We start from the raw sequence: 54,107 nt of genomic DNA, 5'->3' as shown, positions 1-54,107 counted from the left end.
TCCTGAGCCAGATATCCGTCTTGAGCGGGTCGCATTTTCTTGACGAAATACAGTTCTGTGAGAACCTCTTAGAGCCAAACAGGACAGTCAGGAGGCTCGATGGGCAAGACGCTCGGCTACGCACGGATCAGCACATCGCAGGGGCAGGACGCCGCCAGCCAGAAGACGATGCTAGAGTCATTGGGCGCGGTCGTCGTGTTCGTCGATGTCGGCAACGGCTCGAAGCTCACTGGCCGCGACCAACTCGAAGCTGCCCTGCGCCTGCTCGAACCGGGAGATCAACTTCTGGCCCTTCATCCAGACAGACTCGCCAGAGACACNGAAGCTCACTGGCCGCGACCAACTCGAAGCTGCCCTGCGCCTGCTCGAACCGGGAGATCAACTTCTGGCCCTTCATCCAGACAGACTCGCCAGAGACACYGGCGACCTGCTGACGATCGCCAAGCGCGTCATTGAGAARAAGGCGGTGCTGCGGATCAATGACCCGGCCATCACGCTCGACGGCACCGACATCATGGCCGAGGTCATGCTGACCGTGTTTGGGCTCGTGGGGATGATGGAGAAGCACTTTATCAAGGCGCGGCAGCGCCGGGGCATTGAGGCGGCAAAGCTCAGGGGCGATGTCTACAAGGGCCGTCCCTCGACGATCAGCCCCGACGCTGTGCGCGATCTTCGCCAGCAGGGCTTCGGTGCCACCCAGATCGCCAAGCGTCTCAAGATCGGCCGCGCGTCGGTCTACCGGCTGCTCGCCGCCTGATCACAGGGTGTCCAGCCACTCCATGGCTTCATCGAAGGACATCGCCTTTCCCGGCTGAGCCGCCGCCCGCTCGATCATCGCGAGGAAATCCGGGTCGAGTTCTTCGCCCCGGCAGATCGGACACGGCTCGTCCGTCCCATCATCACCGCACCGTTCGCTATGCTCAATCACGATCCCGGAGCCTCCGCACATGACCCAGACCGACCATACCACAGGCTCACCGGCGTCGCTCACTGAGCACGCCGCTGACGGTCAGGGGCGTGATGATGCGGGTGTTCTTCTGGGACTCGAACCGCAAGCCAGCCTCAACATTGAAAACACAGGACAAAATCCGAGCCATCTCGCCGACCTCGACAGCCAGCCCTGCTACGCTCCTCTTCTGGGCACCCGGTCCCCAGAGAGCATCTGCTACCCCAAACTGCTACGGGAAAATGGCCCATTATCAGGCCGAAAATCCCGGAAAATCGCGCCCGTTGAGGGCCGTGTCGCCAGTCGGGATAATTATTCGGCAGACTGGCACCGGCGATTGAGAACTGTGCGCATTGCGACAATTGCCTCACTCAGATTACATTGCCTTCTGGATCAAAGTCTTCCGCAGGCTCAAGCTCATCCACTCTCTCAAAATCCTCATCCCAAACCAAGTCTTTGAACAGCAAGAACGACGGTTCGCGGATACCGGCGCGCTGAACCTCTTCCCGATCAACCTGCTCTCTTCTAAGAGCAAAACTGTCATCTTTTGGAAGCATTTGCCAAAGTTTTATCTTTGGGTGATCGCTTAGCAAACGCACGAAACTAGTAATAATAGACGGATCGCATCTGAGCCCAAACAAGATTGCGGTGATCCGAAACGGCACGCCCCGCACACCGCTTTTATTAGATACATCTCGCCACTCTTTTTCATATTTCCACTCTGACGATTTCGAGTAGAAATAGGTATCAAATACACGCTGACGGGCTAAATTATCTCCCTTTGCCTTCCAAAGCCAGAGGTCGCTGGTTTTGACGGCTCTTGGAGCCCGGTAGTTCACTGGCGCGAGTCTAGGGTGGTCCTGATCACGAGTGTCATATTCTATGCATATGCCTTTGTGTTCATCGGCATAATGGCTCCACATCAAAGCGCTTGCCCATGTTGACGACAATGCGAGAACGCCCTCGTTTCCGAGTTCGTTATCCAACTCATCTTTTATCTTGTTAGCTACGATAGTTTTCAGATAGCCCTCGACCGTTTCGTCTTTTCTATAGTCGCCATATTCAGTCGAGTAATACCTCAATTGACTAATATCCCCCTCCGCCTCCTTCTCGGTTCTTGTCCTAAGAAGCATCCGGTATAGCAGGTTTTCCAAATGTGATCGTGAGACATCGATCTCTATCGTTGGATCACAATCGAGGGGATCATTGAAGGTTTTAGGTTTAGCGTAAAATACCTCTGCCTGAATCACTGACCGGAGAGAGTTGATATGAAACGGGCGGTATTTGTATAGCTTATCAGGCACGGAACTTTTCCCCGGAGCGGTGCTCGCTCACCTTATGAGCAAGGTTGACCGCAGTCTTCCCTATCCGCACCATGATTTAGCCCCTTGTGGCAATAGCATATCGCATCAGAGCAGGTGGCGGACATCCACCTGCGCGAACGACAGCTTTCCCACGGCGTCATTGAGCACATCAACCCGGTAACCACTGCCGTAATTCTCGTGGACAGCGGTTCGAGATGAACCGGTGGTCCAACCGCCAAGTAGTAGTGCGATGTCGTGGTCGATCCGTGCCGCGCGTAGCTCGTCCCTAAAGTTGTGTCGAAACGAGTGGAACGAAGTGCGGCTCCGCTGCGCGCCGCACGCGCGGAGGAACTGGGTGAACCATTTGCTGAAAGCCACCGGGCGCGAGCCCGTTGATCCCGTCTCGATATCGTCGAACAGCTTCTTCTCCCCCGCCTTTCGCTTCGCCTCGGCGAAGTGAAGCAACCCACAGTCGATGAGCGTCGGGTGGACAGGAATGAGCCGGTCGCTCGCGGTAGTCTTCAACTGCTTATCGGTCGTCCCGTTCAGTGAGCGCAGGCTCACCACGATACAATCGACGCCATCTACGGTGCGGATATCGGTGGCATCAAGCTGGCAGATTTCACCCAGTCGTGCGCCGGTGAACAGCGCGATGAGCGGCACCCAGAATCGCGCGTTGCGTGGGCGGTGATCCCCAACTTTGTTGTAGCCGCGCCCGCCATCGACGCAGCCGCGATAGAGCGGCGCATTGAAGATCGCATGAAGCTGGTCCCGGTTGAACGGTGAGCGCTTGTCCCGCTTGTTGATAGGGTCGGGCAGACGCAATCCCCTTGCCGGGTTCCGGGCGAGCAGTTCCTCATTGACCGCCCAGTTGAGGAAGCTGCTCATATTGGACATCAGGGAGTTGGCATTTGCCGCGCTTATTACCTTGATGTCGCCGCGCAGGCGGGCGCGATCTGCGGCCTCTCGCGGCGAGAGCTTCGGAAACAGTTTCCCCGCGTTTGCGGGGAGGAAGCGCAGCACATCCAGCATATCGCGGCAGTGCGCGCGCGAGATCGACGCGACGGGAACGGCCTCACCGATCACCGCGATGGCGAGCTTCCTACTCGTCTCATACGCCTCCCGCGTGTTGGCGGTCCAAGCGCGCGTCGGATCGTCGATGTAGCTGCGATATGCCTCGGCGAGCGTGAGCGGGCTATCGGGCTCAATGCTGGCGACGAGCGGAAGCGCGATTGGGGTTGGGATCGGGCGCTCGACAGGATCGTCCTTCGACGGTTCAATGAGCATCGCATCTACAGGCATGCCCGCCATCGCGCGGGCGTGCTCGATCTCCATTTCGATCCGGGCGACGACTCCCGGCAATCGACGCAGCGCGACCGAAAGGCTGTCCGTCCGAAGCGAGCGCCAGATTTCGAGCCGGTTCAGCAGTCGCTGAGTGTCCACGGGCACAGTGTGCCGATAGTAGAGTTTTTGCCCCCGTCGAAGCACACCACGGGGCAAATCCCGTAGCAGCTTACCGTAGCAAACACGGCCCTCAACGGTAGCAGTTTGGGGTAGCAGATGCTCTCTGGGGACCGTTTTTTGGACGATCCCCGAGAGATATCAAGCACTTGAGAAGTGCTGGTGCCCAGAAGAGGACTCGAACCTCCACGACCTTGCGATCGCCAGCACCTGAAGCTGGTGCGTCTACCAATTCCGCCATCTGGGCACGGGCGAAAGCGCTGAATGACGCCTTCGCTGGGTAGGAGGGCGCCTCTAAGGGGGGGGCAGCGGCATGTCAACGGGCTACCGGGCAATTTATTCGATGGTATGCGATATTCGCCGACATCGCGGCGCGGGGATCATCTGTCAGGCAACTGCCGGTTGCTCCTCACTTTGGGTTGTGGCAGGGCCTTGGCAATGTGCTTCGGCCCGGTAATCGTTCGGGCGGCGAGCGAAGGATCGATCGGACCATGAGCATCACCAATCCCCTTTCCGGCAAGATCGTCACCGTGCTCGGCGGCAGCGGCTTCGTCGGCCGGCATCTGGCGCAGGAACTGCTGAGCCGCGGCGCGCGCGTGCGGATCGCCAGCCGTCATCCGCGCAAGGCGTTTGCCGTCAAACCGCTGGGCAACCTGGGCCAGGTCCAGTTCGTGGGCGTGGACGTGACGCGGCAGCACACACTGGCGGCGGTGCTGGCCGGATCGGACATGGTGGTCAATCTCGTCGGCGCGTTTTCGGGCAACCTGGATGCGTTGCAAGGCCAGGGCGCGGGGGTGATCGCTGCGGCAGCCCGGACGGCGGGCGTAGCGGCTTTCGTCCACGTGTCCGTGATCGGCGCGGATGCCGAATCGCCAATCGCGTATGTACGCACCAAGGGCGAAGGCGAGACTTCGGTGCTGACCGCCTTCCCGCACGCGACGATCGTGCGCCCTTCGCTCGTGTTCGGGCCGGACGACAAGTTCGTCACGATGTTCGCCGAACTGATCTCGCGCTTTCCGATACTGCCAGTGTTCGGGCCGCAAGCCAAGCTCCAGCCGGTGTTCGTGGACGATGTGGCCGAAGCGATCGCCAGTGCCCTGGCCGATCCCGCTGCACATGGCGGCAAAGTATACGAGCTGGCTGGCCCCGAAGTCGTCACCATGCTGGATTTCAATCGCCGCATCGCTGCGGCGCAGGGTCGTTCACGCAGTTTTGCGGAGCTGCCTGATGCGGTGTCCAGCCTGATTGCCAGCGCCACCGGTTGGCTGCCCGGTGCGCCGATCACCAGCGATCAGTTCGCGTTGCTGAAAGCCGGCAGCGTCGCCACCGGCACCGTGCCCGGCATCACCGATCTGGGCGTGACGCCGCGTCCCCTGGGCCTGTTCCTGGACCGCTGGATGACACGCTTCCGCAAGAACGGGCGGTTTGGCAACAAGTACGCCGCCTGAGGCGCGGCCTCAGCCGTCGACCTCGGCGTAGTGCGTCGGTGGCTGAATCACCTCCATTCGCTCGCTCAAAAGAGGGCGAAAGGAAGGCCGGGACTTCATTACCAGATACCAGGCGCGGGCCTGTTCGTGGCTCGACCAGTCAAGCCCGCCCAGATAATCCGCGACGGATATCTGGGCGGCGGCGGCAAGGTCCGCCAGGGTCATCGTGGCGCCGGCCAGCCAGGGGCGATTGTCGATCAGGTAATCGATGTAATCCAGGTAATCGTGCGCCAGCTTCATCGATTCGCGCAGCGCCTTGGCGTCGGGGGACTGACGCAGGACCAGGCGCTTCTTCATGCGTTCAAGCAGCAGCGGGCCAGATACATCGTTGTGAAAATTCTCGTCGAACATCGCGATCAGGCGCCGGATCTCGGCGCGCTGCTGGGCGGTGCCGCTGATCTGCGGGTTGCGTTCGACGGTTTCCTCGAAATACTCGCAGATCGCCCGGCTATCGGCCAGCACGATGCCTTTTTCCGTTTCGCGCACGACCGGAGTGCGGCCCGCCGGGTTCATGGCGAACAAGCGGTCCTCATCCTCCCAGGGACGCGCGGTTTGCAGTTCGTAGGCGATGCCCTTTTCGGCCATCAGGAGCCGGACCTTGCGGCTGAACGGGCAGAGCGGGAACTGATAGATGTGCCACATTCCCGAGCGATGCCAAAGCCGCACGGCAGCGTCCAGACGGGGGCGGACGCGACGTCGGCAATCGCGTGGATAAGTCCGCATGCCGGCGCGGTGTGCCGGGAAAATCGTCTGGCCCTGCCCGCAGCGCCGCCGTAAGGCCCGGTTAGCGCGCGCATAAGGAAGGCCTAACGCACATGACGCTTCATACCTGGTGGCTGTTCGTGGGCGTGGTATTCATGGTGTGCGGCACGCCCGGCCCCAATATGCTGCATGTCCTGTCGCGCAGCGTGGAATACGGCGCGCGCGCCAGCGTGGTGGCGATGGCCGGGTGCCTTTCGGCGATCCTGCTGCTGATGAGCGCGTCCGCCGCCGGGCTGACCACCCTGCTGCTGGCCGTGCCCGGATCGTTCGAGGTGCTGCGCTGGGCAGGCGTTGCGTATCTGACGTACCTGGGCGTGAAGGCGTGGCGCAGCCCGGTAGCCGCCGCGCCAGACGCCGACCGGCGTGACCGGCCCCCCGCGCCGCGCCGGCCCTCAGCGTGGGTGCTGTATCGCGGCGGCTTTGCGATCGCCATCAGCAACCCCAAGGCGATCCTGTTCGCCGCCGCGTTCTTCCCCCAGTTCATCGACCCTGCCGCACCCAAGCCCGCACAGTTCGCGATCCTGCTGGGCACCTTCAGCGTGGTGGAGACCGGGTGGTACTGCGTCTATGCGCTGGGTGGCCGCTCGCTCGCGCGCCATCTGGCGCGGCCCGCCGTCAAGCGCGCGTTCAACCGGCTGACCGGCGCGGTCTTCGTGGGCTTCGGCCTTGCCCTCATCAACGCGCGCCCGGCCTGAGCCGCGCTTACCCACAAGGAACCTGCACCATGCCCGACAGTACGTCCGATACCGGCGACGACTATATCTACGACGAGGACAGCGGCGAATGGCTACCCGCATCCCGCCTCGCTGCCGACCGCACCGCCACCCGCGCCGCGCAGAACGCGGTGGAAGTGCGCGACGCGGTGGGCAACCTGCTGGCGGACGGCGACGCGGTGACCCTGATCAAGGACCTGACCGTCAAAGGCGCCGGCCAGACCCTGAAGCGCGGCACCCTAATCCCCGCCATCCGCCTGACCGGCGACGCGCAGGAGATCGATTGCAAGTATCCGGGGATCAAGGGGCTGGTGCTGCGGGCGGAGTTTGTAAGGAAGCGGTGAGGCCCGGCGCACCAAAGGCAGGAAAGAGCCGGACTAAAGCGGAAATCAAATCCTGCCGAATGGGCGAAAGACAGCGCATCGATCTGCGCCGGGCACCTTCAAAATGCCTCATGGGCGCGGAAGGCAAACACATTGGCCGGACCGCGATCGCGGTTGTAGCCCGGATTGGCAATGTGCTGGTAGTCAAGTGAGAACTCGACCCCTTTTAGCGCGACCACCTTGTAGTAGGCCTCGCCGATGTATTCCGATCCAGGATGCGGCAGCCTGCCGTCGCCCACCAGGACGCCGAGACCACCAGCGTCAAGATACCGCTGATGTTCGCGGCTGATGCCGTTGACGATGAACACCGCGCCGATGGTATCGCCGCCGCGGCCCCAGCCGGCACCTTTGAGCGCGAGGCCCAACTGCCCCGTGCGATCTATATCGGTGAAGTCATACGGCTCGACCTGACCATTGGCCACGCCGGCGCGTGCGAACAGCCCGAGCGTGTCCGTCACAGCTTGCTCTGCGTTGATGCTGACGCCGGCGCGAGTCCGCCGACGACGGACCAGTGCGGTGTCTGCATCGGCACCGGTTTGCGCAGCAAGCGCCAGAGCGTCATCGAAGCGACCGAATTGACCGCGATTGCGAAACACTGTCACCCTAACTGCTCCCGGACGCCCGGCAAGCATGTGTCGATGCTCAATCTCGGCATCGAGCTGATATTGCTGGAACCCCGTTTCCAGCGTTTCACCGTTCGGAACCTTGGAGAGGTTGAAAGCGCCGAGCCGGAACGTCCATGCGCTGCGATACCATTCGGCCGCGATACCGGTGGTGTAGCCCCAGGCGTCAGCGGCATAATCGAAGCTGCCCGCATCCACCGCCGACCAGTTGAGAAAATCACCGCGCGGATCATGCGCATAGCTATTGGTGTCGAACACGTCGCCAACACCGAACTTGCCGACAGTCAGCACAAGACGATCCTTTGCACGCGCCTCGCCAAGCTGGTTGGCCGCCCCCTCCACCGCCTCACGTTCGCCGCCAAGCCCGATCGTCTGGCGGAAAAACGCCCGCTGAAGCCGAAAATACGGATTGTTGCGGCCAACTTTGTAAGCTTCCGCGCTTGGGAAACCGGCAACCCCCAATGTGTTCGACAGGCCGAAGCCCTGGTCGATCTCAGGATTCACCCATAGTTCCGCCCCGGCCCAAGGCCGCACACCGGCATAGAGCGTGACGTCCACCGTCTCTTTTGCCTGTCGCGGCACGAGGCTGTTGGGGCCGGTATAGGGCGAGGCAAAACCGGGCGTGCCCTGGACCACAAACGTCGCCTGCCCGTGGATCGCTACGGTTTCATCGTCGGGCAGTGCGTCCGACGACGAGGCGGGCGCAGGTGTGGTCGCAGAGGGCAAGTGCTCCTGAACGGTTTGGGCCTGTGCGGGCGCGAAGTTAGTGAGACCCGCGAGCACGACAGCATGTGCCAGCGCAAAGATCCGGCTCTCGGATAGAAACCCAAGCAGCTTGACGCAGGTGGTATCGGCGCGCCGTTGTACGCGCAGCATGTAAACGGTCATGTGCGACCTCCTCAGTTTTTCCGGTTCATCCGGCTCGGGAGATCGCTACCTAGGCGTCAGACGCTTGGCGCAAACTCCGCAAACCGTTCACATCCCGGGTTGACGACAAAGCAGGCAAAGCGCCGTCTATCGTCCTCGCAGAATGTGGGGCTAGATTGGCTGTTCATCGTCATCCTTGGTTTCGGGTACGCAAGCGTACGCGATATTATCGAGTCGCAATCCTTTGCAACCGATGGACGCCGCATACCCACCTGGGGTATAGGATCAAGTGCAATTTGGAGCACGCATGAGCCACATCGAAAAAGAAAAGAAAAAGCTGCTCAATCGTCTCAAGCGTATGCGCGGCCAGATCGCGGCGATCGAGAGGGCTGTGGAGGAGGACCAGGAATGTGCCCGCGTTCTGCAACAGGCAACGGCCTGTCGCGGTGCGCTCGACGGGTTTATCGCAGAAGTGATCGAAGACCATATCCGCGAGCATCTGATCGATCCCGCGTCCCCACCCGATAGTCCGCAGCGTGCAGCCGCTGACGAACTGGTAGAAATCGTCCACGCCTACTTAACGTGAGGCGTTCTTTGAAAAAAACCTCTGTTTCCGGACTGCAGCATTCACCACGGCACGGGGTTAAAAATATGGGAGGGGCTGACGGCCTGGCCGTCATCCCCTCCCAACCTTCACCCCCCGCGCGATAGCAAAAACACCGCGTGTTCCGCGCGAAAATTTGCCGCCGCCGCGCTGCACCGGGTGTCGCCGGACAGGAACCACTGTCCTTCCACGGTGATCCCGCGTTCGCGCAGCAAGGCGCGCGGAAGTCGTTGATGGTGAGGTGGTGGATGTTGGGGGTTTCGTACCATGCCACCGGCGGCAGGCGCGTCACCGGTATGGGGCCGTTCCACAGCAGCGACGTGCGCACGCGCGGGTGAGCGAAGTGGGGAAACTGCCGAAAGCCTTGCGCCTGCGCGACAGCGATTGGCGGCGGCGTTTCCCACGCTAGCCGATCGGGTCACCCTGTCCGCCTATGCCCGTTGCCCCATACCGCGTCATGGGATCAGCCGTTCGGCGCGCAAACGCTTGAACAGCGCGAAAAATGCGTCGTCGGTGGGCTGGTATCCGGTGAAGCCCAGCCGCCGGCTCTTCGACATGTCGGTGACGACCTCGATCGGGCGGCCCAGATCGGCGTCGGTGTGCCAGGGTGAGGCAAGGCGGGCGAGATCGGGCTCTGCCAGTCCCTTGCGGGTCGCGATTTCCTTCCACACCTGCGCGTCGCCCGCCATCTGCTGCTCCAGCGGCCGGACGGTGCCATCGAACGGCGTTGCCTCGATGCCGAACCACGCGGCGATCCGCTCCCACATCCACTGCCAGCGAAAGACGTCGCCGTTGACGATGTTGAACGCCTCGTTGTGCGTCGCCGGGGTTTCCGTCGCCCACAGCAGATGACGGGCAAGCTGGCCGGCGTCCGTCATGTCGGTCAGGCCCGACCATTGTGCTGCGGAGCCGGGAAACACGAAAGGCCGCCCGGTCTCCCGGCAAACCGTGGCATAAACCGCCAGCGTCGTGCCCATGTTCATCGCATTGCCAACGGCCAGGCCGATCACCGTGTGTGGGCTGTGCACGCTCCAGCTAAAACCGTCGCGCGCGGCGGCTGCGAAAAGCGCGTCTTCCTGCGCGTAGTAAAAGTTTTCGATGTCGAGCCGGCCCTGCGTTTCGCGAAACGGGGTTTGCGGCAGCGTGCCTTTTCCATACGCCTCGAACGGGCCAAGGTAATGCTTCAGGCCAGTCACCAGCGCAACGTGGCGCGGCCCGCCGGACTTGGGCAATCCGTCCAGCAGATTTCGAACCATGGCGGAATTGACGCGGATATTCTCCGCCTCGCTGTCCTGCCGCAGCCAGGTTGAAATAAACACGGCATCGGGATCGATAGCGCGCAGTGCTTCGGCTGTCCCGGCCCGGTCCTGCAGATCGGCCACGACGGGTTGCACCCCAACCTGGCCGGTGGGTCGGCGCGCCAAACCGTGGACCGTCCAGCCGTGGTCGAGCAAAAGCGTCGCCGTTGCACTGCCAGCGATACCGCTCGCGCCTACCACCAATGCGGTTTTCGTCATGATCATCTCCTTGTATGATCCGAACTAGGCATTGGCTTACGCTCGGTCTAGACGGCACCGTTCACGACCCCAGGCACCTGAAGGTAACCATATGCAGCCACAAACGCCCGACGATGAATGGCGGGAAGACTGTGCACCGCGGCGCGTGCTTGAACTGTTTGCCACGAAATGGACCAGCATGGTCCTGCATACGCTGCATGCCCGCCACGGGGGTGCCGCCCGCACCGGCGTGCTATTGCGCAGTCTGCCGGGCATCTCCAAGAAAATGCTGACCCAGACGGTTCGTGACATGGAAGTCAGCGGACTGCTCAGCCGGCACGTGCACAGCGCGATACCGCCCATGGTCGAATATCGCCTGACAGAACTTGGCCTGCGATTTGTGGAACCGGTAGAGCTTTTGTATGGATGGGGCCGAGACAACGCCGACGCTCTGGATCAGTTGGTGCCTCGTCCAAGCTCGCGCCGCGCCTGAGCGCTGCCGCGCGCAGTATGGATAGAGCCGTCCTCAGTCCTCAGTCCTCAGTCCTCAGTCCTCAGTCCTCAGTCGCCTCACCCCCGTGCCAGCAAGAACACCGCATGTTCCGCCCGGAAATTCGCCGCCGCCGCGCTGCACCGGGTGTCGCCGGACAGGAACCACTGCCCCTCCACGGTGATCCCGCGTTCGCGCAGCAGGGCGCGGAAGTCGTTGATGGTGAGGTGGTGGATGTTGGGGGTTTCGTACCACGCCACCGGCAGCAGGCGCGTTACCGGCATGCGGCCGTTCCACAACAGCGACGTGCGCACGCGCCAGTGGGCGAAGTTGGGGAAGCTGACGAAGGCCTTGCGGCCGATGCGCAGCAATTCCTCCAGCACCACGTCGGGGCGCATCGTGGTCTGCAGGGTTTGCGAGAGGATCGCGTAGTCCACCGACTTGTCGGGATAGAAGGCGAGGTCGCGGTCGGCATCGCCCTGGATCACGGACAGGCCCTTGGCGACGCACGCGCCCACGTTCGGCCCGTCCAGCTCCATGCCGCGTGTGGCGCAGCCCTGCCCGTCGCGCAGGGCCTGCATCAAGGTGCCGTCGCCGCAGCCCACGTCCAGCACGCTGGCGCGCGGGGCCACGTTGTCTGCGATTACCGCAAGATCGGGGCGCAGGCCCTGTTTGTGCGCGGCGTTCATCCCAGGAACCCCTGCACCACCCGGTCGAGCGCGGGCACATCCAGCAGGAAGGAATCGTGGCCGAACGGGGCGGACAGTTCCACGAAGCTGACCGGGTGCCCGGCCGCGTTGAGCGCGTGGACCACGTTGCGCGATTCGGCGGTGGGATACAGCCAGTCGGTATCGAAGCTGACCAGGCAGTAGCGCGCTTTCGACCGGGCAAACGCGTTGGCGAGCAGGCCGCCGTGCTCCTCGGCCAGATCGAAGTAATCCATCGCGCGGGTGATGTAGAGGTACGAATTGGCGTCGAACCGGTCGGTAAACGACAGGCCTTGATAGCGCAGGTACGATTCGATCTGGAAATCGGCGTCGAACCCGAACGTCTTTTCCTCGCGGTTCTGCAGGCGGCGGCCGAACTTTTCGGTGAGCCCCGCCTCGGACAGATACGTGATGTGCGCGGCCATGCGCGCCACGGACAGGCCTTTTTCCGGGCCTTTGCCAAACGCGTAATAGTCCCCGTCCCGCCATTCCGGGTCGGCCATGATCGCCTGGCGGCCCACTTCGTGGAAGGCGATGTTCTGCGCGGAGTGGCGTGCGGTGGACGCCAGCACCAGCACCGCGCGGGTGCGCTCGGGGAAGTTGGCGGCGAGGCTCAACGCCTGCATCCCGCCCATCGATCCGCCGACCACGGCATGCAGCGCGTCGATCCCCAGCGCGTCCAGCACGGCGATGTGGCCTTTCACCATGTCGCGGATGGTGATGACCGGAAAGCGCATGCCCCACGGCTGCCCATCGGGCGAGAGGCTGGCCGGCCCGGTCGATCCCATGCACGAGCCGATGACGTTGGCGCAGATCACGAAGTAGCGGTCGGTGTCGATCGGCTTGCCCGGCCCCACCATGCGCACCCACCAGCCGGGCTTGCCGGTCTTGGGATGGTTGGACACCACGTAGTGATCGCCGGTCAGCGCGTGGCAGATGAAGATCGCGTTGTCCCTGGCCGCGTTGAGCGTGCCGCATGTTTCGTACGCGATGCGCGGGCACGCAAGGCTTTGCCCACCGTCGAGAAACAGCGGCATGTCGAGGTCCAGAACGCGGTTCTGCGTGGGGATGGGTTGCGCGGGGGCCATGATCGTTTCGCCAGTTAAGGGCCAGCCATTAGGGATTCAATCCGCCCCTGTCATTAGCGGCCTTGCTGGGGTATGGGCGCCCCGTCATGCCCGAAACGATCACCACCACCGCCGGCCCTGAACCCAAGCCCTGGATTTCGGCGATCCATGCCTATGTTCCGGGGCGCTCCACCGGGGCGGACGGCCAGCGCCTCATCAAGCTGTCGGCGAACGAAAATCCGCTCGGCACCAGCCCGGCTGCCCTTGCCGCACGCGCGCAGGCCCCAGCGCTTTACCCCGATCCGGACAGCACCGCCCTGCGCGAAGCCATCGGCGCGGCCCACGGCATCGACCCGGCGCGCGTGGTGATGGGCACCGGTTCGGACGAACTGCTCAACCTGATCGCCCAAGGCTATGCGGGGCCGGGCGACGAGGTAATCTACGTGCGCTACGGCTTTTCGGTGTACGACATCGCCGCACGGCGCTGCGGCGCGACGCCGGTGGTGGCGCCGCACGCCGATTACGGCACCGACGTTGACGCGCTGCTGGCACTGGTGAGCGAGCGCACCCGCGTGGTGTTCGTCGCCAACCCCAACAACCCCACCGGCTCTTACCTGCCGGGCGGCGAAATTGCGCGCCTGCATGCCGGGCTGCCGTCTGACGTGGTGCTGGTCATCGACCAGGCCTATGCCGAATATGTCGCGCCGCAAGACGCCGATGGCGCGCTGGCGCTGTCCGCCGCGCACGACAACGTGCTGGTGACGCGCACCTTCTCCAAGATCTTCGGCCTTGCCGGAGAACGGATCGGCTGGGCCACCGGCGCACCGGGCCTGATCGGCACGCTCAACCGCATTCGCGGGCCGTTCAACGTGTCCGCCACCGGCCAGGCGATGGCACTGGCGGCGCTGGGCGATACCGCATTCGTGGAAGCCAGCCGCGTCCACAACCGGGATGAGCGCGCCCGCTTCGTCACCCGGCTGGAAGCGCTGGGCAATCACGGCCTGCGCCCCCTGCCCAGCCAAGCCAACTTCGTGCTGGTGCTGTTCGAGGGCGCGCTGAGCGCTGAGGCAGCGTTCGAGGGGCTGGCGGATCGCGGCTACATCGTGCGCTGGCTGCCAAGCCAGGGCCTGCCCCACGCGCTGCGTATCACCATCGGTGCCGCGCACGATATGGACGCGATCGCAGATGCGCTGGCCGAGATGGCGGACGCCGCGAAATGACGTTTGCCAGCATCGCCATCATCGGCCTTGGCCTGCAGGGCGGCTCGATCGGGCTGGCGATCCGCGAATACCTGCCACACGCGCGCACCACCGGCTATGATTTGTCCGCCGAGCACCGCGCCCGAGCCGGGCAGCGCCAGCTGGTGGATACCGTGTGCGACACTGCAGCCGATGCGGTGCGCGATGCCGATCTGGTGATCTTCTGCGTGCCGCCCGGCGTGATGGGCTTCGCTGCCGAGCAGGTGCGCGATGCCTTGCCCGCCAACGCGCTCGTCAGCGATGTCGGCTCGTCGAAGCAGGCGATCGCCGAGGCGCTCACCGCAGCGCTGCCGGACCATACGGTTATCCCCGCGCATCCGGTTGCCGGCACTGAAAATTCCGGCCCGGACGCTGGCTTTGCGCACTTGTTCCGCAACCGCTGGTGCATCGTCACGCCGCCGGACAAAGTGGACATGGTAAAGCTATCGCAGCTGGTGGCCTTCTGGGAAGCGCTGGGCGCCAACGTCGAGATCATGACGCCCGAGCATCACGATCTGGTGCTGGCCGTCACCAGCCACCTGCCGCACCTGATCGCCTATACGATCGTGGGCACCGCCTCCGATCTGGAAGACGTGACGCAGGGCGAAGTCATCAAGTATTCGGCGGGGGGCTTTCGCGATTTCACGCGCATCGCTGCGTCCGATCCCACCATGTGGCGCGATGTGTTCCTGTCCAACAAGGCGGCGGTGCTGACCATGCTGCAACGCTTCACCGAAGACCTGACCGCGCTGCAACGCGCGATCCGGGTGGGGGATGGCGAGCAGCTTTTCGAACATTTCGCCCGCACCCGCGCCATCCGCCGTTCGATCATCGAGGAAGGGCAGGACGATGCCCGGCCCGATTTCGGTCGCGGTGATCATGATGGCGCCAAGGCGACACAGACTTCACCCTGATCAGCTTTTTCGGCCCGCGTGGGAGCCTGGGCCGATCCTGCGTATTCCACCCTCCGGTCCGTGCCCTTCGCCAATCAGGATACCCGCTTCCCCATGCAGCTTTCCATCGTGACGACCCTTGATTACGCCGTTCACGATGCCGTGGACGTGATGCTACAGATCGAAGCGGCGATGATCCCCGAACAACGCGTGATCCACGCACATATCGACCTGCCGCCAGTTGAGCATTTTGCCCGCATCGCCGCGCAGGCCAACATCGGCGAGCGTATCTGGCTGCGCATCGCCGCCCCGCTCAAGGTGCGCTACGAGGCGACCGTCGAAGTCGATCGCTATCTGGCTGACGTGGCGAGCCTGGACGCGGTGCCGCCGCACCAGCTGCCTGGCGAGACGGTCGATTACATGATGCCCTCGCGCTATTGCCAGTCGGACACCTTCCTGGACTTCGTGGAGGGCGAATTCGGTCACCTGAAGGGCGGCCAGCGGATAGCCGCGATGCGGGACTGGCTGGAGACGAACCTGACCTACGAGCCGGGCTCCAGCGATGCCTATACCACCGCGATCGACACGTTTCAGAGCGGGCGGGGCGTATGCCGCGATTACACGCATCTGATGATCTCGCTGGCGCGGGCCAGCGCGATCCCTGCCCGCTTCGCCAGCGTCTACGGCCTTGGCGTGGACCCACAGGATTTTCACGCGGTGGCCGAAGTGTTCCTGGACGGGATGTGGCACATGGTGGACGCCACCGGCATGTCCGCCCCCGACCGCATCGCCAAGATCGGCATCGGCCGCGACGCGGCGGACGTCTCGTTCCTGTCCAGCTTCGGCTACGTGGAGATGATTTCGCAGACGGTAGAGGTTACGGAAGTGCCGGGGTGAGGGGGCGCCAGAGCGACCCCCGAATTGCTATTGTTCCTCGCATCGTCCGGTAAATTCGGTAGTGGCCTGAATGTGCAACACGCGGGTGCGGCGATTGTAGTCGATCCGCGGCTTGTTCAGTCCGTTCATGCGATACTGGCCGGTGATGCGGTCGGGCGTTACCATCAGCCCGCTGATCGGCCACCAGCCATCCGATCCTCCCGAATGGATGGGCGACACCAACGGCCCGGCAAGACGAATGCGGCCAGATTCGCCTGAAATCTCGATTTCCGCGTCGGCTGAAAACGCTGCGCGGCCCAGCGTCGTCTCGCGTCCATACTCGAATTTGCGCGTCTTGGAATTGTAGCGATAATCGGACGTGCTCTGCGTTGCAGGTCCAGTGCCTGCGCCGATGCACACCAGGTCGATCCGGGCGCCGCCATTGGCTTGCGGCGCATAAGCCCGCGCGCCTGACGTGTCGGCAGCAGTGCGGCAATTGGCTGCAGGCACGGTGATTATGCTGGCGTATCGACCATCGCTGGTGGCCACCGAGATGCATTGGCGCTGCCGCTCGCTCCACCAGAAGGACCATTTCGTGTCACGTACCGTGTTGGTCGTGACGAACCGATAGCCCCGCGCTTCCAGCTGCGTTTCGCCCCCCGCACCCCGGGCTCCCACCAGATCGGATACATCGGGCGGCGTCTGTGCAAAGGCCTGGTGCGAAGCAACGCACCCTGCAAACGCAACGATAGTTATCGCCAGTGCACGCATGAACATCCCCTTGCACTATTTCGTGCAAATCTAACGCGATAGCAAAATACATACAATGACTAAAAGCGTGATGCTTTCAATAAGGAAGATCACTACATGTCCGAAAGATCGTAAATATCCGATGCCCAAATTTTTACGAAACCAGCGCATCTGGATGACAAAATAGTTAACGATGCTTGCAACAGCGATAACCGCCCCCGCCGTTATCGTGGCCGTTCCGGGAATGATCATAAGGCTGATCCCAATACCCATGAACAGCGCAAATATCGCCGTGGGATAGCATTGGGCGTAAAACGGGGTTTGCAGCGATTTCCGGTCGATCGGCAGCCCGCGCACTCTGACCAGCCGGGTCGCGGCGAACAGGGAAAACCCGGCGAACACGACGATCCGCAGCGCAAGTTCGCTTGCCTGATCGTTGACCAGGCCAGCCAGGCCCCGCGTATCGGCGATGATCGCATCGGACTGGCCCAGCGCCATTGAAAAGCTGTGCGAGAGCAGCAGCGACAGCGCGAGGAACAAAGGCGGGCTCAAGGCCGCGGAGTATTGATCTTCCTGCGGCAGCAACAACTGCTCGTCCGCATACTCCATCATCACAAGCGGACGCACCACCGCGCGATAGAGCGTAAGGGGAAAGAACAACAACCAGCTCGCCACCTCGTAAAGGATTTCGTCGAGCGAGCTGATCCATTTCATGAAGTCCATGCCGGCATCATCGCGGCGGCAGCGATCAAGCGCAATCCTTAAAGGCTGATGCGCGGATCTACGGCTTGATCGGGCGCCGGCCTAGATGTTCAGCGCGTTGATCGCGGCGTGCACGCGCGCTTCCACCTCTTCGCGCGGCAGGCCCGGTTCGATGCGGTTCCCCACGCGCAGGGTGATCAGGCCCGGCTTTTTCCAGCGGCGGTGATACAATCGCCCGCTGTTCACCGCCACCGGCACCACCGGCAGCGCGAGCAGTTTGTACAGGCCGGCAAACCCGGCCTGCAGCGGTGGGCGCTGGCCGGTGGGCACGCGAGTGCCTTCAGGGAAGATCGCCAGCGGCCGGCCCTGCGCGGCGAACCCGCGCGCGCTGGTCACCATCGCCCGCAGCGCCTTGGCCCCCTCACCGCGCTGGACGACGACCGCGCCATAGCGGCGCGCGGCCCAGCCCCAGCCGGGAATTTCCGCCAGTTCGGCCTTGGGAAACGGCGCGGGCTCATGCATCTGCGCGGGCAGGTCGATCGCCTCGAAGAAGCTTTCGTGCTTGATCGCCACCAGCACGCCTTCGTCCGGCAGATCGCCTTCGATCGTGATGCGGATGCCCAGGATATACCGCGCCATCCAGCGGTGCATGCGCGACCAGCCCCGCACCGTGCGCCGCAGCGCCTCATCCCCCAGCAGCGACGCCACGAAGCAGGCGATCACCATCACCACGGTGCCCAGATAAAACGCGGCGTAGAACACCAGCGAGCGCAGGACATCACCTGGCGTCGAGCGCGCGTGCTTAGGTGCGGCAGGGGTATCGTTCACATCATATCCCACAGGTTCAGCACGGCGCGGGCCAGCAGCTTGTGATATTCCAGAAACAGCGTGCCGAACGTTGGGTGCGATGGCACCGCATCCCATTCCAGCCGCACGGTATCGGGAAATGCGCGGCCCAGTTCGAGCGCGGCGCGGCGCATGTGCCAGTCCGCCGTGACGATGCGCACCGACTTCGCATTGCGCTCCGCCGCCCATTGCGCCGCCTCGATCGCGTTGGAGCGCGTATCATACGCGCGGTAGCCTAACGTTACGCAGCAGCGCATCAGCCGGGCCGGCACCTTGAACTGCACGGCAAATTCCTTGGGACGCACTTCCCGGTCCACGCCCGAAACGAGGAGGTCCGGCGCCTTGCCCGCTTCCAGCATGGCGACGGCGTGTTCGATGCGCCCCTGGCTGCCGGTCAGCACGATGATCGCATCCGTGCGCACGCTGCCGGGTAAAGGCCCAGGCAGCGCGACGGCGAACCACAGGAACCCGAAGGCCCAGATCAGCACGAGGGAAGCGACGATGCGGCGAAACATGATGCTACGCTATATAGGTGTTCGCGCGCGTTACAGCATCTTTCGCAGGGCATGCAGAACGGTGAGCCGCGCGGTGAGCATCGCCAGCAGCGTTGCCAGGATCGGCACCAGCGCCAGCAGCAGCCAATCACTCCACACCAGCGCGCCGCTGTCTATCAAGCCCGCGCCCAGACCCGCGAAGCGGCGGCCCAGCGCCAGGATCACCACCAGCGCCAGCGCCAGCCCCACAGTGCCGCCGCCGGTCGCATCGTAGCCGATGGAGCGCTGGAACACGCGCGCCACTTGCGCATCGGTGCCACCCAGCAGGTGCACAATCTCGATCGTATCGCGATTCGCGCCCAGCGCGGAGCGCGCCGCCAGCAGCACCGCCGCGGCCAGCGCGCCGGCGAGCAGCGCCACGATGGCGATGGCCAGCAGTTGCAGCGATACCATCGCATCGAACACCGGCTTCAGCCAATTGGACTGCGCATCGATCCGGGCCGAAGGCGCAACCGGGATCACCGCGCGGGTGAGCGCGGCCAATTGCGCAGCCGTGGCCGGCCCTTTCAGCCGCACGTCGATCAGCGCGGGGACGGGGATCGCTGAGCCTGCGGCATCGGTGATCCCGGTGCCCAGCCACGGCTCGATCAGCGCATCCAGTTGCGCCTGGGGCACCTGTTGCAACCCGGCAACGCCCGGCACGGTGCCGATCGCGGCCACCGCACGGGCTGCTTGCGCCGCGCGCACATCGGCGCGCGGCTCCAGGATCTGCACGGTCACGCCGCCTTCGATCTCCGCCCGGGCGTTGGATACCGCGTTGCCCAGCGTGAGCCCGGCGGCCAGCGCGATCGCGGTCATCGCCACCATGATCGCGATCACCCACGGCATCGGCCCGGCCATGCGCCCTTGCGGGATCAGTTCGACCCGCCCCCCCGCCGTCAACCTGCCACGCATCTTCACGCCGCCTGCCATCACGAGGGCCGGCGCGGGGGATAGCGCAGCGCGCCGGTGGGATCGGACAGCCGCCCCTTGTCCAGCCGCATGATCAGGCTGGCGGGCACGCGGCGCAGCAGGTCCACATCGTGCGTGGCGACCACCACGGTAGTGCCCTGCCGGTTGAGCATCTCGAACAGGCGGATGAGCTTGGCGGCCATTTCCGGGTCGACGTTGCCGGTCGGCTCGTCGGCCACCAGCATCGCCGGGCGGGCGATGACGGCGCGGGCGATGGCCACGCGCTGCTGCTCTCCTCCGGACAAGGTGGCGGGCCTCGCATCGATCCGCTCAGTCAAACCCACCCATTCCAGAATGTCGCGCACCGGGCCGGCCAGATCACGCTCGGCATGGCCGGCAACGCGCAGCGGCAGCGCCACGTTATCGAACGCGGACAAGTGGCCCACCAGCCGGAAATCCTGGAACACCACGCCGATGCGCCGCCGCATCATCGGCAGGCGGCTGCGCGGCAGGGTGATGGCATCGGTGCCGAACATGCGGATCGCCCCGCGCGACGGGCGCTGCGCCAGATACAGCAGGCGCAGCAGCGATGTCTTGCCCGCGCCGCTCGCCCCGGTCAGGAAATAGAACCGCCCGGCATGCAGGCTGAACGTCAGGTCGCTCAACACCTCGCGATCGGTGCCGTAGCGCAGGCCGACATTGTCGAAGTGGATGATCTCGCCGTCCGCGCTCATGCTCGCCAATATGCTGTTATGTCGGGCCGAACGGACGACATCGCCCCTATACGCATCCTTGCATGTGGAAAAAAGGCCATCGCGGCACGAGTCCACAGGCCAAGTGCTTGTAGCACAGGCGCAAGGCGTGCTTATGACTGGTAGCATGATCATCGCCTGCCCCGCCTGCTCGACGCGCTATGCCGTTCCGGATAGCGCCATCGGCGTGGAAGGCCGCACGGTACGCTGCGCCAAGTGCCGGCACAGCTGGTTCCAGGACGGGTACGAGCCTGCCCCGCGCGGCCATGCAGAAGCGACGCCGGCCATGGCGCCGTCGGCCGCGCGCCCTGCGGTTGCCGTGCCGGCCGCAGCCACCCCGGCGCCGGGCGCTGCGTTCACCACGCCACCGCGCGGCGCGGCGGGATATTACGATGATACCGCCAGCCGCCCTTACGCCGACGAAGGGCCGTCCAGCTTCGACTTTTCGCCCCCGTTTCGCCCGCGCCGCAACTGGACCAAGATCGGCACCTGGGCGGCGGTAGCCTTCGCCATCGCCATGCTGGGGCTGGCCGGGGCCATAGTCGCCGGTGGTCTGCCGGACTGGTTGCCCCTGCCCCGCGCCACGTTCCAGCGCGTGCAGCCCGATCTCAAGCTCGATTTTCCGCGCAGCCGGCAGGATCGCAAGCCCCTGCCCGACGGCACCGAATTCTTCAGCGTCAGCGGTACGATCACCAACATCGGCGCGCAGACCCGGTCCGTGCCCTCGCTGCTGGTGGTGCTGCGTGATCGGCGTGAAACGATCGTCTACGAAAAGGAAGTGGTGCCCGCCAAGCACCAGCTTGCACCTGGTGAAACGATCACGGTGAACGAGGCGCTGACTGACATTCCCAAGTCCGCGGCCGCAGCCGAGATCGGCTGGAAGCCGGACTGAGGCGGCTCGCCAAAGAGCCTGCCCCTTACGGCGTGGGCACCACCATGTCGGTTACCACTGCATCGTAAGCCAGCCCGTTCCACAGCCACGCCGTAACCTGCCGGCGATGGTCCGGGCCGGTTACCGAGGCGCGCCAGCGCAGCGTCCGGTCTGCCGATGCGCCGCCGCTCTGGGTGGCGGGATCGGTAGGAGCGGCATCGGGCAGGCTGGGCTTGCCGGCGCAACTGGCGACTTTGGCTGACAGCATGTCCGGCGCGGCGGGTGGGGTTGCCAGCGTTTCCCCGTGGTCAAGCACCCAGCGGTACGTGCCCTTCTTCTGCCGCTGCCAGATGGTGGTGAACCAGCCGTCCGACGCGCCTTGCGTCCACCCGCCCTTGGTCACGCCCATCGCGCCGTCACAGCTCATCCACACCTGATAGGCTTCCCACTGCACCGGGACGGGCGGGTTCTTCTGGCGTTTCAGCCACGCTTTGGCCTGGACCTGCTCAGGCTCAAACATCACGGCGGCATCGTCGGCGAAGGCGGCGAAGGCGGTCCACTGGCCTTTTTCGCGCGCCATGCGGGCAAAGGCGATTTCGGTGGCGATGAGGGCGCTGGGGTTCGCCGTACCGGTTCCCGGCGCCACCGGTCGTTTGCGTTCAGCGTGCGCCGGCCCCGCCAGCGCGGTTGCCGCCAGCATCAGGGCCGTGAGCCCCGCGCCGACAGCGCGCCGCTTCACAGCGCGCTCTCGTCGAAGGCCAGCCCGGCGTTGCGGTGCGCGGCCACGATGGTGTTGCGCAGCAGCACCGCGATGGTCATTGGCCCCACCCCGCCCGGCACCGGCGTGATCGCCCCGGCAACCGTGCTGGCGGACGCGAAATCAACGTCGCCCACCAGCCGGGTCTTGCCGGCTTCCGCGCCCGGCACGCGGTTGATCCCCACGTCGATCACGGTGGCGCCGGGCTTGAGCCAATCGGCCTTGACCATATCCGGACGGCCCACCGCCGCCACCACGATATCGGCGCGGCGCACCACCTCGGACAGGTCACGCGTGCGGCTGTGCGCGATGGTAACGGTGCAGCTTTGCGCCAGGAGCAGCTGCGCCATCGGCTTGCCGACGATGTTGGAGCGCCCGATGACCACCGCATTCAGCCCGGCGAGCGAGCCCAGTGTGTGCTGGAGCAGCATGATGCACCCCAGCGGCGTGCAGGGCACGAAGCCGGGAAGTCCGGTCGCCAGCCGCCCGACATTGACGACGTGGAAGCCATCCACGTCCTTGTCCGGGTTGATCGCGGCGATCACCTTCTGCTCGTCCATGTGCGCGGGCAGCGGCAGCTGAACCAGAATGCCGTCTACCGCCGGATCGCGGTTCAGCCGGTCCACGACCCCCAGCAACTGCGCTTCGTCCGCATCGGCGGGAAGCGTGTGCTCGAAGCTTGCCATCCCGCACGCCACGGTCTGCTTGCCCTTGCTGCGCACATAGACCTGGCTTGCCGGGTCTTCCCCCACCAGCACCACGGCAAGGCCGGCCTTGCGCCCCGCCTTGTGCGTGAACGCGGCGGCGCAATCGGCCACGCGCGCGCGCAGGCCTTCGGCAAAGCCCTTTCCGTCGATGATGGCCGCCTGGCCCATCAGGCGTAGGCCCGGGCCAGGTTGGCGAAGATGATCTGCAGGATTGTGAGGCCGATGATCAGCACCATCGGTGAAAAATCGATCGCGCCGGTGTTGGGCATGATCCGGCGAATCGGGCGGAGCAACGGTTCGAGAATGGCGTTAAGCGCGGTGTAAATCGCCGATACGAACTGGTTGTGCATGTTGACCACGTTGAACGCGATCAGCAGGCTGAGCACGAACTGCACGATCACCACGAAGACGATGATGTTGATGAGATACGATATGATCTCGTAAAGCGTGATGAACAGCAACGTGGCGGCTCCTAATGCTGCAAATAAGTCATGTTCGGGCACCGCCGGATGGCGGGCTGCGATGTTTCGGGTAATCTTCGAAGTGCTGATAGCCGACCACGACCAGCCGCCGCAAGAGCGCGTCCACCGGCGACGCCCAAAGACCGACCGGGGCTTACTGGCTTAAAGTGGACGTCCGCTCGATCCGCCAGGTCAACTGTTCCTCGCTGGCGCCGGGCACATCGTTCACGCGCCGCAGCACGATGGTGCCGCGCCGCGAGGGCTGCCCGTCAGCAAAGTCCACCACGACCGGCGCTTCGTAATAGCTGGAGCCTGCCGCCCCATCCATATCGCCCTTGCCGACCGCAAGTTTGGCCCCGGCCTTGCCGCCCAGCTGCGCCGCCAGTTTTTCAGGCGTCATCTGCGCATCCGAACTCCACACCTTGGCGGCGGCGGCCCAATTCCCCTCACGCACCGCGGTTACGTAGTAGCGTAGCACACGTTCGGGATCGCGCCGCTCGGTCAGCGCGCCGGTATCCAGGGCGACTGTAGGAGACGCCGCGGAGTCAGTCGGCGCGGCGGCGACATCGGCCACGCCATCACTGGGAGCGGCGGTGACCCGATCGCCATCGGCACCGGCGCTGGTGCTTGCCAGCGCAGCGGGCTGGCTGCCGGTCTTGTCGCAGGCGGAAAGCAGCAGCGCGGCGGAGCACAGCAGGGCGGTCCCATACAGCAAGCGGGGGGCGGCTTTGGTTCGCATGGGTTCAGGAATGCCTTTCAGTTCGCTCGCCTCTCGCCCGAAGGTCAGGCGGCGCGGATCAGAGTGCCCGCGCCTTCCTGCGTGAATATTTCAAGCAGCATGGCATGCGAAACCCGCCCGTCAAGTACAACGGCGGCCTCGCAGCCCGCCTCCACCGCGTGGATGCAGGTCTCCAGCTTCGGGATCATGCCGCCCGAGATCGTCCCGTCCGCCTTCAGCCCTGCGATGTCCGCAGGGGTCAGGTCGGTCAGCAGGTTGCCCTGCTTGTCGAGCACGCCGGTAACGTCGGTCAGCAGGAACAGCCGCGATGCGCCCAGCGCCGCCGCGATAGCACCGGCCATGGTGTCGGCGTTGACGTTGTAGGTGGACCCATCGACGCCCGAGGCGATCGGCGCGATCACCGGGATCATCCCGGCGGACGAGATCGTCTCGATCACCGAAATGTCGATCGTTTCGGGCTCACCCACGAAACCCAGGTCGACCACTTCCTCGATCAGGCTGCCCGGATCCTTGCGCGTGCGCTGCACCTTGCGCGCGGTGACCATGCCGCCGTCCTTGCCCGAAATGCCCATCGCGCGCCCGCCGGCCTTGGCCACCCAGCCCACGATCTCCTTGTTGATCGCCCCGCATAGCACCATCTCCGCCACGTCGGCGGTGGCCTTGTCGGTCACCCGCAGGCCATCCACGAAGCTGCTTTCCACGCCCATGGTCTTGAGCATCGCACCGATCTGCGGGCCGCCGCCGTGCACCACCACCGGGTTGATGCCCACCGCTTTGAGCAACACCACGTCCTCGGCAAAGTCGCGCGCCTTTTCGGGATCGCCCATCGCATGGCCGCCGTACTTCACCACGAACGTCGCGCCTGCATATCGCTGCATATACGGCAGCGCATCGACGAGGGTTGCGGCCTTGGCCAGGAGGGCGGCGTGATGCGGATTGGACATGTCACGCGCTTTACGCGGCTGCGCGGGATTTTGAACCCGATTCGCGTGATTTTTCTGACCGTGACTGCGCTTAGGCGTCCAGGCGGCGGCCCAACTTCACGAAGAACCAGATGAACGGCGGCACCATGATCGTGGACAGCACCAGCTTGGAGATGATCTGCCCTTCCATGATGTTGGCCAGCGGCACGCCCGTTCCCACGAACGAAATGGTGATGAACAGCACCGTGTCGATCACCTGCGACAGCATGCTGGCGATCCAGGCGCGCACCATCAGGAGCCGGCCCTTACCCTGCGACAGGCGGGAAAACAGATAGACGTTGAGCGTTTGCGACACGCCGTAGGAAATCAGCCCGGCAAACTGCATGCGCGCGCCCTGGCCCAGCAGCCGGGCATAGGCGTCCTGATCGTGCCAGAAGGCGGCGGGCGGCACTACGTGGATCACGAAAGTCAGCAGCAGCATCGAGACGATGAGCGGGATGAAGCCGAAGCGCACCAGCCGGTTGGCGGTGGCGGCGCCGTGCAGTTCGGCCACCGCGCTGGACAGCACGACCAGCAGCAGAAACGCGAAAATGCCGGATTCCACAGCCAGGTCGCCCAGCACCGGCCAGTGGCCCAGCGACGCCAGCTTGGTGCCCAGCACGCCCGCCAGCACGACGAGCCCACCATACAGCAGCGAAAACACGAAAAGTGAGCGGGTGATGACAAGCGCGGGACGATTCATCCGCCATGCTCTAACCGCGCGCGGGCAATTGCACTAGGGCTGATGGCATGGGCGATAACGCAGCGTTGCCAAACGCCGTCACCCGCCCGTTTCATTACATCTTCGTAATGTTGCTGTCTGGCCGTTTACCCGCAACAAAACTGTCACGGCGGCGCAGTAATCGCCTGCCCAGCCGATAGGGGCCGGGAATTTTCTGATATGACCGACGTAACGATCGCCCGCGCCCTGCGCGCGGGGACGAGCGCGCTTGCTCTCGTGCTTGGGATGACCGCCACCGCCGCCTTTGCAAGCGATGCGCCTGCCACTGCCGCCGCGTCAAGCGATGCGGACGGCACCGGCATCGCCGAAGGCTCCAACATCGAGGTGACTGCGACCCGCCCGAATACCCTCGCGCCGGTCACCGCCTCGCTACAGGCAACCCAGCCGCAATCGATCGTATCGCGCAGCTTCATCGAGGATTCGCTGCCCGCCACGGCGGACTTCAACCAGATCGCGCTGATCTCGCCCAGTGTCTCGATCTCGGGCAATGCCAACGGGTCGGGCCTGTCCGAATCGAAAGCGCAGATCCGCGGCTTCCAGGACGGCGAGTTCAACATCACCTATGACGGCGTGCCGTTTGGCGACACCAACGACCCGTCGCACCACTCCAACACGTTCTTCCCGTCCAACACGATAGAGACGCTGGTCGTCGATCGCGGGCCGGGCAACGCCAGCCAGCTGGGGCAGGCAACATTCGGCGGGAACATGAACCTGTTCAGCCGCGCGACACGCGATGACGCCGGGATCGAGGTGAAGGGCACCTACGGCAGCTGGAACACCTATCTGCTGCGCGCGCTGGCCCAGTCCGGCGCGATCGACAGGCTTGGCGGCACCGAAGTGGTGCTCAGCGCCCAGCATGTGGCATCGGACGGCGCGCGCACGTACAGCCCGTTTCATTCCAACAACGTGTTCGGCAAAGTGGCGATCCCGATCGGGCCGGACGCGAAGCTGACGCTGCTGGCGACCTATAACGAAAATTCGTTCAACCAGCCTGACAACGACGGCGTGACACTCAGCCAGGTGGCGCAGTACGGCAAGTATTTCAGCCTAAACGATGATCCCGGTTCGCAGAACTATTACAAGTACAACCACACCCACAAGACCACCGACTTCGAGCTGGTGAAGTTCGAAGCCAACATTGCGCCCGGCTCCACGTTCGAGAACCGCGCCTACACTTACAGCTACGACAACGAGACGCTGTCCGGCAACGATCCCACCCTATACGCCACCGCCACGCCCGCGCAGATCGCGGCGGCCAACGTGGTGACGCTGACGCCCGGCGGCAAAGCGGTGGCGGGCGTGCCCGGCTACACCAAGACTAACAAGTACCGCGTGTTCGGCGACATCGCCAAGGCGCGGCTGGACTTCGGGTTCGGCAGCCTGACCGCCGGCACCTGGATCGAATGGTCGAACACCTATCGCCAGCAGCGCGACGTGAACCTGCTGACCGGCGCGCCCAACTATGTTGAAAAGGCGGTGACCGATCCTGACACTGGCGCTGCCACGCCCCGCAACATCAAGTTCGACCAGCACAGCCATACCAACCAGGCCGAGGAATTCGTCGAGCTGGAATTGCGGCCCCTGCCCGGCCTCACGATCACGCCGGGCTACAAGCATGTCGATTTCACCCGCCAGATCGATGCCGATTACAACCAGACCACGCGCTACGCCCAGCAACTGAGCAGCACCTACTCCGCCGACCTGCCCTTCGCCACGGTGAACTATGCGGTAACCAAGCAGGTGGCGGTCTATGCCCAGTATGCGCGCGGCTTCCTCGCCCCGCCGCTAAGCGTGCTGTATGTGGCCAACCCGCAGCTTTCCACGGTCGCGCCCGAACGCTCGACCAATTATCAGGCGGGCGTGGTCTATCACGGCCGCAGCCTCAGCTTCGATGCCGACGTCTACAAGATCGACTTCAGCAACAAGTTCGCCTCGTTCACCTCCACCGTTCCGGGCGAAGGCACGGTGTTTATCAACCAGGGCGCGGTGCAGTACAAAGGCGTGGAGGGGCAGATCACCTACGCCTTCCCGATGGGCATCGCGGTGTTCGCCAACGGTTCGCGCAATTACGCCAAGACCGACAATCCCGGTGTGATCCGCCAGCAGGTCGCCAAGGCGCCCGAATGGACGGCGGCGGGCGGCGTATTGGTGAAATCCGGCCCGGTGCGCTTTTCGCTGATCGACAAATGGGTGGGCAAGCAGTTCTTCGTGTCCCCCACCGGATCGACCGTGGCGGGCAACGCCTATGACAGTCCGGTCTACCAAAGCCCCGGCTACAACACCGCGATCCTTTCCGCGCGATACGAAATTGGTCCCTTCCAGATCGGCGGCGAGATCGAAAACCTGTTCAATTCCAAGCGGGTGACGAGTATCACCACCGGCAAGACCGCGCCGTTCGACCAGTACTTCTACCAGACCGGGCGCGCCTTCACCGCCGATGTCACGATGAGGTTCTGATGCTGCCGATCGTCGTTTTCCTCGCCGCCGCGCTGGTGGATGCAAAGCCGGCACCGCTGGAAACCGGCCTCGATCCCGCGCTGGTGCTGCCCCCACCGCCACAGGCCGGCAGCACCCAGGCCAAAGTGGAGCTGCTGGAACTCCACGCAACGCAGGACGCCCGCTCCACCGCCGACGAGGCGGCAGCGCGGCTGGACGGCAAGACCCACGACGCGACGATCTTTGCCGCCGCGCTGGGGCCGCGCTTCGATCTCAATACGCTGCCGCAGACCGCGCGGTTGCTGGCAATGACGCGCGCCACCGAAAAGGCGCTGGTCGATCGCGGGAAGGCGGAGTTTCGACGGCGCCGGCCTTACGCTGTCGACCCCGCGCTGCGCAGCTGCGAGCGCAACGACGATCCCTTGTCCAGCTACCCCAGCGGCCACGCCTCGATGGCGTTTTCCATGGGCGAAGTGCTGGCGCGGCTGGTGCCGGCCAAGGCCGGGGCGATCCTGGCGCGCTCTGCCACGTATGCACAGACCCGGATCGTGTGCGGCCAGCATTTTCGCAGCGATGTGGTGGCCGGCGCGCTGCTTGGCGCGCTGGTGGCGGACCGGCTGATGGCAATCCCCACGTTCACCGCGCAATTCGCCAGGGCGCGCGCCGAGCTTAAGGCAGCCGGGATCAGCTGACGGACGCCACCAGTTCACCCACCTGCGCCCCATGCGCCAGCGTGGCGGCATCGCGGATCATGGCGGGCTCCGGGCGGATGCCGGTGTACAGCACGAACTGCTCCACCGCCTGCAGCACGATCACTTCGGCCCCGGAAATCGTGCGCTTGCCCGCTGCGCGCGCGGCGCGGATGAACGGGGTGGCGGCAGGCTGCGCGACGACATCGAACGCCACTTCGCACGCCGCGATGTGCGCGGCCTCGAAGCTGAGCGCGTCCGCATCTGGCCCGGCCATGCCCAGCGGGGTGACGTTTACCAGCAGCGGCGCGCCGGCGTGCGGCATCTGCGCCGCCCATGTGTAGCCATATTGCGCTGCCAGCGCCTGCCCCGCGTCGGCGTTACGCGCGACGATCACGCCGGTATCGAACCCGCAGTCGCGCAGCGCGGCCACTACCGCCTTGGCCATACCGCCGCTGCCACGCACGATGAACGGCGTGGCCGGATCGATCGCGCGCGCCAGCAGCAGATCGCGCACTGCGGTGAAGTCTGTGTTGTAGCCGGTCAGCCGCCCGCCATCGTTGACGATGGTGTTGACGCTGTCAATCGCGCTGGCGGACGGTTCCAGCGCGTCGATCAGCGGGATGACCGCTTCCTTGAACGGCATCGAAATCGCGCAGCCGCGGATCCCCAGCGCGCGAATGCCGCCCACCGCCGCGGGCAGATCGGCGGTGCTGAACGACTTGTAGACATAATCCAGCCCCAGCAGTTCGTAGAGGCGGTTATGCAATAGCGATCCAGCATTTCCGGGCCGTGCCGACAGCGACATGCACAGCTGCGTATCGCGGCCGATCGGGGGCTTCATGCGATTGTCTCCTGAATATAGGCGCTGGATCCGCGCGCCACGAGCCGGCCCGCCAGAACCATTCGGCGGGCGGCGGCGTCAGGCCGCTCCAGTCGCTCGAACAGCATCGTCATCGCAGCGCGGCCGATTTCCTCTACCGGCTGCTCCACCACGGTCAGCCCGCCGCCGACGAACTCCATCCAGTCCTCGTTGTCAAACCCTGCCAGCGCCACGTCGCCAGGCACGGACACGCCCAGTTCCTGCAGGGCACGCAGCACACCCATCAGCCGCACGCCGTTGCTGGCAACCAGCGCAGTGGGTCGCCCCGCACCGGCCATGATGGTGGCCACCGCCTTGTGCGTTTCGCCTGCGCCGTGCGGCACCGATAGCGCCTGCGCATCCATGCCCAGCCGCGCGGCGGTATGCTCAAACCCTGATCGACGCTGCACGCCGGTGGCGCTGCTGGCGCCGAACAGGCCGGTGATGCGCCGGTGCCCGGCGGCATGGAGATGTTCGACCAGCGCGCCCGCCATAGCCTCGTTATCCAGCACCACGCAATCGCGGGTGACGCCGGGCACCGCGCGGTCGATCAGCACCACCGGGAAATCGGCACTGAAACGCCCCACACTGTCGGCGCCGTCGCGCGAGGGGGCAAGAATAACCCCGGTCACACGCTCTTCCTGCATGAGCTGCAGGTACATCGCCTCGCGCTCCGGGTCCTCGTCGGTGTTGCACAGGATCACGCGCAGGCCGCGTGCATAGGCCACATCCTCGATCACGCGGGACACGGCGGTGAAGAATGGGTTGCGGATATCCGCCACGATCAGCCCGATGGTGTTGCTGTGGCGCGAACGCAGCCGCCGCGCGGCAAGGTTGGGACGATAGCCGGTGGACTGCACCGCAGCCATCACGCGCTCGTGCATGGCGGCGTCCACCACCCGGCCTGACAGCACGCGCGATACCGTAGCCGGGGAAACCCCCGCCACTTTCGCCACATCCTTGATCCCGACCGCCATCGTAGAAATCGTTCTCCACCCGTCGTCGCAGCTTATGCAGAACATTATGGTAGTGACGCAAGCCTCTTGACAAAATTGTGAGAAAACGTTTTCTAGAGGCAGAACAAGACTTGGAGAGGCTGTTCGATGGTTGCAGACGCCCGCAATCCCTTGGGATTGGAAGACCTTGTGCGCATCGATGCGCACGCTTCGGACAAGCAGGATGCGATTCGCCAGGCCGGCCAGCTGCTGGTCGCCGCCGGATGCGTTGCGCCGGGCTACGAAGAAAGCATGATCGGGCGGGAGAATGTCGCCAACACCTATCTGGGTAGCGGCGTCGCGATCCCGCACGGCCTGGGCGAGGACAAGGGGCTGGTCCGCAAGGACGGCATCGTTATCCTCCAGCTGCGCGAAGGGGTGGAATGGAACCCCGGCCAGCGCGCGCATCTGGTGGTGGGCATCGCCGCAAGTTCGGACAGCCACATCGCCATCCTGCGCCGTCTTACCCGCCTGATCCAGGACGAGCCGCGCCTGCAGACCCTGTTCACGACTAACGATGCCGCGCTGATCTCCGCCGCGTTGCAGGAAGACGCCGCCCGCGCCCCGGCCACAGCGCCAGCGCAGGATCTGGCCGAAACGGCGGACTGGACGCTCGATTACCCCACCGGCCTGCACGCCCGCCCCGCCACCGCGTGGAGCGAGGCCGCCAAGGCTGCCCGCGCGCAGCTACGGGTGCGGCACGGCGATGAAAGCGCTGATCCGCGCAGCCTCGTCGCGCTGCTCCAGCTTGGCCTGAAAGCCGGCGATACCCTGACGATTTCGGCTGCGGGCGATGGCGCACGCGCCGCGCTCGACCAGTTCGTGCAAGTCATTTCGCGCCTGTCCGCACGCGAACAGGCCGATGCCGCGCGCGCCGCGCAGAAGGCCGCCCAGAACGCCGCGCGCAACGCGTCCGGCTCCGGGCGCGGGTGGCAACCGGCGGGCGATACCGCGATGATCGCGGGCGTTCCCGCCAGCCCCGGCCTTGCCATCGGCAAAGTCCACGTGCTGGCCGCCGCTGAACTTACCGTGCCTGACCAGCCAGTGGATCTGGCCACCGGCGGCGCGCTGCTGGATGCAGCGCTGGTGCGCACGCGCGCGCAGATGAAGGCGCTGGTGGACGATACCACGCGCCGCCTGGGCGCATCCGAAGCGGCGATCTTCCAGGCGCAGGCCGCGTTGCTGGACGATACCGACCTCATCACCCTCACCTGCCAGATCATGGTGGAGGGGCACGGCGTCGCCTGGTCGTGGCATCAGGCGGTGGAGCGCATGGCCGGGCAGTTGTCCGCACTGGGCAATCCGGTGCTGGCCGCGCGCGCGGCGGACTTCCACGATGTGGGCCGCCGGGTACTGGCGCAGATCGACCCCGGCCTTGGCATCGGCACCCTGGCCGACCTGCCCGACGAGCCGAGCATCCTCGTCGCTGCAGACTTGTCCCCCTCGGACACCGCGACGCTGGATATCGACAAAGTGGCGGGCATCGCCACGGCGCTGGGCGGACCCACCTCCCACAGCGCGATCCTGGCGCGCACGCTGGGGTTGCCGTCTATGGTGGCGGGCGGCGCGGACCTGCTTTCGCTGTCGGCGGGCGCCACCGCGATCGTCGATGGCGATAACGGGCGCATCTGGCTCAACCCCTCGGCGGACGACCTCGCCTCGGCGCGCACCTGGATTGAGGAGATCGCGCGCAAGCGGGCGGAGGAAGCCTCCGAACGCTCCGCCCCGGCCCGCACGCAAGACGGGCACGACGTGGCCATCGGCGCGAACGTCAACCGCGCCGATCAGGTGGGCTTCGCGGTGGAACAGGGCGGCGAAGGCGTGGGCCTGATGCGCACCGAATTCCTGTTCCTCGAACGCGGGGACAGCCCGACCGAGGACGAGCAGTACGCGATCTATCGCGCCATGATCGACGCGCTGGCCGGTCGCCCGTTGATCGTGCGCGCGCTGGACATCGGCGGCGACAAGCAGGTGCCGCATCTGGACCTTCCGCGCGAAGACAACCCGTTCCTGGGCGTGCGCGGCGCGCGCCTGCTGTTGCGCCGACCCGACCTGCTGGAGCCGCAACTGCGCGCTCTGTACCGCGCCGCGCGCGATGGCGGCGATCTGTCGATCATGTTCCCGATGATCACCACCGTGTCCGAACTGATCACCTTGCGCGGCATCTGCGATGGCGTCCGTGCGGAACTGGACGCGCCGGCGGTGCCGGTGGGCATCATGATCGAAGTGCCCGCCGCCGCCGTGCAGGCGCATGTGCTGGCCCAGCATGCGGATTTCTTCTCGATCGGCACTAACGACCTTACACAATACGCGCTGGCGATAGACCGGCAGAACCCCGAACTCGCCAGTGAGGCGGACAGCCTGCATCCGGCTGTGCTGCGGCTGATCGCGATGACTGTGCAAGGCGCAGCGCAGCATGGCCGCTGGGTGGGCGTGTGCGGCGGCATCGCCGGCGACCCGTTCGGCGCGGCGCTGCTGACCGGGCTGGGTGTCAGCGAACTGTCGATGACCCCGCGTGACATACCGGCGGTAAAGGCCCGCATCCGCGCCTCCACCCTGCCCCACATGCAGGCGCTGGCCGCCAAGGCGCTGGAGGCCGGCACCGCTGACGAGGTGCGCGCGCTGGATGCAGGCGCAGCTGTATGAACCGCGTCATCACCCTGACCCTCAACCCCGCGATCGACCAGACGGTGAGTGTCGACCATCTGGTGCCCGGCGCGGTCCATCGCGCGGTATCCTCCGTCCAGAACGCGGGCGGCAAGGGTGTGAACGTCGCCAGTTGTCTGGCGGATTGGGGCGTGCCGGTATCCGCGCACGGGCTGCTGGGCGCGGACAATGCCGCCCCGTTCGAAGCGCTGTTCGCCGCCAAGGGCATCGCCGACCGCTTCGTGCGGCGCGTGGGGGCCACTCGCGTCAACCTCAAGCTGGTGGACACTGTCGGCACGACCGACATCAACATGGACGGCGCCCCGGCGGACACCCAGCAGGTCGAAGCGGTCATCGCCAGCGTGCTGGCCAAGGCCGGTCCCGATACGCTGGTGGTGCTCGCCGGCAGCCTGCCGCCCGGCTGCCCGGCGGACATCTACGCGCGTGTCATTGCTCAACTGGATGGCAGCGGCGCGGTCGTATTGCTCGATACCAGTGGTGAGCCCTTGCGCACCGCGCTGGATGCCCCCGTGCTGCCTGATATCGTCAAACCCAACGCGCACGAGTTGTCCGAATGGCTGGGCGCGTCCTTGGATAACCCGGACGCGGTGCGCGACGCTGCACTGCGCCTGCACCGGACCGGGGTGGGGCTGGTCGCCGTCTCGCTGGGGGAACACGGCGCGTATTTCCGCTCGGAGGCCGGCGCACTCACCGCGAAGCTGACCGCGGCAAACGTCGCCAGCACTGTGGGCGCGGGCGATGCAATGGTGGCCGGAATCGCGGCTGCCGTGGCGCAAGGCGGCGATCTTCTGCGCATCGCGCGGCTGTCCACCGCCTTCGCGGTCGGCAAGCTGGGGCTGGCAGGCCCGAACCTGCCGGATACGAACACGATCGCGGCGCTGGCCGAACAGGTCGCCATCGACACGGATGTTGCGGGAGACAACACATGAGCAGGATTTATGCCATCGTGCAGGCCGGCGAGTCCGGCGTTACCGGGGTGCTGGCCGGTGAAGCGCTGCGCAAGGCCGCGCTGGGCGCGGGCCGCGATATCGCGGTGGAAGTGCACACATCGATGGGCGTCATGAACCCCGGCGAAGGCCCGCTCCCCGGTGACGAGCTGCTGTTCATCGCCGCTGCCGCCGCCGATGACGGTGTGATGCAAGGGCGCCCTCACCGCCGTCTCGAACTTGGTGCGGTACTGGCCGATCCGGCCACCGCGCTGGGCAGTGGCGGCGGCGATGCCGGGACGGGGATCTCCTCCTCCCCTGTTCCCAGCATCGTCGCCGTCACATCGTGCCCCACCGGCATCGCCCATACCTTCATGGCCGCAGAAGGCCTGCAGGAAGGCGCGCGCCAGCTCGGCTACCCCATGCGCGTGGAAACGCAGGGTTCGGTAGGCGCGGGCAACGCGCTGACCGCAGAGGAAATCGCCGCCGCCGACATCGTGATCATCGCCGCCGACCGCGAGGTCGATCGCGGCCGCTTTGCCGGCAAGCGCGTGTTCGCCAGCAACACCAAGCCGGCGATCACCGGCGGCGCGAAGCTGATCGAGCGCGCGCTGGCCGAAGCGAAAGTCCAGGGCGGCAGCGCCACCGATAGCGCCGCAAAGCCCGAGCGCGAGGAGCGCGTGGGCCCGTACAAGCACCTGATGACCGGCGTGTCGTTCATGCTGCCGTTCGTAGTGGCGGGCGGTCTGCTGATCGCGCTGGCGTTTGCGCTGGGCGGCATCCACGCGAACGACGATGCCGCCAAGGGCACGCTTGCCCACGCGCTGTTCCAGATCGGCGCGAACGGCGGCTTTGCGCTGATCGTCCCGGCGCTGGCGGGTTACATCGCCTTTTCCATCGCCGACCGGCCCGGCATCGCGCCCGGCATGATCGGCGGCATGCTTGCCTCCAGCCTGGGTGCGGGGTTCCTGGGCGGCATCGTCGCCGGGTTCATCGCCGGTTACGGGACGGACTGGCTCAACCGCATAATCCGCCTGCCGCGCACGTTGCAGGGCCTTAAGCCCGTGCTGATCCTGCCGCTGCTCGGCTCCGCGCTGACGGGGCTGCTGATGATCTACGCAGTCGGCACGCCGGTGGCCGCCGCCCTTGCCGCGATGACCGAGGCGCTGCGTTCGATGCAAGGCTCCAGCGCCATCGTGCTGGGGCTGATCCTGGGCGCGATGTCCGCGTTCGATATGGGCGGGCCGGTGAACAAGGCCGGGTATGCGTTTTCCGTCGGCCTGATCGCCAGCCAGGTCTACACGCCGATGGCCGCAACGATGGCCGCCGGCATGGTGCCGCCGCTGGGGCTGGCGCTGGCCACCCGCCTGTTCCGCAACCGCTTCACCACCGAGGAACTGGAAGCCAGCGGCGCCGCAGCCGTGCTGGGCCTGGCGTTCGTGACCGAAGGCGCGATCCCCTTCGCCGCGCGCGATCCGCTGCGCGTGATCCCCGCGCTGATGACCGGCTCCGCCGTTGCCGGTGCCATCTCGATGGCAAGCGGCGTGGAACTGCGCGTGCCGCATGGCGGTGTGTTCGTGCTGCCGATCCCGGGCGCGGTCACGCACCTGGGCGCCTACGCCATCGCGATCGTGGCCGGAACCGTGGTGACCGCGCTTGCAGTGGGCCTGCTCAAGCGGCCTATCGCTGCCGCAGCCGCGCCTGCTGCCGCCTGACTTCGACCTCGCCGAAAGAACCTACCGTCATGAAGCACCTTCTCCTGAGCGCGGCGTGCCTTGCCGGCATCAGCACCTTCGCTCCCAGCGCCTTTGCACAAGATGCGGCCAAGAAGCCTTCCGCTGACAGCGGCGATGGCGCGCCTGCCGCCGATGCCTCGCAGTCCACCGCGCCGGCGGACAAGGCCACCGCCAAAGCCCCCAGCTGGCAACCGCTGGCACAGCAGGGCATCACCCTGTCACTCAGCTACACCGGAGAGGCCGCCACCAACGTCACCGGCGGCCTGCGCCGCGATGCGGCCTATGCGGGCCAAGTGTACGTGGGCGCGGACTTCGACATGGACACGATCGCCGGGATCAACGGCGGCGCGATCCATGCCGCCGTCACCAACCGGCACGGGCAGAACCTTGCGGCCATCGCCATCGGCAACAACACCTCGGTGCAGGAAATCTACGGCACCCAGAACACCCACCTGGCGATCCTGACGTACGAGCAGAAGCTGCTGAACGGCGCGCTGGATATCGAGGCGGGCCGCAGCCAGGCGAACATCTACTTCCTCAATTCCCCGCTCTATTGCAATTTCCAGAGCAATTCGGCGTGCGGCAACCCCACGTTCGTGTTCAAGAACAGCAACTTTACCTATTTCCCCGCCTCCAGCTGGATGGCGCACGCCAAGCTCAACCTGACGGACAAAGTATGGGTCCATGCCGGCGTGTTCGAGGTGAACCCGAACCGCAAGCGCCCCAACGACGATGGCTTCAATCTCAGCACGCGCGGCGCCACCGGGGTGATCGTGCCGTGGGAAGCGGGCTACGGCACGGACTTCACCAACGATCGCCTGCCGCGCCACTACATCGTGGGTGGCTGGTTCGACCGGGGCGATTATTCTGATCCCCTGCGTGACGATCAGGGCGGCATCGCGGTGCTGTCAGGCCGCCCGGCGGCCACGCGTCATGGCCGCTCGGGCATCTATTTCCGCTTCGACCAGATGCTGACCCGCCCCAATCCCACCTCCGAGCGCGGCCTGTCCCTATTCGGCGTTGCGATGACCAACCTGTCAGGCGACGTGGAGGAAAGCCGCTATCTCGAACTCGGCCTGCTGCAGACCGGCACCTTCGCCGGGCGTGACAAGGACACGCTGGGCTTCGTCATCAACGACCAGCGCTTCAGCGACCTGGCGATGGAACGCATGCGCACCGCGCGCGTGGCAGCCGGCGGGAACGACCGGATCGCCCGCCACCAGTACATGATGGAACTGGCCTACGGCGCGCAGATCACCCCGGCGATTCGCCTGTCGCCCAACGTGCAATACATCCTGCACCCGGACCAGACCTCGGTCCCGTTCCGCACCAAGGACATCCCCAACGCCCTGGTGCTGGGCTTCAAGTTCACCATCGACGCCAACGCCCTGCTGGCCGGGATTTGAGGTTGGCGTGAAGGGGTAAGGTGGAGTTTGCGTTTTCAGGGGTTTTGGGGCTAACCCGACTTTCTGATTACGCCCCCTTGCAGACATTGCCGCGCAAAGCCATGATCCGCGTATGAGGCGCAAACGCATTGAAAGATTTCAGAACCCAATCGTATGGGCGGGCATGCTTGCGATTATGCTTGGATTAGCAGCCAAGCAGGTTCTCGTAACGGAAGGAAAAGGATTCTATATCGATTCAGGTTATTTCCTGTCACACCTTAAAAATGCTCCCGCTATTGTTTGGGTTTACTGGTCTTTAACATCCATATTTGCCATTTGTTTTTGCGCTGGTGCATTCCTGGAATGGTTTAAGCGTAAGCCATGATGAACCTTGCTGCCCACACGTCGTCTTGCACAGTCTGGGATGCCTTTGGTGGCTTCAGAATAAGCTGACGGCAGCTTCCCACCAAAATATGACCTTCACGCGGGCTTCGAAGTTCGACATTTGCGCCGTTTGTCGGGGACGGAAAATGTCTACCTGACGCCTTCCATGAACTACGCCGCCAACGTCACCCCTTCCACTCGCGCCGTTCTTCGGCTGCGCGCAGAACCTCGTAGGCCAGCTGGTACGTCTGGAACGCCTTGGCCGCTTCGGCATCGCCAGGCTTTACGTCCGGGTGGACTTCCTTGGCTTTGAGGCGCCACGCCTTGCGCACCGCGTCGAAATCGGCGTCCGTGTCCAGGCCCAGCGCTTCGAGGGCGCGCATTTCGTCGGCGCTGCGGCTGCCGTCTCCCGAACCGGTCCATCCGTAATGCGCGGTTTCCTTGTAGCCGCCGTTGTCGGCGCGTTCCTGCGCTTCGCGCTGCGCCGCTTCTTCGGCATCCAGGCCGGCGAAGTAATCCCAGCCGGCGTTGTATTCCGCCGCGTGACGTTGGCAGAAATACCAGCGATCCGGGCTGTTCGGGCTTTTGGGGGCCGGGCAGTTGCCGATGTCCGAGCAGCCGTGGCGATCGCACAGGCGCACTTGCGCGGCTTCGCGCGAGCTGCCGTAGCCACGCCAGCGCGGGAAACCCCAGTCAGGTGATCGGCGGACGCGACTCATTCAAAGCGCGATACGCGCCGATGCCGAAGCGATGCAAGTCCCGGCGCGGATTCAGATGCAAAAACAACGCGCCGGGGATGTTCGCTCAGTCGATCGTGACGGTTACCGCACGGCGGTTCTGGGCCCAAGCCTGCTCGTCAGAGCCCAGCGCGATCGGCCGCTCCTTGCCATAGCTGACGGTGTTGAGGCGCGAAGGATCGATACCCAGGCTGGCGAGATAGTTCTTGGCCGCATTGGCACGGCGTTCGCCCAGCGCGATGTTGTATTCGCGCGTGCCGCGCTCATCGCAATGCCCCTCGATCGTGGCGCGCTTGGCGGGGTACTGCTGCAGCCATTGCGCTTGGCGCGCCAGGGCCTGCTGGTCTTGCGGGTCGATGTCCGACTTGTCCAACTGGAAGTGGATGGTGTCAGACCCCATCATCTTCGCCTGAAAATCGGCCTGGCTGCCCGGCTGCGCCACGCCGCCATTCGCGCCATTGCCGAAGCCGCCATCGGTGCTGCTGGTGGCCGGGCCCGGATCGGGCGGAAGCTGCGCCGGCGCTTTCTTGCTGCAGGCCGACATCGCCAGCGCGCCTGCGACCACGAGCGCCAGAGCCCCTGCGCGGCCGGCGTTGGAGTACGTAAGGACCAAAGGCATGGGATCATCTCCTGTGCTGCGCGGCCCGGTGGATGGGCCGGCGCATGTCTGAATTTTCCGTTCAATTGGTAACGCTGTCAACCTGAACGGGAGCCAACGCACCCGTTCGGGCATCGCGCGCAAGCCTGTCAGGGACGGACCGGCCCCCACGCGGGATCGGATGCGCCAACCGGGGTGGGCAAGCGCCGTTCGTTACGGCCCGTCAGGTCCACCTGCCAGATCGACGCGGTGCCCGTGCCCTTTTCGGTGCGGAAGAACTGCACGATGCGCCCGTTGGGCGACCAGGTGGGCGCCTCGTCCTGCCAGGAATTGGTGAGGTGACGCATGTTGCCGCCCGTTGGCGACATCACTGCGATCTGCAGATTGCCGGCGATGTGCGTGAAGGCGATCTGGTCACCGCGCGGGCTCCATTCCGGGGTGGCGGCGCGGCCACCGAAGAAGCTGATGCGCTGCTGGTTGGACCCATCCGCGTTCATCACGTAGATCTGCTGGCTGCCCGACCGATCGCTTTCGAACACGATCCGCGACCCATCCGGCGAATAGCTGCCGCCGATGTTGATGCCCGGCCCATTTGTCAGCCGCTGCGGGGTGCCGCCGCCGGCCGACGAGATGCGATAGATATCGGTCGTGCCGCCGCGCGCCATCGAATAGAGCACCCACTTGCCGTCCGGCGACCAGCGCGGCGCCAAAGTGGGCGCGCCGGTGCGGGCGATCAGGGTCTGCCGGTCCGTCGCCAGATCATAGGCGTAGATGCTCGGCTGACCGTTGAGGTAGGACAGGTAGAGGATCTTCTTGTAGTCCGGCGAATAGCGCGGCGTGAGCGCCATCGACTGGCCGCTAGTGAGATAACGGTGGTTGGCCCCGTCCGAATCCATGATCGCCAGCCGCTTCATGCGGTGCCCTTTAGGGCCGGTTTCGGCGATGTAGGCGATCTTGGAATCGAAGAACGGACTTTCGCCCGAGAGGCGCGAGTAGACCATGTCGGCGCACTTGTGCGCGGCCCGCCGCCAGTCTCCCGGCGCAACCTGCCAGCCGCCTTTTACCAGTTGCTGCTTGAGCTGCACGTCATACAGGTAGCAGCCCACGGTGATCTGACCGTCCGCGCCTGCGCGCACATAGCCTTGCACCAGCATCTGCGCGCTGCGCGAAGCCCAAATGCCATAGTCGGGCGCCTGCACTTGGGCATAGACGGGCTGCGGCAGGCCATCGGGGCCGGACGGCTTGAACAGCCCATTGTTCTTGAGATCGCCCGCCACCACCTGCGACAAGGCGCGGCCCAGCGAGGCGGTGGTGCCTGCATTCGTGCTGGTGGGCACATCGGCATCGGTGGCGAAGTTGGTGATGGCGATGCCAAGATCCTGCCAGGCGCTGTCATCCGAGACGGTGACTTCCAGGCCGCCATCGTCGCCCCCGGCCTGTGCAGGCGGAGTGGCAGGCGCAGGCACACCTTGCGCGAACGCGGCGCTGGACACCGAAAGCATCAGGCCCAGAGCGAAAATGCGGGTTATCTTCATTGCGATAGCCTTCTGTCGAAGTTGGTCGTGACGACCTTCCAGCCCTCATAAAGATCATCGGGCAGATTGAACGGTGCGGCAAGCTTCACGGCGCGGATTGCCTGTTCCTGATGCCGCTTGACCTGCGCCTTGTTGGCGTCGGTCTGGCCGGTGGTGCTGACGACCTCGGGTTCGCCGGACAAGCTGCCATCGCGGTTCAGCCGGAAGCGCACGCGGGTGACCAGCAGTTCCGCGTCCGCGCCTTGCGGGGCCTGCCAGTGCGGCTTGATCTGCCGCCCGATCGCCGCGTTGAGGGCAGAGCGGGCCGCCGCGCCGATCTGCGCCGCCGGGGTGCCGGTTTTTGCTGCGGACGCCTTGGCGCCGGGTGTGCCGGCCTTGAACGCATCGTCGAACGCGCTGCTACCGGCCTTTTTAGGGGCGGTGGAGGCCTTGCTTGACGAGGCCGTGCGACCCGGCGGGGCTTTCTTCTCGCTCTTGAGAATGGAATCGATCGCACTGCCCTGGCGCGGCGTGCCGGGCGCTTTTTTGCGGGCCGGCTCAGGCCGGGCGACCGGCTTGGCCTCGCGCCGGGGTTCGGGCTTTTGGGCCGGCGCGGGAGGCGCTTTTTGCACCGGGCGCGGCTTTGGTCTGGCTTCCGGCCTGGGCTCCGCCCTGACGACCGGCTTGGGCCGAGGCGCCGGGACCGGCTTTGGCTGCGGGCGCGGCCTTTCGATGTCGCGTGGACGGGGCACCGGCGCGGGTTCGGGTTGCGGCGCCGGTTCGGGGCGCGGCGCCGGGGCTGGCTCCACGGCAGGCGCAGGCGCGGCCTCGGGCGCGGGTTCGCCCTGCTCCGGCCCTTTGTCGGGGGATGCCTGGGCGGGTGACGGTGCGGTAGACGTGTTGGCAACCTCATCGCTGATGGTCACCTCGATGCGCGGGGGCGGCTTCACCACATCGTTCTTGCGCGGGCTGAACAGGATGGCCGCCAGCACGGCCGCATGCAGTGCGACCGCGACGGCAAGGCCGATCGCTTCATCCCGGCGAATGCCTTTGGCTGCCATCAGGCGGACCTAGCCTTTCGCGTGTTAACCGCCGCTGACATCGGTAACCAGCGAGATCGAGGTAAAGCCCGCGCGGTTCAGCTCACCCATCACGTCCATCACCCGGCCATAGTCCAGCGCCTTGTCGGCACGCAGCGTCACCAGCGGCGGTTTGCCATCAGCGCCCTTGGGCGTGGACGTCAGGCGATCGGCTAGTTCGCCCGGGGCCAGCTGGTCCTGTTCATAGAACACCGTGCCATCGCGGCGCACAGTGATGGTGATCTGGCCCTGCTCCTCGCTCATCGCCTTGGCGCGGGTTTCCGGCAGCTCGATCGGCACTGCCGCCTTCAGCAGCGGCGCGGTGACCATGAAGATGATCAGCAGCACCAGCATCACGTCCACCAGCGGGGTGACGTTGATCTCCGCCATCGGGGACCGGCCACCCCGGCCCCGCCGCCGTCGTCCGCCGCCCGAAACGCCCATCGCCATCAGCGCTGCTCCAGCTGGCGGGTCAGCGCGGCGTGGAGATGATCGGCAAAGCGCTGCAAACGCGCCTCGAATCCGTTCACTTTATGCGAAAAGCGGTTGTAGGCGATGACCGCCGGAATCGCCGCGAACAGGCCGATCGCGGTGGCGAACAGCGCTTCCGAGATACCCGGCGCTACCACCGCCAGCGAGGAATTCTGCTGCTGGCCGATGTCGAAGAAGCTTTTCATGATGCCCCATACGGTGCCGAACAGGCCCACGAACGGGGCGACCGAGCCCACTGTCGCCAGGAAATTGAGCCGGTCGGAAAGCCGGTCCGCTTCCTCGCCCACGGCAGAGCCCATGATCGCGGCGATGCGCTGGCGCGCGCCTTCGGCATCGACATTGGCGGCGGTGGCATTGGCCTTGAATTCGGCCAGCCCGGCGCCGGCCACCTTGCCCATCGGCACATCGCCGCGGCGGCGCTCCTTCTGGTAGGTGTCGAAGTTTGGGGCCTCCCAGAAACCCGCCTCATACTCGTCGCACCGGCGAGAGATCGAGCCCATACGCACGGTAAACGTGATGATGATCGTCCACACCCAGATGCTGGCAGCGACAAGTCCCGCCATGATCACCTGCACCACGATGTCAGCGTCGAGAAACAGCTTTACCGGGTTGAGGCCGTGGGAATCGCCGGCAAAGCTGATGGTCGAGGCAAGCAGGTCGAGCGTCATTCTGGTCCTTCCAGGGCGGAAATCGCGATGGGAACGAGCGAGTGAAAAGCATGTTGCCACGCCTGGGGCTGGCGGCGCGGTCGTCCGTCAAGGCCGATGAACCCGACCTTTACCACCCCTTCGCATAGCGGGGCCGAGCCACGCATGGCCACCTGGCGCAAGGTGCAGGCCACCCGGCCAACCGAGACGGCGACGGTCTCGATCACCACCGTATCGCCAAGGCGCGCCGGGGCAAGATAGCGCAGGTTCGCTTCGGCGACGGTGTACAGCCCGGTGCCGGCCTCCAGTGCGCCGCGCTGGTCGATCCCCAGCACGTCGAGCAGGTCGGAGCGTGCGCGTTCGAACCAGCGCAGGTAATTGGCGTGGTACACCACCCCGCCCGCGTCGGTGTCTTCATAGAACACGCGCAAGGGGTAGCGGTGCGTGGCTCCGGAAATCACGCCGGACACGGGCGCAAGCGAGGATGATGGTTCGTCCGTCATGCCGGGCGGTTGTGTAACGGGCAGCGGGGCGACTGCAAGCCCGAAGCTGCCGGAAACCGGCCTCGTGAGCCGAATTGCGGGGTTAACTTTCGATGACCGTCCGGCGCTTCGCGTGCGCGCCGATCCTGCTCCTGGTGCGTCAGTCCGCGATCATCTGGAAGAACGGGCGGCCCCCAAAGATGTGCACGTGCAGATGCGGCACTTCCTGATGGCCGTGCCCGCCCATGTTCACCATCAGGCGATAGCCCGGCCCGTCCAGTTCGAGTTGGCGGGTTACTGTGCCCACCGCGCGCATGAACCCGGCGATCTCGGCGTCGGACGCCTTGGCGGTGAAATCGTCCCAGGACACGTACGCGCCCTTGGGGATCACCAGCACATGCACCGGGGCCTGAGGGCGAATGTCATTGAAGGCCAGCGCATGGTCGTCTTCATAGACTTTGCTGCAGGGCAGTTCGCCGCGCAGGATGCGGGCAAAGATGTTGTCGGGGTCGTAAGCCAGCTTGGGATCGATGGGCATCGGTGTCTCCGGGGTCAGTCAGCGGTGCGGGCGGCCTTTTCGGCAATGCCGGAAACGCCCTCACGGCGATCGAGTTCGGCCATCACCTCAGCTAGCGGCACGCCCTTGGCAACCAGCAGCACGATCATGTGGAAGATCAGGTCCGCCGCTTCGCCCACCAGCGCCTCGCGGCTTTCGGTAAGCGCGGCGATCACCGTTTCGGTCGCCTCCTCGCCCAGCTTCTGCGCGATCTTGCCAAGGCCCTTGGCGTTGAGCTTGGCAACATAGCTGGAGGCCGGATCGGCATCGCGGCGCTGCGCGATGGTCTGCTCCAGGCGGGCAAGGGTGTCTTGGCTGCTCATGCCCATGGCCATGCGACGGCGCGCGGGCGCGGTCAAGCGTGCGAAGCGCTCAGTCCTCGCCCCGGCGGGAAGACAGCTTGCGACCGATCGCAACGCCGACAACGCCCATGCCGAACAGGAACAGGCTGCTGGGTTCCGGCAGGGGAATGCCGCCCGCCGCATAGGCCGGAACGGGTATCAGGCCCGCCGCGATCACCGCCGGGAGGTATCTCGGAACTGGCACTGGAAGGCTCCTGCGAATCTGAATGTCGCCCTGGCGACGTGCATTGGCAGATTGCCGCGCCGCAGCAACACGGGTTACGCCCTTGTCCCGATACGGATCAGTTAACAAGCCAACTATGCACAGCTGCGTAATCAGCCGCGCGCGGGCAATCCCGCCGCGCGCAACGCCGCATGGGCCTGTGCCACCGTATGTTTGCCGAAGTGGAAGATGGACGCTGCCAGCACCGCACTGGCGCCGCCCTGGATCACGCCGGCAACCAGATGGTCCAGATTGCCCACGCCGCCACTGGCGACCACCGGCACGGACACGGCATCGGCAATCGCGCGCGTCAGCTTTATGTCATAGCCGCTCTGGGTGCCATCGCCATCCATCGAGGTGACCAGGAGTTCCCCCGCGCCGTATCCGGCCAGCTTCACCGCATGCTCCAGCGCGTCGATACCAGTGGCCTTGCGCCCTCCGTGGGTAAAGATCTCCCAGCGCGCCGGGCCGGTGCCATCGTCCACCCGCCGCGCATCGACCGAGGCGACGATGCACTGCGAGCCGAACTTTTCGGCAATGTCCGCCACCACTTCAGGCCGCGATACGGCGGCGGAATTCACCGCCACCTTGTCCGCGCCGGCCAGCAGCAGCGCGCGCGCATCCTCCACGGTACGCACCCCGCCCCCGACGGTCAGCGGCATGAAGCAGACCTCGGCGGTGCGCTGCACCACGTCCAGCAGCGTGCCGCGCCCTTCATGGCTGGCGGAAATGTCCAGAAAGCACAGCTCGTCGGCCCCAGCTGCGTCATAGGCGCGCGCCTGTTCCACCGGGTCGCCGGCATCCTTGAGATCGACGAAATTCACGCCCTTGACCACGCGCCCGTCGCGAACGTCCAGGCAGGGGATGACACGGATGCGAACGGTCATGGCCTCACTCCGGCTTGAAAAACAGCAGCATGGCAAACACGCCCACCACCGCGCACACCGCAAGGTTGAAGGCGGTATAAGCCCAGAACCGGCGCGGGTCGGTATCGCGGTAGGTCTCTACCGTGGACCGGCGGCGGCTGAACAGCATCATGCGCACTTTGCCTGCACGAAAATCGCCCAGCGCCCAGATCAGGCCGGGCGTCAGCAGGACCAGCGCCAGCACCGCAATCATGCGGTTTTCGTTCACCCCTCACGCTCCGCCATGGCGATCGCAGCGGCAAGATCCAGCCGCCCGTCGTACAGGGCGCGCCCGGTGATGACGCCCTCGATCCCATCGTTCGCGTGCAGCGCCAGCAGACGGATATCGTCGAGCCCTTTCACGCCGCCGCTGGCGATCACCGGCAGGTCGGTGCGGCGGGCCAGATCGACGGTGGCGTCGATGTTGCAGCCTTTGAGCAGCCCGTCGCGCCCAATGTCGGTGAACAGCAGGCTGGCAACGCCCGCATCCTCGAACCGCCGCGCCATGTCGACGATGGACACGTCGGACACTTCGGCCCAGCCCTCCGTCGCCACCATGCCATCGCGCGCGTCCACCGCCACCACGATGCCGCCGGGATATTCAGCCGCCATGTCCTTCACGAACTGGGGATCCTTCAAAGCCGCGGTGCCCATCACCACCCGGCTGACGCCAAGGTCGAACCAGCCGGCCACCGCCTGCGCGGTGCGGATGCCGCCGCCCAGTTGCACATGGCCCGGAAACGCGGCGACGATGGCCTCCACCGCCTCGCGGTTTTCCGCCCGGCCTGCGAACGATCCGTCGAGGTCAACGACATGGAGATATTGCGAGCCGGCCTGCGCGAAAGCCATCGCCTGCGCGGCGGGATCGTCGCCATAAACGGTGGCGCGCGCCATGTCCCCTTCGGCCAGGCGCACGACTTGTCCCTGCTTGAGGTCGATGGCGGGAAATACGATCATGATCTCAAGGCTTCCATTCGAGGAACCGGGCCAGCAGCGCCAAACCGTAGGCCTGGCTCTTTTCGGGGTGGAACTGCACGCCCACCACGTTGTCCTGCGCCACCGCGGCAACCAGACCGCCGCCGTGATCGGTCATCGCCGCGATGTGCGCGCCGTCGTCCGGCTGAAAGTGATAGGAATGCAGGAAATACGCTTCGCCCGGCACGATCAGGCCCTGGGCCGGGTCCTTGAGCGCGGGGGACACGTCGTTCCAGCCCATATGGGGGATCTTGATCGCCGGATCGGTGCGCTCGATCTTGCGGACTTCGCCCGCGATCCAGTCCAGCCCGCCGGTTTCGCCGTGTTCAAGGCCGCGCGTGGCCAGCAGTTGCATGCCCACGCAGATACCCAGGAAGGGCACGCCGTCCACCTGGACCCGCTCGTCCATCGCCTCGACCATGCCGGGGATTGCCCATAGCCCCTCGGCGCAGGCCTTGAACGAGCCGACGCCCGGCAGCACCACCCGCTCTGCGGAGCGCACGACTTCGGGCCTGTCGGTGATCGCCACGTCCTGCGCGCCTGCCGCACGCAGGGCATTGGCGACCGAATGGAGGTTGCCCGCGCCGTAGTCGATCAGGGCCAGCGTCATTTCAGTCCCGCGATGCTTTCATCGAGGAAGCTGGGCGCCCATTCGATCACGTCGATTTCGGCCACACCGCCCTTCACGAACGGGTCCTGCATCGCCAGCGCCTTTACCGCGTCAAGGCTTTCGCCCTTGGCCAGCACGATGCCGCCTTCGCGCGGCACCTTGCGGCCCCATCCCACCAGCACGCCGCTTTCATGGTTGGCGCGCAGCCACGCGACATGCGCGTCCATCAGCGCATCCACTTGCGCGATCGGCGCGATGTAGCGCAGCGATACGATGAAACTGGCCATCACAGAGACTCCTGACCCAAAATGCCTTTGGTTGACGGGATCGCCCCGCCCTTGCGCGGATCCAGTTCCACCGCGCTGCGCATCGCGCGGGCAAAGCCCTTGAAGATGCCTTCGCAGATGTGGTGATTGTTGGTGCCGTACAGCAGTTCGATATGCAGGGTTACCCCCACCGCCTGGGCGATGGAGTGGAACCAGTGCTCCACCATCTCGGTATCGAATTCGCCCAGCTTTTCCTGCGTGAAGGCGGCTTTCCACACCAGATACGGGCGGCCCGAGATATCGAGCGACACCCGGCACAGCGCCTCGTCCATGGGCGAGTTCACATCGCCGTAGCGGCCGATGCCGGCCCGCTCGCCCAGCGCCTTGGAAATCGCCTGGCCGATGGCGATCGCGCTGTCTTCGGTGGTGTGGTGCTGGTCCACATGCAGGTCGCCCTTGATCCGGCACGTGATGTCGATCAGTGAATGGCGGCTGAACTGTTCGATCATGTGATCGAGAAAGCCGATGCCGGTCGCAACATTATAGGCGCCGGTGCCATCAAGGTTGACCGCAACGTCGATGTCGGTCTCATGGGTCTTGCGAATGATCGAGGCGGTGCGCATCCCTGCGCCTATAAACCGGTATGCGCTGGAATCAATTATGCTTGGGGCACCACACCGCCGCCATCGCGTTTTATGACCACCACGCGGCAGGCCGGCACTGGAACGACTTTGGCATAACCTGCCCCGTCGTGCTAATTTCAGCGCAAACACGCTTGACCGGAATCGCAAGCATGACCACGTAGGGCCCGATGAACGACACCCCGCAAGACAGCCTGATCCCTTACGACGAAATCGTGCAGGAGGCCCTGCGTGCGGTCGTCGGTCGCGTGCTAGGCCAGGTGGAGGCCGCAAATGGCGTCCTGCCCGGCGGCCATCACTTCTACATCACGTTCAAGACCGGCGCGCCTGGTGTCGGCATTCCCCCCAGCCTGCGCGCCCGCTTCCCCGATGAAATGACGATCGTGATCCAGAACAAGTTCTGGGATCTTGGCGTTACCGACGATGGCTTCACCGTCAGCCTCTCGTTCAACCAGATGCCCGCCAAGCTGGACATTCCGTTCTCTGCCATCACCGCCTTCGTCGATCCGGCGGTGGACTTCGGCTTGCAATTCCAGGCCACCGAAGAAGCGGAAGAGGACGACTCAGTGGGCGCGGCCGGCAACGACGAGGAACGCGACGTTGCCTCACGCATTACTCCTGCGGACGATGGCTCGAATGTCGTGTCCGTGGATTTCGGCAAGAAGAAGTAACCGGGCCTGCTGCTGCCCGAACGAAGGGCGATACTGCGATCATGTTGGGCCCCAGGCGTTTGAAACAAACCGCACAAAAAGCCGCAGGTGCGGTGAAGGCCGCGCCCAACGGGCTCAAGGCGCTGGCCGATAACGGCGGCGAATTGCACGGCCCCAGCCCCAACCCCGCGACCAATCTGGTGATTGCAGATATTGCCTTGCGTACCGGCACCACCCTCGCCCGGCGGGCGGTGGAACGTGCGGTGCTGGGCGCCAGCTATTCCCCGCGCAAGGCCAAGTCGATCCTGCGCGGTCGCACCATGAGCGAGACGTTGCTGCACGGCGCCCTGGCCCGCGTGGCGCTGGGATCGGTGCCCGGCGCCCTCTTCATCGGGGGCGCCCTGGTGGCAAAGACGCTGTACGATCGCAGCCACGCCCGTCAGGCCCGCCGACAAGGCGAAGAGGTCATCGAAGACATGGCGCAGGACGGCGAGACGGAATAGGTCACTGCTGTGCGGACTTGATTTGCGCGGCTCAGCCCGGCATCGGGGGTCATGACCCAATCCACCCTTGTTTCCCAGGCTGACGGCACCCTTGCCCGGCGCGGGTTGATGTTCATCCTGTCCTCGCCATCGGGCGCGGGCAAGACCACGATCGCGCGCATGCTGCTGGATCACGATCCGCACATCTGCAATTCGGTGTCGTGTACCACCCGCCCCCCGCGTCCCGGTGAGGTGGACGGCAAGGACTACCACTTCGTCACCGCCGAAACGTTCGAGCGGATGGTGGACGATGGCGACTTTCTGGAGTGGGCCACGGTTTTCGGGCACAGCTACGGCACGCCCAAGGCGCAGGTTAAAGCCGGCCTGAAGGAAGGCCTGGATTATCTGTTCGACATCGACTGGCAGGGCACTCAGCAGCTGTATCAAAAGCTGGAACGCGATGTGGTCCGCGTGTTCCTGCTGCCGCCCAGCATCGAGGAACTGCGCCGCCGCCTGACTGGGCGCGGCACGGACAGCGCGGAGGTGATCCAGGGCCGGATGGAGCGCGCACGTTCCGAGATCAGCCACTGGGACGGCTACGATTACGTGGTGATCAACGACGATGTGGCGGGCTGCTTCGGGCAGGTGCGCCATATCCTGCAGGCCGAGCGCCTGCGCCGCGCCCGCCAGACCGGCCTGATCGGCTTCACGCGCGAACTGCTCAACCCCGACGATTGACCGGGAGCCGCGCGGATGGGTTCGAATCGTGTCCGCCCGCCCCTTGCCCCCGGCCACTTCTGGCTTTAGGCGACCGGCAAACATCGCCCATCCGAAAGGCCTACGCTCATGTCCGACCTTGCCGCCCAGATCGAAGCCGCGTTCGACGCGCGCGACACCGTCACCCCGGCCAGCCAGGACGTGCGCCAGATCGTCGACCAGGCGCTGGACCTGCTCGATTCGGGGCAAGCCCGGGTTGCGCAAAAGGTTGGCGGCGAATGGGTGGTGAACCAGTGGCTCAAGAAGGCGGTGCTGCTCAGCTTCCGGCTGAACGACAATGCGGTCGTGGACTATGGCGCTGCCGGCGCACCGGCTTTCGACAAAGTGCCGCTCAAGTTTGCGGGCTGGGATGAAGCCCGCTTCAAGGACGCCGGCGTGCGCGTGGTGCCCGGCGCGGTCGTGCGGCGCAGCGCGTTCATCTCCAAGGGCGTGGTGCTGATGCCCAGCTTCGTGAATCTGGGTGCCTACGTAGGTGAAGGCACGATGGTCGATACCTGGGCCACGGTGGGTTCGTGCGCGCAGATCGGTCGCAACGTCCACATCTCGGGCGGCGTCGGCATCGGCGGGGTGCTGGAACCGCTGCAGGCCGGACCGGTCATCATCGAAGACAACGCCTTCATCGGCGCACGGTCGGAAGTGGCCGAGGGCGCGATCGTGGGCGAAGGCGCGGTGCTGTCGATGGGCGTGTTCATCGGCGCATCCACCAAGATCGTCGATCGGGCGACCGGCGAGATACACATCGGCCGCGTGCCGCCCTACGCCGTGGTGGTGCCCGGCGCACTGCCCGGCAAGCCCCTACCTGACGGCACGCCCGGCCCCTCGCTGTACTGCGCGGTGATCGTCAAGACGGTCGATGCGCAGACCCGCTCCAAGACCGGCATCAACGAACTGCTGCGCGACTGACGTGCCTTGCATAGGTGCGGGCGGCGGAACGCTGTCCGCACTCGCGTGTTGTATCCTTTTGTAACGGGTGCCCGATGGCGTCCCGCATCAGGAGGGACACGCCATGGAAAAGCGCGGTGACGAAATCCATCTCGACAAAGTCGAAGCCCGTGCCGGTGAGAGTACGCACGTAACGCGCTATGTGCTGGGGATCGGACTGGCGCTGGTGATTATCGCTTTCGTCATCATCGTGGCGACGGGCATGTTCAGCGCGCCTGACGATACCGGCGGCGATGCCACGACCAACAAGGCGGTGGCCGAACAATCGGCTCAGAAGCCCTGAGCGATGGCCGATTCCTTCCATAAAGGTGCCACGGTGCACTGGAACTGGGGCTCCGGCACCGCGAGCGGCAAGGTGGTTGACACATTCGAGCGCCGCGTAAGCCGTACCCTGAAAGGCAAGCGCGTATCGCGCAACGGCACGCAGGACAATCCGGCATACCTCATCGAACAGGAGGAAGGGGCCAAAGTGTTGAAACGCGGCTCGGAACTGGAAAAGGGCTGATACATGGCCGCCGACCTGCACCGCTTCATCGAAGCTCAGGATCCGGTATACGCACAGGTGCGCGAAGAACTGGTGCAGGGGCAAAAACGCACGCACTGGATGTGGTTCATCTTTCCGCAGATTGCAGGACTGGGCCAAAGCACGATCTCGCGGCGTTACGCGATCGAGGGGCTGTCCGAAGCCGCTTCCTACCTCAACCATCCGCTGCTCGGCGCCCGACTTCTGGAGACGACGCAACTGATGCTCGGCTGGGCAAGACGGCGCAGTGCGGCAGCGATCCTGGGCGGTGTTGACGCGCTGAAGTTTTGCAGTTCAATGGCGCTGTTTGAAATTGCCGCGCTTAGCGCCGGGCGCGATGCCGACCCTTTCGGTCACGCGCTCGATGCGTTTTGCCAAGGCCGGCGCGACGATCGCACGCGCCAGATCTTGCAACTTGGCCCTGACGCCCGTCCGACCTGAAGAAACAGCAATCCAGACACGAAAAATGCCGGAAGCGCCGTGACGCGGCTTCCGGCATATCTGACGATCTGGGTCGCCATCTCCTGTGATTCCGGGATTAGAGCGCCAGCATTTACAACCCGTTAATGCTGAACCCGAAAGTCATGCCTTCACCGGTTCCGCCATTTCCCGGCCATAAGCCGCTACGGTCTCGACCTCAGTCTTGTCACCCAGGATCACGCCGACCCGCTGGTGCAAGCCCACCGGCTTCACATCCAGAATTCGACCATACCCATCGTTCGCCGCGCCGCCGGCTTGCTCGACCAGGAACGCCATCGGGTTCGCCTCGTACATCAGGCGCAGGCGGGCCTTGCCGGGGCTGCGATGATCGGCAGGATACAGGAAAATGCCCCCTCGCTTGAGGATGCGATGCACGTCCGCCACCATCGAGGCCGTCCAGCGCATGTTGTAATCGGTGCCGCAAGGCCCCTCCTCACCGGCCAGCCGCTCATCGATGTAGCGCGTGATCGCCGGCGACCACTGCTTGTGACGCGCCGAATTGATCGCGAATTCGCAGTTGCCCGCCGGGATCTGCAGCGGCCCGTCGGTCATCAGCCAGGCGCCCACTTCGCGGTCCAACGTGAATTCGTACACGCCAGTGCCAAGTGAAAGCACCAAGAGCGTCTGCGGGCCGTAGATCGCATAGCCCGCGGCCACTTGCTCACGCCCGGGCTGCATGAAGTCCTGCTCCGTCACCTCGCGCCCGGACGCGCTGACGGGCGCGCGCAGCACCGAGAATATCGTGCCGACTGACAAGCCGACGTCGATGTTGCTGGACCCGTCGATGGGATCGAACAGCAGCAGATATTCGCCCTTGGGATAGCGGTTGGGAATACGGTGGAGGGTTTCCATCTCCTCGGACGCCATAGCCGCCAGATGACCGCCCCACTCATTCGCTTCCAGCAGCAGTTCGTTGGCGATCACGTCGAGCTTTTTCTGGACTTCGCCTTGCACGTTATCCGTACCCTGGCTGCCCAGGACTTCGCCCAGCGCACCTTTGCCGATCGAATGGCTGATGGTCTTGCAGGCGCGGGCCACGGTTTCGATCAGCAGGCGCAGTTCGGGCCGCAGCACGCCGGAGCGCCGCTGTTCCTCGATCATGAAACGGGTGAGCGTAAGGCGTTTCATCCAGACATACTCTCGTTATGGCGGCGGCGGTTTGCCGCACCGCAGCTTATCAAGACTTGCGGCCCTATCAACAATTCCCACGCGCGCCTATCCCGTTGATTGTTGGCGGGTCGCCGTCAACCAACCGGGACGATCATGACCTTGAGCGTAGCCCTGCCGTTGCCTGCAACCTGCAGCACGTAACGGCCCGGCGCCAGATCGTAGGCCACCATCTTGGTGATGCCGGAACACGGCAGTCCATGCCCGTGCCCGGCAGACGCAAGCGCCTTGCCTGCGCCGATAACATCGACCCACGCATGTCCGTCCTGCACGACCTGGTATCTGCCGGGGCGGGCGACGTGGAACGCGGCCAGTCCACCGAAACCCGCCTGGTCGGGCAGCTTACGGGGCGTGACGGCATAGCGCAGCGTGGATGTAGGCTTGAGTCCCATGTCGTAGACGGTCCCGACCGTGACGGTTTCGGCCCGCGCGTCCTGCGCGCTCCCGGCCATCGTCAACGCGCTGGCGGCGTTGGCCCAGCCTTGCAGTCCCTGGGGCAAAGCGGCGGGCGCGGCGCAGGGCGGCGGTGCGTCCTGATGGCCGTGCATGCCCGCGTCCTGCGCGGCCAGGGCCGAAGGCATCATCCACAGCATCGCACCAAGCATCGTGGCCACCGTCGCCAGTTTTCCACCCGTCATTTCACATGTTCCTTATGCGCTCGCCCTAACCGTATACTGGCATATACATTTTCGGCCAGCAATGCGGCGTCAGCGCCGTCGCGACATAGGCGTTATCGCGTCCTGAACTGCGACCAATTGTTTTATTGCAGCGACGGATCACAAGCGGCTAGGGTGCCGTGTGGACGAGATGGGTGAGAAGCATTGAACGAAAACAACACCATCTCGACCGGCAATGCAGGCCTTGACGGTATTCTGAAAGGCGGGCTGCCGGCCAACCGCCTCTATCTGCTCGAAGGCGCGCCGGGGTCTGGCAAGACCACGCTGGCGCTGCAGTTCCTGCGCGAAGGCGTGGAGCGCGGCGAGCGGGTTCTGTACATCACCCTGTCCGAAAGCCGCGAGGAACTGCGCGTGGTCGCCGCATCGCACGGCTGGACGCTGGACGGGTTTGACGTATTCGAATTCGATTCGTCTGACAGCGTGCGCGGCGGCGGACTGGAACAATCCATCATCCATCCTTGGGAAATGGAGCTGAGCGAAACGATCCGCCTGATCCACGACGAAGTTGAGCGCGTAAATCCCGCGCGCGTGGTGTTCGACAGTCTTTCCGAGATGCGACTGCTGGCGCAGGATCCGCTACGCTATCGGCGCCAGGTGCTGGCACTCAAGCAG

The 54,107-nt window shown here is 65.0% G+C and carries 65 protein-coding genes, 1 tRNA gene and 2 pseudogenes (1 of these 68 only partly in view); 26 read left to right on the top strand and 42 right to left on the bottom strand.

Annotated elements, in window-relative coordinates:
* Positions 1-99: 99 nt before the first annotated feature.
* Positions 100-320 (top strand): annotated as a pseudogene (locus tag ASE49_RS18620) (recombinase family protein); the annotation flags it as partial.
* A 146-nt stretch (positions 321-466) separates the two neighbouring features.
* Complete coding sequence (locus ASE49_RS03635) at positions 467-757, top strand: helix-turn-helix domain-containing protein (protein ID WP_442945934.1); 291 nt, start codon at positions 467-469, stop codon at positions 755-757.
* Here ASE49_RS03635 and ASE49_RS03630 read toward each other — a convergent pair whose 3' ends face one another.
* From ASE49_RS03630 to ASE49_RS03615, 4 genes are all read right to left on the bottom strand, one after another.
* Positions 758-991: a hypothetical protein gene (locus ASE49_RS03630; RefSeq protein WP_056768759.1), complete on the bottom strand. Its 234-nt coding sequence runs from the start codon at positions 989-991 to the stop codon at positions 758-760. It abuts the gene before it with no gap.
* A 326-nt stretch (positions 992-1,317) separates the two neighbouring features.
* On the bottom strand, positions 1,318-2,250 hold the full coding sequence (locus ASE49_RS17615; protein ID WP_156370079.1) for a DUF2971 domain-containing protein: 933 nt from the start codon (positions 2,248-2,250) through the stop codon (positions 1,318-1,320).
* A gap of 105 nt (positions 2,251-2,355) precedes the next feature.
* A complete protein-coding gene (locus tag ASE49_RS03620) occupies positions 2,356-3,738 on the bottom strand; it encodes a DUF6538 domain-containing protein (protein WP_327195741.1) in 1,383 nt (460 codons plus the stop codon).
* 133 nt (positions 3,739-3,871) lie between these two features.
* Positions 3,872-3,958, bottom strand: a tRNA-Leu gene (locus ASE49_RS03615).
* 244 nt (positions 3,959-4,202) lie between these two features.
* Between ASE49_RS03615 and ASE49_RS03610 the strand changes: the two genes are divergently transcribed.
* Positions 4,203-5,159, top strand: a complete 957-nt coding sequence (locus tag ASE49_RS03610; protein WP_056768756.1) for a complex I NDUFA9 subunit family protein — start codon at positions 4,203-4,205, stop codon at positions 5,157-5,159.
* Between the two features lie 9 nt (positions 5,160-5,168).
* On the opposite strand, the gene ASE49_RS03605 is transcribed toward ASE49_RS03610, so the two are convergent.
* A complete protein-coding gene (locus tag ASE49_RS03605; RefSeq protein WP_056768755.1) occupies positions 5,169-5,840 on the bottom strand; it encodes a glutathione S-transferase family protein in 672 nt (223 codons plus the stop codon).
* Between the two features lie 173 nt (positions 5,841-6,013).
* On the opposite strand from ASE49_RS03605, the gene ASE49_RS03600 reads away from it, so the two are divergent.
* Positions 6,014-6,655 carry a LysE family translocator gene (locus tag ASE49_RS03600; protein ID WP_056768754.1) on the top strand — a complete coding sequence of 214 codons (642 nt, stop codon included), beginning with the start codon at positions 6,014-6,016 and terminating at the stop codon, positions 6,653-6,655.
* Between the two features lie 29 nt (positions 6,656-6,684).
* Positions 6,685-7,017, top strand: coding sequence for an alkylphosphonate utilization protein (locus ASE49_RS03595; RefSeq protein ID WP_056768753.1), 333 nt, complete (start codon positions 6,685-6,687; stop codon positions 7,015-7,017).
* A 98-nt stretch (positions 7,018-7,115) separates the two neighbouring features.
* On the opposite strand, the gene ASE49_RS03590 is transcribed toward ASE49_RS03595, so the two are convergent.
* The gene (locus tag ASE49_RS03590) at positions 7,116-8,567 is read right to left on the bottom strand and encodes a carbohydrate porin (RefSeq protein ID WP_235522815.1); all 1,452 of its coding nucleotides are present in this window, start codon (positions 8,565-8,567) and stop codon (positions 7,116-7,118) included.
* A 286-nt stretch (positions 8,568-8,853) separates the two neighbouring features.
* Here ASE49_RS03590 and ASE49_RS03585 point away from each other — a divergent pair, with 286 nt between their 5' ends.
* Positions 8,854-9,132, top strand: a complete 279-nt coding sequence (locus ASE49_RS03585) for a metal/formaldehyde-sensitive transcriptional repressor (protein WP_056768752.1) — start codon at positions 8,854-8,856, stop codon at positions 9,130-9,132.
* A gap of 107 nt (positions 9,133-9,239) precedes the next feature.
* On the opposite strand, the pseudogene ASE49_RS03580 reads toward ASE49_RS03585, so the two are convergent.
* Positions 9,240-9,517, bottom strand: a pseudogene (locus tag ASE49_RS03580) (methionine biosynthesis protein MetW); the annotation flags it as partial.
* Between the two features lie 88 nt (positions 9,518-9,605).
* A complete protein-coding gene (locus tag ASE49_RS03575) occupies positions 9,606-10,667 on the bottom strand; it encodes an SDR family oxidoreductase (RefSeq protein WP_056768772.1) in 1,062 nt (353 codons plus the stop codon).
* Positions 10,668-10,758: 91 nt separating this feature from the next.
* Between ASE49_RS03575 and ASE49_RS03570 the strand changes: the two genes are divergently transcribed.
* Positions 10,759-11,139, top strand: coding sequence for a winged helix-turn-helix transcriptional regulator (locus ASE49_RS03570; RefSeq protein WP_056768751.1), 381 nt, complete (start codon positions 10,759-10,761; stop codon positions 11,137-11,139).
* Positions 11,140-11,216: 77 nt separating this feature from the next.
* Here the strand turns inward: ASE49_RS03570 and metW are convergent, their stop codons facing one another.
* Positions 11,217-11,825 (bottom strand): methionine biosynthesis protein MetW, encoded by a 609-nt coding sequence (gene metW / locus ASE49_RS03565; protein ID WP_056768750.1) that lies wholly within the window; start codon positions 11,823-11,825, stop codon positions 11,217-11,219.
* Positions 11,822-12,931, bottom strand: coding sequence for a homoserine O-acetyltransferase MetX (metX, locus tag ASE49_RS03560; protein ID WP_056768749.1), 1,110 nt, complete (start codon positions 12,929-12,931; stop codon positions 11,822-11,824). The genes metW and metX overlap by 4 nt, the downstream gene beginning before the upstream one ends.
* 86 nt (positions 12,932-13,017) lie before the next feature.
* Between metX and hisC the strand changes: the two genes are divergently transcribed.
* From hisC to ASE49_RS03545, 3 genes are all read left to right on the top strand, one after another.
* Complete coding sequence (gene hisC / locus ASE49_RS03555) at positions 13,018-14,130, top strand: histidinol-phosphate transaminase (RefSeq protein ID WP_056768748.1); 1,113 nt, start codon at positions 13,018-13,020, stop codon at positions 14,128-14,130.
* Positions 14,127-15,062 carry a prephenate/arogenate dehydrogenase family protein gene (locus tag ASE49_RS03550; RefSeq protein ID WP_056768747.1) on the top strand — a complete coding sequence of 312 codons (936 nt, stop codon included), beginning with the start codon at positions 14,127-14,129 and terminating at the stop codon, positions 15,060-15,062. The genes hisC and ASE49_RS03550 overlap by 4 nt, the downstream gene beginning before the upstream one ends.
* A 93-nt stretch (positions 15,063-15,155) precedes the next feature.
* On the top strand, positions 15,156-15,938 hold the full coding sequence (locus tag ASE49_RS03545) for a transglutaminase-like domain-containing protein (protein WP_056768771.1): 783 nt from the start codon (positions 15,156-15,158) through the stop codon (positions 15,936-15,938).
* Between the two features lie 27 nt (positions 15,939-15,965).
* Here ASE49_RS03545 and ASE49_RS03540 read toward each other — a convergent pair whose 3' ends face one another.
* The 6 genes from ASE49_RS03540 to ftsE form a co-directional block, all read right to left on the bottom strand.
* Positions 15,966-16,688, bottom strand: coding sequence for a hypothetical protein (locus tag ASE49_RS03540; RefSeq protein ID WP_235522814.1), 723 nt, complete (start codon positions 16,686-16,688; stop codon positions 15,966-15,968).
* A gap of 30 nt (positions 16,689-16,718) precedes the next feature.
* On the bottom strand, positions 16,719-17,390 hold the full coding sequence (locus ASE49_RS03535) for a hypothetical protein (RefSeq protein WP_056768745.1): 672 nt from the start codon (positions 17,388-17,390) through the stop codon (positions 16,719-16,721).
* A gap of 81 nt (positions 17,391-17,471) precedes the next feature.
* Entirely contained in the window at positions 17,472-18,197 is a 726-nt protein-coding gene (locus tag ASE49_RS03530; RefSeq protein WP_056768744.1) for a lysophospholipid acyltransferase family protein, read from the bottom strand.
* Positions 18,194-18,730 carry a YdcF family protein gene (locus ASE49_RS03525; protein WP_056768743.1) on the bottom strand — a complete coding sequence of 179 codons (537 nt, stop codon included), beginning with the start codon at positions 18,728-18,730 and terminating at the stop codon, positions 18,194-18,196. The genes ASE49_RS03530 and ASE49_RS03525 overlap by 4 nt, the downstream gene beginning before the upstream one ends.
* 30 nt (positions 18,731-18,760) lie before the next feature.
* Positions 18,761-19,663, bottom strand: a complete 903-nt coding sequence (locus ASE49_RS03520; RefSeq protein ID WP_082456288.1) for a cell division protein FtsX — start codon at positions 19,661-19,663, stop codon at positions 18,761-18,763.
* Between the two features lie 17 nt (positions 19,664-19,680).
* Complete coding sequence (ftsE, locus tag ASE49_RS03515; RefSeq protein ID WP_056768741.1) at positions 19,681-20,394, bottom strand: cell division ATP-binding protein FtsE; 714 nt, start codon at positions 20,392-20,394, stop codon at positions 19,681-19,683.
* Between the two features lie 145 nt (positions 20,395-20,539).
* On the opposite strand from ftsE, the gene ASE49_RS03510 reads away from it, so the two are divergent.
* Positions 20,540-21,304, top strand: coding sequence for an MJ0042-type zinc finger domain-containing protein (locus tag ASE49_RS03510; RefSeq protein WP_056768740.1), 765 nt, complete (start codon positions 20,540-20,542; stop codon positions 21,302-21,304).
* A 25-nt stretch (positions 21,305-21,329) separates the two neighbouring features.
* Here the strand turns inward: ASE49_RS03510 and ASE49_RS03505 are convergent, their stop codons facing one another.
* The 6 genes from ASE49_RS03505 to ASE49_RS03480 form a co-directional block, all read right to left on the bottom strand.
* Positions 21,330-22,022, bottom strand: a complete 693-nt coding sequence (locus ASE49_RS03505) for a hypothetical protein (RefSeq protein ID WP_056768739.1) — start codon at positions 22,020-22,022, stop codon at positions 21,330-21,332.
* On the bottom strand, positions 22,019-22,915 hold the full coding sequence (gene folD, locus ASE49_RS03500; RefSeq protein ID WP_056768738.1) for a bifunctional methylenetetrahydrofolate dehydrogenase/methenyltetrahydrofolate cyclohydrolase FolD: 897 nt from the start codon (positions 22,913-22,915) through the stop codon (positions 22,019-22,021). Before folD ends, ASE49_RS03505 begins: the two co-directional genes overlap by 4 nt.
* Entirely contained in the window at positions 22,915-23,208 is a 294-nt protein-coding gene (locus tag ASE49_RS03495) for a YggT family protein (RefSeq protein WP_056768737.1), read from the bottom strand. Before ASE49_RS03495 ends, folD begins: the two co-directional genes overlap by 1 nt.
* A gap of 154 nt (positions 23,209-23,362) precedes the next feature.
* The gene (locus tag ASE49_RS03490; protein ID WP_056768736.1) at positions 23,363-23,947 is read right to left on the bottom strand and encodes a hypothetical protein; all 585 of its coding nucleotides are present in this window, start codon (positions 23,945-23,947) and stop codon (positions 23,363-23,365) included.
* A 44-nt stretch (positions 23,948-23,991) separates the two neighbouring features.
* Positions 23,992-24,891, bottom strand: coding sequence for an acetylglutamate kinase (argB, locus tag ASE49_RS03485; protein WP_056768735.1), 900 nt, complete (start codon positions 24,889-24,891; stop codon positions 23,992-23,994).
* Positions 24,892-24,961: 70 nt separating this feature from the next.
* Positions 24,962-25,612 carry a queuosine precursor transporter gene (locus ASE49_RS03480; RefSeq protein ID WP_056768734.1) on the bottom strand — a complete coding sequence of 217 codons (651 nt, stop codon included), beginning with the start codon at positions 25,610-25,612 and terminating at the stop codon, positions 24,962-24,964.
* A gap of 198 nt (positions 25,613-25,810) precedes the next feature.
* Between ASE49_RS03480 and ASE49_RS03475 the strand changes: the two genes are divergently transcribed.
* On the top strand, positions 25,811-28,108 hold the full coding sequence (locus ASE49_RS03475) for a TonB-dependent receptor (protein WP_056768733.1): 2,298 nt from the start codon (positions 25,811-25,813) through the stop codon (positions 28,106-28,108).
* Positions 28,108-28,779, top strand: coding sequence for a phosphatase PAP2 family protein (locus ASE49_RS18615; protein WP_235522813.1), 672 nt, complete (start codon positions 28,108-28,110; stop codon positions 28,777-28,779). The genes ASE49_RS03475 and ASE49_RS18615 overlap by 1 nt, the downstream gene beginning before the upstream one ends.
* Here the strand turns inward: ASE49_RS18615 and ASE49_RS03465 are convergent.
* Together ASE49_RS03465 and ASE49_RS03460 are read right to left on the bottom strand one after the other, a co-directional pair.
* Positions 28,772-29,620 (bottom strand): shikimate 5-dehydrogenase, encoded by an 849-nt coding sequence (locus tag ASE49_RS03465; RefSeq protein ID WP_082456284.1) that lies wholly within the window; start codon positions 29,618-29,620, stop codon positions 28,772-28,774. The genes ASE49_RS18615 and ASE49_RS03465 overlap by 8 nt on opposite strands.
* Positions 29,617-30,615 (bottom strand): LacI family DNA-binding transcriptional regulator, encoded by a 999-nt coding sequence (locus tag ASE49_RS03460; protein ID WP_056768732.1) that lies wholly within the window; start codon positions 30,613-30,615, stop codon positions 29,617-29,619. Before ASE49_RS03460 ends, ASE49_RS03465 begins: the two co-directional genes overlap by 4 nt.
* A gap of 126 nt (positions 30,616-30,741) precedes the next feature.
* Between ASE49_RS03460 and ptsP the strand changes: the two genes are divergently transcribed.
* From ptsP to ASE49_RS18055, 5 genes are all read left to right on the top strand, one after another.
* Positions 30,742-33,279, top strand: coding sequence for a phosphoenolpyruvate--protein phosphotransferase (ptsP, locus tag ASE49_RS03455; RefSeq protein ID WP_056768731.1), 2,538 nt, complete (start codon positions 30,742-30,744; stop codon positions 33,277-33,279).
* The gene (gene pfkB / locus ASE49_RS03450; protein WP_056768730.1) at positions 33,276-34,229 is read left to right on the top strand and encodes a 1-phosphofructokinase; all 954 of its coding nucleotides are present in this window, start codon (positions 33,276-33,278) and stop codon (positions 34,227-34,229) included. Before ptsP ends, pfkB begins: the two co-directional genes overlap by 4 nt.
* Positions 34,226-35,941, top strand: a complete 1,716-nt coding sequence (locus ASE49_RS03445) for a fructose-specific PTS transporter subunit EIIC (RefSeq protein WP_056768729.1) — start codon at positions 34,226-34,228, stop codon at positions 35,939-35,941. The genes pfkB and ASE49_RS03445 overlap by 4 nt, the downstream gene beginning before the upstream one ends.
* A gap of 29 nt (positions 35,942-35,970) precedes the next feature.
* Positions 35,971-37,368 (top strand): carbohydrate porin, encoded by a 1,398-nt coding sequence (locus tag ASE49_RS03440; RefSeq protein WP_056768728.1) that lies wholly within the window; start codon positions 35,971-35,973, stop codon positions 37,366-37,368.
* 112 nt (positions 37,369-37,480) lie between these two features.
* Positions 37,481-37,732: a hypothetical protein gene (locus ASE49_RS18055; RefSeq protein WP_156370075.1), complete on the top strand. Its 252-nt coding sequence runs from the start codon at positions 37,481-37,483 to the stop codon at positions 37,730-37,732.
* A 184-nt stretch (positions 37,733-37,916) separates the two neighbouring features.
* Here the strand turns inward: ASE49_RS18055 and ASE49_RS03435 are convergent, their stop codons facing one another.
* The 16 genes from ASE49_RS03435 to hisB all read right to left on the bottom strand — a co-directional run bounded on the left by ASE49_RS03435 (position 37,917) and on the right by hisB (position 47,779).
* Entirely contained in the window at positions 37,917-38,450 is a 534-nt protein-coding gene (locus ASE49_RS03435; RefSeq protein ID WP_056768727.1) for a J domain-containing protein, read from the bottom strand.
* Positions 38,451-38,535: 85 nt separating this feature from the next.
* Positions 38,536-39,087, bottom strand: coding sequence for a peptidoglycan-associated lipoprotein Pal (gene pal / locus ASE49_RS03430; RefSeq protein ID WP_082456283.1), 552 nt, complete (start codon positions 39,085-39,087; stop codon positions 38,536-38,538).
* A gap of 128 nt (positions 39,088-39,215) precedes the next feature.
* The gene (gene tolB / locus ASE49_RS03425; RefSeq protein ID WP_056768726.1) at positions 39,216-40,601 is read right to left on the bottom strand and encodes a Tol-Pal system beta propeller repeat protein TolB; all 1,386 of its coding nucleotides are present in this window, start codon (positions 40,599-40,601) and stop codon (positions 39,216-39,218) included.
* Positions 40,598-41,641, bottom strand: coding sequence for a hypothetical protein (locus ASE49_RS03420; protein WP_056768725.1), 1,044 nt, complete (start codon positions 41,639-41,641; stop codon positions 40,598-40,600). Before ASE49_RS03420 ends, tolB begins: the two co-directional genes overlap by 4 nt.
* 24 nt (positions 41,642-41,665) lie before the next feature.
* Positions 41,666-42,109 (bottom strand): ExbD/TolR family protein, encoded by a 444-nt coding sequence (locus ASE49_RS03415; protein WP_056768724.1) that lies wholly within the window; start codon positions 42,107-42,109, stop codon positions 41,666-41,668.
* Complete coding sequence (gene tolQ, locus ASE49_RS03410; RefSeq protein WP_056768723.1) at positions 42,109-42,819, bottom strand: protein TolQ; 711 nt, start codon at positions 42,817-42,819, stop codon at positions 42,109-42,111. The genes ASE49_RS03415 and tolQ overlap by 1 nt, the downstream gene beginning before the upstream one ends.
* On the bottom strand, positions 42,816-43,301 hold the full coding sequence (locus ASE49_RS03405) for a YbgC/FadM family acyl-CoA thioesterase (RefSeq protein WP_056768722.1): 486 nt from the start codon (positions 43,299-43,301) through the stop codon (positions 42,816-42,818). The genes tolQ and ASE49_RS03405 overlap by 4 nt, the downstream gene beginning before the upstream one ends.
* Before the next feature lie 139 nt (positions 43,302-43,440).
* Complete coding sequence (locus tag ASE49_RS03400) at positions 43,441-43,818, bottom strand: histidine triad nucleotide-binding protein (protein WP_056768721.1); 378 nt, start codon at positions 43,816-43,818, stop codon at positions 43,441-43,443.
* Positions 43,819-43,832: 14 nt separating this feature from the next.
* Positions 43,833-44,159, bottom strand: coding sequence for a phosphoribosyl-ATP diphosphatase (locus tag ASE49_RS03395; RefSeq protein WP_056768767.1), 327 nt, complete (start codon positions 44,157-44,159; stop codon positions 43,833-43,835).
* A gap of 49 nt (positions 44,160-44,208) precedes the next feature.
* Positions 44,209-44,382: a PEP-CTERM sorting domain-containing protein gene (locus tag ASE49_RS03390; protein ID WP_056768720.1), complete on the bottom strand. Its 174-nt coding sequence runs from the start codon at positions 44,380-44,382 to the stop codon at positions 44,209-44,211.
* A gap of 131 nt (positions 44,383-44,513) precedes the next feature.
* Positions 44,514-45,287 (bottom strand): imidazole glycerol phosphate synthase subunit HisF, encoded by a 774-nt coding sequence (hisF, locus tag ASE49_RS03385; RefSeq protein WP_056768719.1) that lies wholly within the window; start codon positions 45,285-45,287, stop codon positions 44,514-44,516.
* 4 nt (positions 45,288-45,291) lie between these two features.
* Positions 45,292-45,534: a hypothetical protein gene (locus ASE49_RS03380; protein ID WP_056768718.1), complete on the bottom strand. Its 243-nt coding sequence runs from the start codon at positions 45,532-45,534 to the stop codon at positions 45,292-45,294.
* Complete coding sequence (hisA, locus tag ASE49_RS03375) at positions 45,531-46,262, bottom strand: 1-(5-phosphoribosyl)-5-[(5-phosphoribosylamino)methylideneamino]imidazole-4-carboxamide isomerase (protein WP_056768717.1); 732 nt, start codon at positions 46,260-46,262, stop codon at positions 45,531-45,533. The genes ASE49_RS03380 and hisA overlap by 4 nt, the downstream gene beginning before the upstream one ends.
* A gap of 4 nt (positions 46,263-46,266) precedes the next feature.
* Positions 46,267-46,890 (bottom strand): imidazole glycerol phosphate synthase subunit HisH, encoded by a 624-nt coding sequence (hisH, locus tag ASE49_RS03370; RefSeq protein WP_056768716.1) that lies wholly within the window; start codon positions 46,888-46,890, stop codon positions 46,267-46,269.
* Complete coding sequence (locus ASE49_RS03365) at positions 46,887-47,177, bottom strand: YciI family protein (protein ID WP_056768715.1); 291 nt, start codon at positions 47,175-47,177, stop codon at positions 46,887-46,889. Before ASE49_RS03365 ends, hisH begins: the two co-directional genes overlap by 4 nt.
* Positions 47,177-47,779, bottom strand: coding sequence for an imidazoleglycerol-phosphate dehydratase HisB (gene hisB / locus ASE49_RS03360; RefSeq protein WP_056768714.1), 603 nt, complete (start codon positions 47,777-47,779; stop codon positions 47,177-47,179). The genes ASE49_RS03365 and hisB overlap by 1 nt, the downstream gene beginning before the upstream one ends.
* 188 nt (positions 47,780-47,967) lie before the next feature.
* Here hisB and ASE49_RS03355 point away from each other — a divergent pair, with 188 nt between their 5' ends.
* The 7 genes from ASE49_RS03355 to ASE49_RS03325 all read left to right on the top strand — a co-directional run bounded on the left by ASE49_RS03355 (position 47,968) and on the right by ASE49_RS03325 (position 51,612).
* Positions 47,968-48,468, top strand: a complete 501-nt coding sequence (locus ASE49_RS03355; protein ID WP_056768713.1) for an SspB family protein — start codon at positions 47,968-47,970, stop codon at positions 48,466-48,468.
* A 92-nt stretch (positions 48,469-48,560) separates the two neighbouring features.
* Positions 48,561-48,950: a hypothetical protein gene (locus tag ASE49_RS03350; protein WP_235522812.1), complete on the top strand. Its 390-nt coding sequence runs from the start codon at positions 48,561-48,563 to the stop codon at positions 48,948-48,950.
* 51 nt (positions 48,951-49,001) lie between these two features.
* Positions 49,002-49,667, top strand: coding sequence for a guanylate kinase (gene gmk / locus ASE49_RS03345; RefSeq protein WP_056768711.1), 666 nt, complete (start codon positions 49,002-49,004; stop codon positions 49,665-49,667).
* 108 nt (positions 49,668-49,775) lie between these two features.
* A complete protein-coding gene (gene dapD, locus ASE49_RS03340) occupies positions 49,776-50,609 on the top strand; it encodes a 2,3,4,5-tetrahydropyridine-2,6-dicarboxylate N-succinyltransferase (protein WP_056768710.1) in 834 nt (277 codons plus the stop codon).
* A gap of 103 nt (positions 50,610-50,712) precedes the next feature.
* On the top strand, positions 50,713-50,931 hold the full coding sequence (locus ASE49_RS03335; RefSeq protein ID WP_056768709.1) for a hypothetical protein: 219 nt from the start codon (positions 50,713-50,715) through the stop codon (positions 50,929-50,931).
* Between the two features lie 3 nt (positions 50,932-50,934).
* Complete coding sequence (locus ASE49_RS03330) at positions 50,935-51,153, top strand: DUF2945 domain-containing protein (protein ID WP_056768708.1); 219 nt, start codon at positions 50,935-50,937, stop codon at positions 51,151-51,153.
* A 3-nt stretch (positions 51,154-51,156) separates the two neighbouring features.
* Positions 51,157-51,612 carry a DUF1810 domain-containing protein gene (locus ASE49_RS03325; protein WP_056768707.1) on the top strand — a complete coding sequence of 152 codons (456 nt, stop codon included), beginning with the start codon at positions 51,157-51,159 and terminating at the stop codon, positions 51,610-51,612.
* 141 nt (positions 51,613-51,753) lie between these two features.
* Here ASE49_RS03325 and ASE49_RS03320 read toward each other — a convergent pair whose 3' ends face one another.
* Positions 51,754-52,779, bottom strand: a complete 1,026-nt coding sequence (locus tag ASE49_RS03320; RefSeq protein ID WP_056768706.1) for a class 1 fructose-bisphosphatase — start codon at positions 52,777-52,779, stop codon at positions 51,754-51,756.
* Between the two features lie 116 nt (positions 52,780-52,895).
* Positions 52,896-53,456, bottom strand: a complete 561-nt coding sequence (locus ASE49_RS03315) for a hypothetical protein (RefSeq protein ID WP_056768705.1) — start codon at positions 53,454-53,456, stop codon at positions 52,896-52,898.
* A gap of 183 nt (positions 53,457-53,639) precedes the next feature.
* Between ASE49_RS03315 and ASE49_RS03310 the strand changes: the two genes are divergently transcribed.
* Positions 53,640-54,107, top strand: the 5' portion of a protein-coding gene (locus ASE49_RS03310; protein WP_056768704.1) for an ATPase domain-containing protein. Its footprint extends 1,029 nt past the window's final position; the window shows 468 of its 1,497 coding nt (coding positions 1-468); its start codon is at positions 53,640-53,642; the stop codon falls past the right edge of the window.

This window comes from Novosphingobium sp. Leaf2 (genome assembly GCF_001421325.1).
Lineage (GTDB): Bacteria > Pseudomonadota > Alphaproteobacteria > Sphingomonadales > Sphingomonadaceae > Novosphingobium.
The sequence above is the reverse complement of the archived record's forward strand: the minus strand, read 5'-3'. Positions and strand labels throughout refer to the sequence as shown.

Coding starts and splice junctions, on each gene's coding strand:
- ASE49_RS03395 (WP_056768767.1), bottom strand. CDS start 44,159: ATGAGCAGCCAAGACACCCTTGCCCGCCTGGAGCAGACCATCGCGCAG.
- hisC (WP_056768748.1), top strand. CDS start 13,018: ATGCCCGAAACGATCACCACCACCGCCGGCCCTGAACCCAAGCCCTGG.
- ASE49_RS03545 (WP_056768771.1), top strand. CDS start 15,156: ATGCAGCTTTCCATCGTGACGACCCTTGATTACGCCGTTCACGATGCC.
- ASE49_RS03605 (WP_056768755.1), bottom strand. CDS start 5,840: ATGTGGCACATCTATCAGTTCCCGCTCTGCCCGTTCAGCCGCAAGGTC.
- metW (WP_056768750.1), bottom strand. CDS start 11,825: ATGAACGCCGCGCACAAACAGGGCCTGCGCCCCGATCTTGCGGTAATC.
- ASE49_RS03315 (WP_056768705.1), bottom strand. CDS start 53,456: ATGACGGGTGGAAAACTGGCGACGGTGGCCACGATGCTTGGTGCGATG.
- pfkB (WP_056768730.1), top strand. CDS start 33,276: ATGAACCGCGTCATCACCCTGACCCTCAACCCCGCGATCGACCAGACG.
- argB (WP_056768735.1), bottom strand. CDS start 24,891: ATGTCCAATCCGCATCACGCCGCCCTCCTGGCCAAGGCCGCAACCCTC.
- tolQ (WP_056768723.1), bottom strand. CDS start 42,819: ATGACGCTCGACCTGCTTGCCTCGACCATCAGCTTTGCCGGCGATTCC.
- ASE49_RS03520 (WP_082456288.1), bottom strand. CDS start 19,663: ATGCGTGGCAGGTTGACGGCGGGGGGGCGGGTCGAACTGATCCCGCAA.
- hisH (WP_056768716.1), bottom strand. CDS start 46,890: ATGACGCTGGCCCTGATCGACTACGGCGCGGGCAACCTCCATTCGGTC.
- ASE49_RS03365 (WP_056768715.1), bottom strand. CDS start 47,177: ATGGCCAGTTTCATCGTATCGCTGCGCTACATCGCGCCGATCGCGCAA.
- ASE49_RS03330 (WP_056768708.1), top strand. CDS start 50,935: ATGGCCGATTCCTTCCATAAAGGTGCCACGGTGCACTGGAACTGGGGC.
- ASE49_RS03400 (WP_056768721.1), bottom strand. CDS start 43,818: ATGCCCATCGATCCCAAGCTGGCTTACGACCCCGACAACATCTTTGCC.
- ASE49_RS03535 (WP_056768745.1), bottom strand. CDS start 17,390: ATGGACTTCATGAAATGGATCAGCTCGCTCGACGAAATCCTTTACGAG.
- metX (WP_056768749.1), bottom strand. CDS start 12,931: ATGGCCCCCGCGCAACCCATCCCCACGCAGAACCGCGTTCTGGACCTC.
- gmk (WP_056768711.1), top strand. CDS start 49,002: ATGACCCAATCCACCCTTGTTTCCCAGGCTGACGGCACCCTTGCCCGG.
- ASE49_RS03610 (WP_056768756.1), top strand. CDS start 4,203: ATGAGCATCACCAATCCCCTTTCCGGCAAGATCGTCACCGTGCTCGGC.
- ASE49_RS03490 (WP_056768736.1), bottom strand. CDS start 23,947: ATGCGAACCAAAGCCGCCCCCCGCTTGCTGTATGGGACCGCCCTGCTG.
- ASE49_RS03460 (WP_056768732.1), bottom strand. CDS start 30,615: ATGGCGGTCGGGATCAAGGATGTGGCGAAAGTGGCGGGGGTTTCCCCG.
- ASE49_RS03585 (WP_056768752.1), top strand. CDS start 8,854: ATGAGCCACATCGAAAAAGAAAAGAAAAAGCTGCTCAATCGTCTCAAG.
- ASE49_RS03440 (WP_056768728.1), top strand. CDS start 35,971: ATGAAGCACCTTCTCCTGAGCGCGGCGTGCCTTGCCGGCATCAGCACC.
- hisA (WP_056768717.1), bottom strand. CDS start 46,262: ATGATCGTATTTCCCGCCATCGACCTCAAGCAGGGACAAGTCGTGCGC.
- ftsE (WP_056768741.1), bottom strand. CDS start 20,394: ATGAGCGCGGACGGCGAGATCATCCACTTCGACAATGTCGGCCTGCGC.
- ASE49_RS18615 (WP_235522813.1), top strand. CDS start 28,108: ATGCTGCCGATCGTCGTTTTCCTCGCCGCCGCGCTGGTGGATGCAAAG.
- ASE49_RS18055 (WP_156370075.1), top strand. CDS start 37,481: ATGAGGCGCAAACGCATTGAAAGATTTCAGAACCCAATCGTATGGGCG.
- ASE49_RS03415 (WP_056768724.1), bottom strand. CDS start 42,109: ATGGCGATGGGCGTTTCGGGCGGCGGACGACGGCGGCGGGGCCGGGGT.
- dapD (WP_056768710.1), top strand. CDS start 49,776: ATGTCCGACCTTGCCGCCCAGATCGAAGCCGCGTTCGACGCGCGCGAC.
- ASE49_RS03355 (WP_056768713.1), top strand. CDS start 47,968: ATGAACGACACCCCGCAAGACAGCCTGATCCCTTACGACGAAATCGTG.
- ASE49_RS03525 (WP_056768743.1), bottom strand. CDS start 18,730: ATGTTTCGCCGCATCGTCGCTTCCCTCGTGCTGATCTGGGCCTTCGGG.
- ASE49_RS03595 (WP_056768753.1), top strand. CDS start 6,685: ATGCCCGACAGTACGTCCGATACCGGCGACGACTATATCTACGACGAG.
- ASE49_RS03600 (WP_056768754.1), top strand. CDS start 6,014: ATGACGCTTCATACCTGGTGGCTGTTCGTGGGCGTGGTATTCATGGTG.
- ASE49_RS03575 (WP_056768772.1), bottom strand. CDS start 10,667: ATGACGAAAACCGCATTGGTGGTAGGCGCGAGCGGTATCGCTGGCAGT.
- ASE49_RS03405 (WP_056768722.1), bottom strand. CDS start 43,301: ATGACGGACGAACCATCATCCTCGCTTGCGCCCGTGTCCGGCGTGATT.
- ASE49_RS03480 (WP_056768734.1), bottom strand. CDS start 25,612: ATGAATCGTCCCGCGCTTGTCATCACCCGCTCACTTTTCGTGTTTTCG.
- ASE49_RS03590 (WP_235522815.1), bottom strand. CDS start 8,567: ATGACCGTTTACATGCTGCGCGTACAACGGCGCGCCGATACCACCTGC.
- folD (WP_056768738.1), bottom strand. CDS start 22,915: ATGGGCCAGGCGGCCATCATCGACGGAAAGGGCTTTGCCGAAGGCCTG.
- ptsP (WP_056768731.1), top strand. CDS start 30,742: ATGGTTGCAGACGCCCGCAATCCCTTGGGATTGGAAGACCTTGTGCGC.
- hisF (WP_056768719.1), bottom strand. CDS start 45,287: ATGACCGTTCGCATCCGTGTCATCCCCTGCCTGGACGTTCGCGACGGG.
- ASE49_RS03510 (WP_056768740.1), top strand. CDS start 20,540: ATGATCATCGCCTGCCCCGCCTGCTCGACGCGCTATGCCGTTCCGGAT.
- ASE49_RS03570 (WP_056768751.1), top strand. CDS start 10,759: ATGCAGCCACAAACGCCCGACGATGAATGGCGGGAAGACTGTGCACCG.
- ASE49_RS03475 (WP_056768733.1), top strand. CDS start 25,811: ATGACCGACGTAACGATCGCCCGCGCCCTGCGCGCGGGGACGAGCGCG.
- ASE49_RS03540 (WP_235522814.1), bottom strand. CDS start 16,688: ATGCGTGCACTGGCGATAACTATCGTTGCGTTTGCAGGGTGCGTTGCT.
- ASE49_RS03335 (WP_056768709.1), top strand. CDS start 50,713: ATGGAAAAGCGCGGTGACGAAATCCATCTCGACAAAGTCGAAGCCCGT.
- ASE49_RS03550 (WP_056768747.1), top strand. CDS start 14,127: ATGACGTTTGCCAGCATCGCCATCATCGGCCTTGGCCTGCAGGGCGGC.
- tolB (WP_056768726.1), bottom strand. CDS start 40,601: ATGAAGATAACCCGCATTTTCGCTCTGGGCCTGATGCTTTCGGTGTCC.
- ASE49_RS03420 (WP_056768725.1), bottom strand. CDS start 41,641: ATGGCAGCCAAAGGCATTCGCCGGGATGAAGCGATCGGCCTTGCCGTC.
- ASE49_RS03320 (WP_056768706.1), bottom strand. CDS start 52,779: ATGAAACGCCTTACGCTCACCCGTTTCATGATCGAGGAACAGCGGCGC.
- ASE49_RS03435 (WP_056768727.1), bottom strand. CDS start 38,450: ATGAGTCGCGTCCGCCGATCACCTGACTGGGGTTTCCCGCGCTGGCGT.
- hisB (WP_056768714.1), bottom strand. CDS start 47,779: ATGCGCACCGCCTCGATCATTCGCAAGACCCATGAGACCGACATCGAC.
- ASE49_RS03465 (WP_082456284.1), bottom strand. CDS start 29,620: ATGAAGCCCCCGATCGGCCGCGATACGCAGCTGTGCATGTCGCTGTCG.
- ASE49_RS03445 (WP_056768729.1), top strand. CDS start 34,226: ATGAGCAGGATTTATGCCATCGTGCAGGCCGGCGAGTCCGGCGTTACC.
- pal (WP_082456283.1), bottom strand. CDS start 39,087: ATGCCTTTGGTCCTTACGTACTCCAACGCCGGCCGCGCAGGGGCTCTG.
- ASE49_RS03325 (WP_056768707.1), top strand. CDS start 51,157: ATGGCCGCCGACCTGCACCGCTTCATCGAAGCTCAGGATCCGGTATAC.